Consider the following 57671-nt stretch of genomic DNA (forward strand, 5'->3'; position numbering starts at 1 on the left):
ATATTTTACCGCAAAATCAATGTACTGTGCCTGACCCAACGCGATTTTGTCGTAGTCGGAATACTGCAAGGCCATCTCGTCGCCACCCAGATGGGAGAACACGTAATCGCGACCATATTCCCAGGCGCTGGTGGTGTTGAAGATATTAGCCAGCTTGTTTACCAGCGTGGATTTACCACTGGATTCCCCGCCAAGAATAGCAACGGTACGCACAAAGAACGGCTTCACTTCGGTTGGGATATAGTCCCAATAACGGAAGGGATCGTGGCGGATCTGGGAGCCGCTGATGTTCATAAAGGACCGCTGCGGGTCGATCAAGACGGCCTCAATGCCCAGATGCTCACGATATTGCAGAGCATCCTGTTCTTCGCTGGTGTAGACGAAGTTGGGTGCGATGCTTTTTTCCTGCATGAACGCCTGAATCCCTTTACTCCACACATCCCAGCCGTGCGGGTAGGGTTCCATCCCTTGCTCATTAAAGGCGTGAATATGAATATTTTTCTGATATTTAAAGGTCTGCAACAGCCAGCGCAGACGGTCGCTGACGGTAGGTTGCTGTGACATTGAGCTGTTCTCAAACAGCAGACGGTCGCGCGGCTCGTCGTAACCTAAAATCACATGCAGTTCATCGACCTGGCTGCATGCGCGTTGAATCAGATAAATGTGGCCGGTGTGTAGCGGATAGAACTTGCCGAAGACGACGCCAATATTCTTTTCGTAGCGTGGGAATTCCAGCTCAAGAAACCGATGCAGCGCTTCAAGTTTTTGTGCGCTAGGGCTTTTGATTTTGGCATTAAGTAATTGACTGAGATAGCCTTTGGTCATATCGGTTGCGTCGGCAACCTGCTGTAGGGTGCAACCCTTCTGGCGGATAGCGGATTTCAGGTAATCAAATGATGACATGGTGCAACACTCTTGTTTAGCCTACTAAACAAAATACCACAAGATAAGGCAACGTCCGCTACTCTTTCACACCCCTGTTTTAGCTCAAGGTTAACAGGAGGGAAGAGCTGCGGATGGCTTTCTGTCGTTGGTTTAGAGGTCGTCGAGGATCGCCAGCGCGTCGGCCAGTTTTTTCACGCCGAATACCTGCATACTGGCTGGAGCTTTCTTCGGCATATTGGCATGAGGAATGATGGCGCGTTTGAAGCCGTGCTTGGCGGCTTCGGTAATCCGTTCTTGGCCGCTGGGAACCGGACGAATTTCGCCTGCCAGACCGACTTCACCGAAGATGACCAGATCCTGTGGCAGCGGGCGATCGCGGAAGCTGGAAACCAGCGATAGCAGAAGCGCAAGATCGGCGCTGGTTTCGGTCACTTTGACGCCGCCGACGACATTCACGAACACATCCTGATCCGACATTTGTAAGCCACCGTGGCGATGCAGTACCGCCAGCAGAATCGCTAATCGGTTTTGCTCCAGCCCGACCGCAACGCGACGCGGGTTGGCCATCATCGATTGATCTACCAGCGCCTGAATCTCGACCAGCAGCGGACGCGTACCTTCCCATACCACCATGACTGAACTGCCAGACGTCACTTCGTCACCACGGCTGAGGAAAATGGCTGACGGATTGCTGATCTCACGCAGCCCTTGTTCCGTCATGGCGAACACGCCTAGCTCGTTAACGGCACCGAAACGGTTTTTATGGCTGCGCAGCGTGCGAAAGCGCGAGTCTGCATCGCCGTCCAGCAGTACGGAACAGTCGATACAGTGTTCCAATACTTTCGGCCCGGCGAGTGAGCCGTCTTTGGTGACGTGGCCGACCATCACAATGGCGACGCCGCGCGTTTTAGCGAAGCGCGTCAGGTAGGCGGCGGTTTCTCGCACTTGCGCCACGCTGCCGGGAGACGATTGAATGTCGGTGAGATGCATGACCTGAATGGAGTCTATCACCATCAACTTCGGCTGTTCTTGCTCGGCAATCAGGCAAATCTGTTCGATGCTGGTTTCCGACAGCATGTTGAGATTCTGAGTTGGTAGATTGAGGCGGTGCGCTCGCATCGCCACCTGCTGCAATGATTCTTCCCCAGTGACGTACAGGGTTTTCATATGTTCTGACAGCTTGCAGAGCGTTTGCAGTAACAGCGTACTCTTACCCGCGCCGGGGCTACCGCCGATTAGAATGGCGCTGCCTGGAACGACGCCGCCGCCCAGAACGCGATCAAACTCCAGAAAGCCAGTGGAAAAGCGAGGTAACGCTTCAAGGCTGATTTCTGAGAGCTTTTGCACCCGGCTGACACCTGCGCTCTCACCCGCATAGCCAGTGAGACGGTCGGAGCGTGATACGGACGCCGACGCCAGGCGAACTTCGGTAATGGTGTTCCAGGCGTGGCAGGCACTACACTGCCCTTGCCAGCGCGGATAGTCAGCTCCGCATTCATTACATACAAACGCCCGTTTGATGGCTTTTGCCACGTATCACCTCCTACTGATTAACGCTTTTCGTGTCTCATGCTGCCGCTGAGGATGCAGAGCACACCGGTCAGATCGGCATGACGGATGGTTACCGCAGACTGCTCATTCACCTTGGGTTTGGCGTGATAGGCAATGCCTAAGCTGGCTGTCTTGATCATCGGCAGATCGTTTGCGCCGTCGCCGATAGCAACGGTCTGGTGCATTGGAATCTCCAGCTTTTCCGCTAACTGTTGCAGCGTAGTGGCTTTATATTTTGCATCGACAATCGTGCCGATGACTTCACCGGTCAGTTTGCCATCTTGCATACCTAATTCGTTGGCAACGGCGGCGACCAGACCTAATTCGTCACGCAAATAATCGGAAAAGTAGGTAAACCCGCCCGACGCAATCGCGACGTGCCAACCCGCTTCCTGAAGCTGGCTAACCATATTATTCAAGCCCGGCATCAGCGGCAGCGTTTTGCGTACCGTCTGTAAAATAGTGGCGTCGGCACCTTTTAATGTCCCAACCCGCTGACGCAGGCTGGCGGCGAAATCCAGCTCGCCACGCATCGCGCGTTCAGTGACTTCGGCCACCAGTTCGCCACTGCCTGCCAGCTTGGCGATTTCATCAATGCATTCGATCTGAATCGCAGTGGAATCCATGTCCATGACCAGTAAACCCGGCGAACGCAGCGTTGGCGCGTTGCTCATGGCAGCGACATCGATACCCAATTCGTGAGCCAGCTTGGTTGCACGTGGCGTCAGTGTGCCCGCTAAACGGACAACCTGATAATCGCCCACGTTCCAGGCGCTAACGATAACCATGGCGCTTCCCAGTTTACGCTGGTAGCGAGAAATCAGGTTTTTATCGAGGACGTCGCTATAAATCAACCAGCCGGTATCGCCAGCGCGGTAGTCAAGCGGCATCACTTCGTCACCGCTCAGTGATAATGGCAGTCCCGGCCAACAGTTGATCTCATTCGGGAGATCACGATAGGTCAGACTATTCGACATGGGGAAAATCCTCTGCTGGCAGTAGTGCGATAAAGTCGTGCGATGAAAAGGGATGTGGCGTCAGCCAAACATATCCCTTCAAAAACTGGGCAACAAGCTATCCTATCGTCGGCGCTTCTGGCAACATGAAAGTATCCAAATCGTGTAAGGATTATCATGGTTCGCGCCCGGGTAAAATTTCGTCTACACCGCACGGCGATTGCGTTGATCTGTCTCGCCCTGCTGGTGATATTAATGCAAGGCGCGTCCTATTTCAGTCTGAGCCACCAGATGGCACGTTCTGAGCAGGTTGAAGATCTGGCACGCACGCTGTCCAGACAGGTGGCTTATAGTCTTTCGCCGCTGATGGGTAACGTGGATGATAACGGCCAAAAGATTACTACCATCCTCAAACAGCTTACCGATAACAGCCGTATTCTGGATGCTGGTGTGTACCAGCAGGATGGCTCGCTGGTGGCGCATATCGGTGAACAGGTGCAACTGCGAGACCGGCTGGCGCTGGACGGCAATCGGGTTGGTAGCTACTTTAACCATCAACTGGTGCAGCCGATTGAGGGAAAAGAGGGGCCTATCGGCTTCCTGCGCATCACGCTGGATACCCATGTATTGGCGACCGAAGCCAGACAGGTGGATAACACCACCAATATTCTGCGTCTGATGATTTTACTTTCACTGGCTATCGGCATCATTCTGACCCGCACGCTGTTGCAGAATCGTCGTACCCGCTGGCAGCAGTCACCTTATCTTCTTACTGCCAGTACGCCAGTGAAAGAAGAAGATGAGACAGAGAGTGAAACGCAGCCTGATGGCAGCGTGGTAGTGAAAAAAGACGGGGAAGAGAAAAGCCTCTGACACGCTGACTGCCACCCCGTACAAACGCCCTGTTTGTACGGAGGACGACGCGGCTATTTCAACTGCTGCTGGAACTGAAGCCAGTGGGTCTGAAATTTGCTGACTACCGAGAGATGATCGCTCTTGGTATAGCGGTCAGCCGTGGTTGCCGAGACATAGCTGCGAAAGCTGTCAAACAAGGAATCCGCACGCGTTGAGGCCGCCAGAGAAAAAATTTGCCGGCGTTGAATCTGCGTGGCTGATGTGCCTTCCGCGTTTCTTTGCAATTCCAGAAAAGTAGAATTTGTCTTATCGGTGTCTCCCGCGTCGACGCTGCGCTGATACTCATCTTGCAGAATGTTTTTTTCCAGATTACTCAGCGCGTCAGACTGGTACGTGATGAAGTCCTGAATATCCTTATCAGCGTTCTGATTAGCGCCGCTATCCACATAGCGGTTTTTCAATTCTTCCAACTTTGCGGCTTTTAGCGTGATTTCGATGCTATCGGTGGTATAGCTCCACGTTGTCACATCGGATGGTTTAGACAGTGCTTGATGAACCAGATCGACAAACTCGTCTTTACTGATGCTGCTGTCAGCTTTGAGGTTATTTGACCACAGCTCAAGGGCCATTTCGTTCGTGCTGATGTAATCAATAGGCAGATTGAGCGTCGAGTGAGTCTCTCTTTGTATCATGAGGTTACGCGTTTTAAGCACCTCTCCCTGCATTGCATCTTGCTCTTCTTGGCTTAACGTGGCGGGTGGGGTGTTTGCTCTATTTTCTTTCAAGCGAGCCACCGCTTCCGCAGAAATTTTTATATTGTTGGAGAAGGTGACGGTTTTTCCGGTAATTGGACTGACGGTCTGCACGCTGTCGGTTGTGGTGGGTTCTGTTGTTAATGGCGTTGTAGCAGATGGTATCGCGGTGCTCTGGGCCTGAGAATTGCTATGACCCGTATTACTTACAGACAAGCTCATACTCTCTCCTTAAGTGCGATCAAATGGTTAAAAGTTGACCCAGAGATTATCGGCAAAGATAAATGATAACTTTATAAATGATTTATGCCGTAATTATTGATAGCGGTATCAGAACGGTGACCGCAGCAGTGATGTCTCCGCGCTGTTTGTGCCATCACCGATTGTGTCTGCACGTTAAATCAGGGAAAATGCTCGGCTACAGTATATTTCCGCTTTGCCTGACGATCTGACATCGGTGTGTTGTTGACTTGATGCTGACGCTGGGTGGCTAACAAAAGAAACCTGAAAATCATGTCTCCAAGTGAATACGCCCGCGAAGTCTCTAAAAGAAGAACGTTCGCTATCATTTCTCACCCTGATGCCGGTAAAACCACGATTACCGAAAAGGTCCTGTTGTTCGGACAGGCGATTCAGACTGCCGGTACGGTAAAAGGGCGTGGTTCGAACCAGCATGCGAAATCCGACTGGATGGAGATGGAAAAGCAGCGTGGTATCTCCATTACTACGTCCGTGATGCAGTTTCCCTATCGTGAATGTCTGGTTAACCTGTTGGATACCCCGGGGCATGAAGACTTCTCCGAAGATACCTATCGTACGCTGACGGCGGTGGACTGCTGCCTGATGGTGATCGACACCGCAAAAGGGGTCGAAGATCGTACGCGTAAGCTGATGGAAGTCACTCGCCTGCGCGACACGCCGATTCTGACGTTCATGAACAAACTTGACCGTGACATCCGCGATCCGATGGAAGTGCTGGATGAAGTTGAGAGCGAGCTTAAAATTGCCTGTGCGCCGATCACTTGGCCGATTGGCTGCGGCAAACTGTTCAAAGGCGTGTACCACCTTTATAAAGACGAAACCTATCTGTATCAGACGGGTAAAGGCCATACGATTCAGGAAGTGCGTATCGTTAAAGGGCTGGATAACCCGGATCTGGATATCGCTGTGGGCGAGGATCTGGCAGCACAACTGCGTGAAGAGTTGGAACTGGTGCAAGGGGCATCGCACGAATTTGAGCTGGAAGCATTTCTTGCTGGTGAACTGACGCCAGTCTTCTTTGGTACCGCGTTGGGTAACTTTGGCGTCGATCACATGCTGGACGGGTTGATCGCTTGGGCACCTACGCCGATGTCGCGTAAAACGGATACCCGCGAAGTTACAGCAGCGGAAGAGAAGTTCACCGGTTTTGTGTTCAAGATTCAGGCCAATATGGACCCGAAACACCGTGACCGCGTGGCATTTATGCGCGTCGTGTCTGGGAAATATGAAAAAAGCATGAAACTGCGTCAGGTCCGTACGGGCAAAGACGTGGTGATTTCAGACGCACTGACCTTTATGGCGGGTGACCGTTCCCACATTGAAGAAGCCTACCCTGGCGATATTATCGGGTTACATAACCACGGCACTATCCAGATTGGCGATACGTTTACGCAGGGTGAAGATATGAAATTCACCGGTATCCCTAACTTTGCGCCAGAACTGTTCCGCCGTATCCGCCTGCGCGATCCGCTCAAGCAGAAACAGCTGCTGAAAGGGCTGGTACAGCTTTCCGAAGAAGGTGCCGTGCAGGTATTCCGTCCATTGACCAACAACGACCTTATCGTCGGTGCGGTCGGTGTGCTGCAGTTCGAGGTGGTCGTTGCCCGACTGAAAACGGAATACAACGTTGAAGCGATTTATGAATCGGTTAACGTTTCTACCGCGCGTTGGGTTGAGTGCAGCGATGCGAAGAAACTCGAAGAGTTTACGCGTAAGAACGAACTGCATTTGGCGCTGGATGGCGGGAATAATCTAGCTTATGTGGCACCGACGATGGTAAACCTGAATCTGACGCGGGAACGTTACCCTGAAGTCACATTCCACCAAACGCGCGAACATTGATTTAGTAGATAGCGCTACAGTTTCACAAAAAAATGGTGACTGTGCCGTTTAAATAGTGACCATGTTGTTAAAATAATCATCACCCGGTTATATTTGGTTTTAGGCCAAAAATGCCGGGTGTTTTTATTTTTAAATGATTTAAAAATCAATGCCTTAATTTTTTATTATCCCCTGCGTTCTTTCTCGCCTCGATGCAACAGACAAATCTGAATTGCTGTACATGTTCCTTCGTTACCCTGTGATTTTCCATTCTGTGGGCTATAGTTAACGGCGTGTTAACTGATTTAGCTCGTTCAACTGTTAACGTAATTTAAGTTGGTTCATTGTTTTGATTTGTTTCGCCTTTGCAATTCAATACTCTAATTTTTATGCAAGAAGAAGGAATCATCGGAGTGTTGGTAACGTCATTATCACTTTGATTTGCTAATGACTGCACAGGCGTTAACGTGGCTCACACAGACTGTGTCGGGCTTAGAGAAAAGCATAAGAAGGAAGACATCGATGAAAAAGACCACATTGACACAATCGCTGATCGTAGTTGCTCTGGGTTCGATTCTGGCTGGCGGCGCCATGGCTGAAGAAACGTTGGGGCAGAAAGTAGAACGTATCGCGGACACAACTGGTGCAAAAATCGATAACTCCGCCAATAAAGCGTCTGGCTACATGAGTGACAGCGCTGTCACGGCAAAAGTGAAAAGCGCGTTGCTGGAAGACAAATCAATTACCAGCAGCGACATTTCAGTCGAAACATCAAAAGGTGTCGTTACACTGAGCGGCTTTGTCGGCAGTCAGGCACTCAGCTCTCGCGCAGTGGAAATTGCCACGCAGGTTGAGGGTGTCCAATCCGTAAGCGATAAATTGCAGGTTAAAGATAATCAATCACAATCAGTTGGCGCGTATGCTGATGATGCTGTGATTACCAGTACGATTAAGGCCAAACTGCTGGCGGATGACATTGTTCCGTCCCGTAAGGTGAAAGTCGAAACTCAGGAAGGCGTTGTGCTACTGAGCGGTGAAGTGGACAACAAAGCGCAGTCCGACCGTGCTGAAAGTATTGTGAAGGCTATTGATGGCGTGAAAAGCGTCAAGAACGACCTGACAGTTAAATAACCGTCGCGATTTCGCACTGGGTTATCCGTAATAGCGGATAACCCGACCTAATCCGCATAATAAAACACCACCTGTGGATACGCAGTCAGGACGCATGAAGCGCGTCAGGATGACCACCACGATTTTTCATTTTGTCTGGTAAGGAGAGCGTATGTTTCGTTGGGGCATTATATTTTTAGTTATCGCACTGATCGCGGCAGCACTCGGTTTCGGCGGATTGGCTGGTACAGCAGCTGGCGCGGCGAAAATCGTCTTTGTAGTCGGTATTATTCTGTTTCTGGTTAGCTTGTTCACGGGTCGGAAACGGCCGTAGCACAGCACATTATATCTTCTAAATAATGTCATACAGAGCACACAGCCGCGCCATGCGGCTGTCACATTTTACCGGCACACTACTCTTTTACCGACACTACTCGCGTATTTGCTGCATTTCGACAGTTTATCAGGAGGTTTATGATGAATAGCGATATCGTTGTTGGCAAATGGAAACAGTGGAAAGGGAACTTTCTGGCGCTGTGGGCTGATTGGTTTGACAGTGACTGTGCCTGGTTGGAAGGAAGTAATGATTACCTGTCTGGCGTCCTGCAAGAGGGTTACGGAAAAGCACACGAAGAGGTATCCTCAGAGAAAACCACGTTACACTGAGGCCTCACCGCAACGACAAGTCCGATTCTGCCATGATACTTTGGCAGGATATTACTTGCGCGTAGAGTAGATTGGGTCGCCTCATCTTGACGGGCTTAATCTTAGCGGAGAAAAGCGACGTGCCTTCTGAACAACACCGTTTTATCGATACCCACTGTCATTTCGACTTTCCCCTATTCTATGATGATGCACCGGAAAGCTTGCGTCTGGCGCAAGACGCTGGGGTTGAACGCATCATTATTCCTGCCGTAGCTTCCCAGCATTTTGAACGCGTATTGATGCTCTCTCGCACCTACTCTCCGCTTTACGCCGCACTTGGCCTTCACCCGCTTTATATCGCCGAACATCAAGAGAACGATCTGCTTCGTCTGGAAGAGGAACTGCGTCAATTGCCTGCCAGACTGGTGGCGGTTGGTGAGATTGGATTGGATCTCTATATGCCGGAGCCGCAGTTCGAGCGACAGCTTACCTTTCTTGAGGCTCAGCTTCGGCTGGCGAAAAAATACGATCTCCCAGTGATCCTGCACTCGCGACGCAGCCACGACAGGCTGGCGCAATTACTTCGACGTATTGAGGTGCCGTGTACAGGTGTGGTTCACGGATTTGCGGGCAGTCTGGCACAGGCGCAAGCCTTTATCCGGCTGGGTTATTACATCGGCGTAGGAGGGACAATTACTTATGACAGAGCGAATAAAACGCGTCAGGCGATCGCGCTGCTGCCGTTAGATCGGCTGCTGCTGGAAACTGACGCGCCCGATATGCCGATGAGTGGCTATCAGGGCCAGCCAAACCGGCCTGAACGTATTTCGTGTGCGTTTGAAACGCTGTGTGCGCTGCGAACGGAGCCGCCTGAAGAGATTGCAGAGGCGCTCTTGCAGAATTCGCTCAGGCTATTTGGGCGACGGACTCCAGAGTAACGCCGCTACCCGTACGCCACTATCATTCCCCAATCGCTCTGCTTCTGCTTTTCTCTTATTTCTGTGCCACAACAGACAGAACAGCCATTTCGATTTCATATACCAACCATGTAATTGTGACGAAGATCACTTTTTGGTGTTTTGGACTGTTCGATGTTGTATGTATTTGTGACATAAATTAGCGACCTTCACGGGCCACTCTTTATAATCAGCTCGCCAGCTTGTGCTTACCGTTCTGGCGAAATGATTTTTTATTATGCACTCACTTTTTTCACGCGTTATAGGGAACTGCACATGCAACTCGTTATGAGTCTCATCGGCATGATTGTTTTGATACTGTGCGCGGTTATGTTGTCCAATAACCGTAAAGCTATCAGATTGCGCACCGTAGCCGGTGCTTTCATTCTTCAGATCGGTATCGGCGCGCTGGTGCTGTATGTACCAGTAGGGCGCAAGATTCTGGAGGGTTTGACGGGTGGTGTAGCAAACGTTATCTCCTACGGAAATCAAGGCGTTTCGTTCATGTTTGGCGGTTTGGTCTCCGACAAAATGTTTGAGGTATTTGGCGGTGGCGGGTTTGTTTTCGCGCTCCGCGTATTGCCGATTATCGTCTTTTTCTCTTCCCTTATCGCTGTACTGTATTACATAGGCGTTATGCAATTGGTCATCAAGGTACTTGGTGGTGGATTGCAAAAACTGTTGGGAACGTCCCGTACTGAATCGCTCTCTGCGACGGCCAATATCTTTGTCGGCCAAACTGAAGCACCGCTGGTGGTTCGTCCGTATATTGCCAACATGACGCAATCAGAGCTGTTTGCGGTGATGTGTGGCGGTCTGGCATCGATTGCCGGTGCCGTGATGGCGGGCTATGCCCAGATGGGCGTGCCGTTGGAATACCTGATCGCTGCCTCCTTCATGGCTGCACCGGGCGGGTTACTGTTTGCCAAACTGATGGTGCCAGAAACAGAAAAAACGCACGACCATGATGAAATGGTTGGGTTTGTTGATGAAGACGAGCGTCCGGCTAACGTTATCGATGCGGCGGCAAGCGGTGCAGCTTCTGGTATGCAACTGGCCCTGAATGTGGGTGCGATGCTGCTGGCATTTATCGCCTTGATCGCTGTGTTGAACGGCATTCTGGGCGGCATTGGCGGCTGGTTTGACTATCCGCAACTGTCGCTGGAAATGATTCTGGGTTGGTGCTTTGCACCCGTTGCGTTCCTGATCGGTATTCCCTGGAGTGAAGCGACTGTTGCGGGTTCGTTCATTGGGCAAAAACTGATCGTCAACGAGTTCGTCGCGTACATGAATTTCAGTGAATATCTGAAAGCAGATGACGTGGTGCGGGCCGCTGGTTTGCAGGTTCTGTCTGATCATACCAAAGCTGTGATTTCGTTCGCGCTGTGCGGCTTTGCTAACCTTTCGTCTATTGCTATTCTTATTGGAGGTTTGGGCAGTATGGCGCCAACTCGGCGTCAAGATATTGCCCGCTTTGGTTTGAAAGCGGTTGCGGCAGGTACGCTTTCTAACCTGATGAGCGCCTGCATCGCAGGATTCTTTTTGGCCCTGTAGATGTAACCAGGCATTCTTGCAGTAGCGAGATGATGGGCGGCGAAAGTCGCCCATTGTTCGTTTAAATCCCTGCATTGTTCAGGGTTTAAACGTGGTCTACGCGGTGTTTACCGAGTGCTGGTGCGATATGCTTGCCTGAGTGGAGTGACATGCTTTCTGCTTTTATTGATGATGTTGAATGGATTACTTTTCCACGGGCAACGGACGGTGCCGCCTACCCAGGTATTACTGCTCGCTGCCATTTCCATTTGTCTGCCTATGACGACGCGCTTTTTGCCGAGGCGAATATTCCCTTTTCCGACGCGCTAGAGCGCGCCGTACCGAAACGACGCGCTGAATTTCTGGCTGGGCGTTGCTTGGCCAAGCGCGTATTGAACAAGTTGGATCATCCCGATTTTATTCTGCATAGCGGGGAAGATCGCTCTCCCCAGTGGCCGGTAAATATTGCCGGTTCGCTGAGCCATAACAAAGACAGCGTACTCTGCGCCGCACATCTGCGTAGCGATGAGCTGTCGTGCGTGGGGGTCGATATCGAAGGGTTTATGTCCGACGAGCGTGCGCAATCGCTGTGGCCTGGTATCATCGGTGACGAAGAGTACCAATGGTTTCAGGGGCGAGATGAGTCGTTCTGCTGTTTGCTAACAGTAAGCTTCTCGGCGAAAGAGAGCTTGTTCAAAGCGCTTTACCCGCAGGTCCGGCACTACTTTGATTTTCTGGATGCCAGACTGGTGGCGCTGGATATCATCAAGCGCGAGTTTGAGCTGGAACTGCTGACCGATCTGACACCGACGTTTTACGCCGGACGCCGTTTTAAAGGCGCGTACCTGCTGAGAGAGTACGACGTCACCACCTTCATCTGCTGCTAAAAAAGCCCGCGTTAGCGGGCTCAGAGCCGTTCATTAGAACTTATAGGAATCAGAACTTGTAGCTAACGCCGCCGTACACCGTACGTCCAGACAGGAAGTAGTCGTTGTTGGTCGCGACGTAATCCCGTTTTTCGTTGGTCAGGTTAGTGAGGCCCAGCTTAAGGTCCACATTTTTAACCGGCGTATAGGTGGCACCGATATCCACGGTGTTAAAGCCACGAGTCTTACTGACTTCTTTATCAAACAGATACTGGTTACCGGTGTATTGGTAAGCAATATAAGTCGATAGGTTATCTAACGTCTGCCAGTTCAACTGGGTGTTAACCGTATTTTTCGGTGTTTGTTTCAGTCGCATTTTTGTCGTGCGGTCTTCGGCATCGACAATAGTCCAGTTAGTGGTCCAGTTCAGGTCATCTGTCACATCGACCCAGAATGAGGTTTCAATACCCTGAATTCGCGCTTTATTCACATTTTCGTAGGTGAGGCGCGTCGCAACTCTGTCCCAGGTCTGAACCTGAATCATGTCTTTAATATCGTTATTAAATAGCGTAACGCCTGCGCCAAAGCGTTCAGCTTCATAAGCGGTGCCGATTTCATAGCTGATTGACGTTTCTGGCTTCAAATCCGGATTACCTACCGTCTGGCAACGGCCACGGCAGGCGGCGATGGCATACGATTCAGATGACTGCGCAATTGAGGGGGCTTTAAACGCTTTACTGACGCCGCCTTTTACCACCCAGTTGTCGGTGAGGCTATAGGTGGCATAAGCGCGCGGGCTGAATTCTGTACCATAAGTCTCATGCTTATCGACACGTCCGCCGAAGGTTAATGCCAGGTCAGATAGCTTGAATTCGTCTTGCAGAAAGAGCGCTCCCTGACTCACGTCAATGGTGCTGTTGGGCAAGTTCATGCTGTGTTTCAATGAGGTTAGGCGATATTCTCCGCCACCGGTCAGTAGATGATCGCCCAGATAGCCGGAGGCCTGTCCGTCAACAGTATGGTTGTCCTGCGTAATGTCCGCTTTGCCATTATTGAGTTGGGAATTATCCATCAATTCCACATTTTCATAGAAATAGCGCAGACGTGTATCGACGTTATCCCAACTGCCGTTGTGCGTTAATCCCAGCCCCAGTCGCTCCATTTTTTGAATGTTGCGAACTGCCGTGCCATAGTTATTCCATCGTACGTCACGGTCGTCTTTGGTATATGTGGCGTCGAAATCCAGGCTCTGTTGGGCATCAATCAACCACGTTAAATTTCCCATCACACTGTAATTATCACGTTTTTCCAGTGCATCGGTATTCTGATTTACCGACTGTTCAGTTTTCCATGCGTCACGTTTTCCGCCATCGGCCAGCAAGCTCCCCAGCAGCGTGTTTTCTATGAGTGGCCCGCTGATATAACCGTTCAGGCGGTTATGGTCGCCGCCAGATCCTTCTGTTGGCGCTTCAAAGTTATAGCCAATTTCGCCTTTGAGTTCGTTACTCGGTTGGTTCAGGATGACGTTAATGACACCGCCCAGAGCATCGGCACCGTACAGGGAGGACATAGGCCCACGGATCACTTCGACACGTTCGATCGCTGAGATGGGAATCGCACTCAGATCGAAATCATTCCCCATGTTGCCAGCAAGCGCATCGCGGGAATTGACCCGACGGCCGTTGATCAGCAGTAAGGTATAGTCCGCTTTCATACCACGGATCTTGATTTCGTTACGACCATAGCTGGTAGACGGGTTGATGTTAATGCCTGGCAGCTTTTTCACCGCATCGGAAACGTTATTCACCGACATCTTTTCCAGTTCGGCGTGGGTGATGACAGAGACGCTGGCGGGGGCGCTTAGCGTGGTGTGTTTCGTCTGTGTTGCTGTCACGACGATTTTTTCATCTGCCGCGTTTTCTGCCTGTGCCAGCGCAGGCAGTGTCAGTAACCCCGTCACCAGCAGGGCGCGATACACCTTGCTGTGTGGAAAATGATGATGTGAAAAGCGACTTTCCGGTTTTAGCTGCATGTCAAAGACCCCATCAAAGAGTGGAAAAAATATCCCCGTAAGTAACGTGCTGCCGACCCATTCGTTGCATGAATCGATCAGTTTATTGCTCAGTCACCTGTGCCGATTGGCGTGCTGCCATTTTCCGGCCACGTTCAGCCAACTGCGGAATCAAGCGTAGGGTCAGCAGCATGGCTGCCAGCGCAAATACGGTGCTGGCGATGGCGAGCTGTGAGAATCCGTCAATTTTTCCCTCTGCGGAGGTGCTCAGATAAGCGGCAGAGGCGACGCTGGCAAGCCCCGATGCCACGTTGGCCGCAGTTCCCTGATAGGACATGAACGCAGCGCGCTGATGCGGCAGCGGAATACCCGCGGTAATCGCCAGCGTGCTGCTGGAACGGGCCGCGCTGAGCGCCATGAATAGGGTGAACACCAGATACAGGGAAAGCGAAAAGGGCAAAACGAAACCGCAGAGAATGACAACGGCCAGCAGCAGCGTCGTTACCACGACCGTCTGGCTGGCATACCCGCGATCCAACAGGTTACCGCACAGTTGCATGGTCACCATGCTTGCCAGCCCGCCGCAGAGGTAGAGCAGGGAAATGTCATCCCGAGGGAAAGCGAGATTGAACTGAAAATAGTTGGAAAAATGGGGAATCAGCAGGAAATGCCCGAACATTTGTAGCGACATCACCGTCAGTCCCAACACGAAAAGGGGAGAGGCCAGCAGGTCCTGTAATACAGAAGTCGGTGCTTTACTAGGATCAAGCTTTTGCTGAGCCCGGTGCGTCGGCGGCATGGAAGGGAACCGCCACAGCACTAATAAAACCAACAGCAGGCCGCCGAGGCCGAACGTATAAAACGGCGCTTGCCAGTTAATACGGTGAGCCAGTTCCAGCGACAGCGGCATGATGACAATAGCTGCGAGTGAAAAGCTCATGCCGACATAGGCCAGCTGCTTTCCGCGTTCGTTGGCCGGCACAATATCGACAACCGCCGCCATCAACACACCGGATGCCGGCCCGGCAACACAGCCCGCTAGAATGAACAGCAGCAAAAGATCGGTTTGGCTGGTGGAGAACATACAGGCTGCCGTCAGGCCGAAGCGCAGCGTCAGCAGAACGATCAGGGCATGTTTACGGTTAAATCTGTCCAGATAAGGTGCGGCGAGGAAGCCGACGATGGCAGAAGCAAACGTTGCGCCGCCGCTGATGTAGCCGATGTTCTTGGCATCCATGGACAGGGCGCTGACGAAATCGGGTCCTAACGGCATCACCATCATCAGGCTACCGAGGGAAAGCATGTTGATGAGCAACGCCAGATGCACAACGGATCGGGTGTGCGGGCGGTACATGCTTTCATCCATGACAGGCTCACATTTAGACACAGTTAGTAAAATATTTGCGCAGTCTAGCGCAGCTTAATTTTATTGACAATAAATGATAACTATTTTCATTATCAACTGTGATGTGGGTTTTATAATCAATACATTCTTATTGCTAACCATTAACCGTTATGAAAGATGAACAATAAAATTGATTAACATCAATATAACCCCCAATTAGTGGGCGTGAATAACCATTGTGTGGAAGGATTGACCGAACACGTTACTTCAGTGTAATTTAACTGCGCTTAATATGAATGATAATTATTTTAATAATCATTGGTATTTAATTTGCGAGCGCAGGAGCTGTCTTGTGGATACACTGATTTCAGAAACTGAAACATTTAGCGGACTAACCTATTCGGAACAGACCGCTTTTTTATATGCATCGGAACACCGAAGCCTTTCTACTTCCGGCTTATTTGAACGTATTTCGTCCCCTGTTTGTGCTCCAGGCTCGCACAATGACGAGCTTAGCCTTGCCATCGCGCAGGCATTCCAACGGGCACGTCAGGCAGGGCAATCGCTGCCTATTGTTGTGGGAGCGATTCCTTTTGATACCACGCAACCATCTTGTCTCTACATCCCTGATAGTTATACCGTTACGACGAAGTCTGAACTCGTCAGCCGTGCTCGTAAGCACACGACTGCGGCACCAAAAGCGTTAACGCTAAACAGTGTCCCAGACGAATGTCAGTTCAAGTCCATTGTGGCAGAGGCCGTTGAGCGCTTCCGTCGTGGTGAACTGAGCAAAGCAGTGCTGTCACGCATTCTGGACATTGAACTGGCGAGCCCTGTTAAGGCGCAAACGATCCTCAACAATCTGATGGTGCAAAACGCCGGTGGATATCACTTCTCACTGCCATTGCCGGATGGCTCTGTATTGCTGGGTGCCAGCCCTGAACTGCTGCTGCGTAAGCAGGGAAACGTGATTGTGTCTAATCCACTGGCGGGATCGGCACGACGGATGAACGATGAACATCTGGACTATCTGAACAGCCAGCGTTTGCTGAATTCAGGCAAAGACAAGCACGAGCATAAGCTGGTGGTGGACGACATTCGTCAACGCCTGATGCCGCTGTGCGCGTCGTTAACCATTCCATCGGCTCCCTCGCTGATGAGTACTGCCTCGATGTGGCACTTGTCCACTGCGATCCGCGGTGAACTGGCGAACCCGGATATGACAGCACTTCAGGTCGCCTGTCAGCTACATCCGACCCCCGCACTATGCGGTTTCCCCACGCAGGAAGCTCGTCAGTTGATCGCCGAACTGGAACCGCACGATCGTGGCGTATTCAGCGGGATCGTCGGCTGGTGTGATGCTAACGGTGATGGCGAATGGGTGATAGTCATTCGCTGCGGCACCATAAAACACAATAAAGTCCGCCTGTTTGCTGGGGCGGGTATTGTTGAGGCATCCGTCCCCGAGGATGAATGGGCTGAAACCGCCGCTAAATTAAACACGATGCTGAATGCGTTTGGGCTTAACTCTGGTGTGGATGGACTATGAGCATTGAATTTACGCCCTGGCCAGAGGAACTGGCACAGCGTTATCGCGACAAGGGATACTGGGTCGGCCTGCCGCTAACGGATGCCTGGGAACGTCATCTGGCGACACAGCCCGATGCGGTTGCGGTCGTGTGCGGCGAACGTCAGTGGAGTTATCGGGAGCTGGATCGACAGTCTTCCGCGCTGGCATCGCGCTTGACGCAAAACGGCCTGCGCTGTGGTGACACCGCGCTGGTGCAGTTGCCGAACGTGGCCGAATTTTACCTGACCTTTTTTGCGTTGCTGAAAATGGGCGTCGCGCCGGTTAACGCGCTGTTCAGCCATAACAAGCTGGAGCTGCTGTCTTACGCCACGCAGATCGAACCGCGCTTGCTGATCGCATCGGCCGAACATCCGCTGTTTGGCAATGGTGAGTTTTTGGATCGGCTACAAACGCAGGTCCCTAGCCTGAAAACAGTGGTGATGCTTGGAGACAGTCCGCTGGGGCACAGTCTGACGGACTGGCTGCAACCGCACGCTTCGGCCAGTAAGTACCAGCCTTCCGCGTCGGGGCAGGTCGCCTTCTTTCAGCTTTCTGGCGGCAGTACCGGCACGCCGAAGCTGATTCCCCGCACCCATGATGATTACTACTACAGCGTGCGCCGCAGCGTGGAAATCTGCGTGCTGACGCCACAAACCCGCTACCTGTGTGCGTTGCCCGCACCGCATAACTTCCCGTTAAGTTCACCCGGTTCACTGGGCGTATTTTACGCCGGTGGACGGGTCGTGTTGGCGTCCGATCCGGGAGCGATGACCTGTTTCCCGCTGATCGAACGTCATCAGATCGATATTACATCACTTGTGCCGCCTGCTGCCGCGCTGTGGATCCAAGCGGCAGAACAGTTTGGTGAAGCGCTGCGTAGCCTGAAGATCTTACAGGTGGGTGGGGCGAAGCTGAGTGAAACCGTCGCACGTCGTATTCCGGCGGTGCTGGGCTGTCAGTTGCAACAGGTGTTGGGGATGGCGGAAGGGCTGGTGAACTATACCCGACTTGACGACAGCGACGAGCACATTTTTACCACGCAGGGCTACCCGATGAGCCCAGACGATGAAGTGAAGGTGTTGGACAGGGACGGTAATCCGCTGCCGAGAGGCGAGGCGGGGCTATTGGCGACGCGTGGCCCGTATACCTTCCGTGGTTATTACCGCAGCCCGGAGCACAATACCCGCGCTTTCGACAGTGACGGTTTCTACCACTCGGGCGATGTGGTGCAGATGACCGAAGAGGGCTACTTGCGTGTGGTCGGGCGGGAAAAAGATCAGATTAACCGCGGTGGTGAAAAGATCGCTGCCGAAGAGATCGAAAATCTGCTGCTTAAACATGACGGCATTCTCCATGCCGCGCTGGTGTCCATGCCCGATCCGGTCATGGGCGAAAAAAGCTGCGCTTTTCTGGTGGTCAGCGATTCTTCGCTGAAAGCCATCACGTTAAGAAAATATCTTCGCAATCAGGGTATTGCCGAATTCAAACTGCCGGACCGCTTCGAGATGATCGACACCTTGCCCGTCACACCAGTCGGTAAGATTGATAAGAAATCACTCCGTCAGCGCATCCAGACCCAACTTAGCATTCAAAATAAATAAGGATTTTGTGATGGCAATCCCTTCTATTGCTTCTTATCCCCTGCCGCGCGCACAGGATTTCCCTGAAAACAACGTTTCCTGGGCGTTTGAACCTGAACGTGCGGTGCTGCTGATTCACGACATGCAGGACTATTTCGTGAATTTCTATGGTGCGGATAGCCCGCTGGCACAACAGCTGATTGAGAACATTTCGGCGCTGCGAACCTACTGTAAAGCGCAGGGGATCCCGGTGGTGTATACCGCGCAGCCTAACACGCAGAGCGCCGCTGACCGTGCGCTGCTGAACGATATGTGGGGCGCAGGGCTGAACAATCATCCAGAGAAACAGCGTGTTGTGAGTGCCCTTGCTCCGGATGAGCATGACACGGTGCTGGTGAAGTGGCGCTACAGCGCATTCCATCGTTCCCCGCTGGAACCGATGATGAAAGAGATGGGTAAAGATCAGCTGATTATCTGCGGCGTTTACGGACATATCGGCTGCATGATTACCGCGACGGATGCCTTCATGCGCGATATCAAGCCCTTCATGGTGGGCGATGCGATTGCGGATTTCTCACTTCAGGAACACCTGATGGCGCTGAAATATGTTGCGACGCGCGCCGGACGGGTGGTTAGCACGGCAGAACTTACGGGAGCAAAAATGGCACAGGCATTGACGAAACAAGGACTGAGAGCGCATCTGCTGAGCTTGATTGATGAAGAAGAAGATCAGTTTGATGAAGATGAAAACCTGATCGACTATGGTCTGGACTCGGTGCGCATGATGGCGCTGCTGACCGAATGGCGCAATCAGGGCGTCACCCTGAGCTTTGTCGATCTGGCGCGTAACCCTAGCCTGAATGCATGGTGGGCGCTGATCGAAAAACAGCAGGGAGCCGCATTATGAAGCCGTTGAGCGTTGCGCAGCGCGGGCTGTGGTTAGGCCATGCCCTGAACGATGATAAAGCGACGTTCAACACGGCGGAGTGCATCGCATTTGATGGCAAAGTCGATATTGACGCCATGCTGAGTGCGATCCGTCAGGCTGTGATGGAATGCGAGTGCCTGTACTGCCAGTTTGTTGAGGTTGCGGGTGAACATGCAGAGCAACCAGAGATCGGTTTTGTAGCTTCGCAACTGCCCGTTCCGATTGGCGTGCTGCCGATTGTAGAACTGTTGCCCGCATCGATGATGGACGAAGAGCAGACGATACGTCAGTGGGCGCGTGACGAAATCTCTCTGCCGCTGGATTTACTGAACGGATTACCCTGCCGCTTTGCGCTGCTGTGCGGTGAAAAACGCGATTTTCTCTACAGTTGTGTTCACCACATTGCGTTGGACGGCTTTGGCACCACGATGCTGTTTCAACGCATCGCCCAGATCTACACCGCGCTGACGACGGGGCAGTCCGCTCCAGTGGCCGAGTTTGGTCCGTTCAGTGAGGTGTTGGAAGAGGAACGGCAGCGCGATGCTAGCGGGCAGACGGCGCAGGCGCGTGATTTCTGGCTAGAGACGTTGAACTCGATGCCGGAACCCGCCAGTTTCAATGAGAAGAAAGCACCGATAGCCGCGCGTTTTTTGCGCCAAAGCTGTGACATGCCAGATGATCTCTGGCAGCCGCTGACCGCGCTGTGTGAAGGCAATAAAATCAGCTGGCCGGATCTGTTTTTGGCGATGCTGGCAACGCACCTGAAACTGGTGTCCGGCAGCGACCGACTGACGTTCGGAATGATGGTGATGAACCGTATCGGCTCCGCCTCGCTGATGGTGCCGAGCATGCAGATGAATATCGTGCCGCTCTGTATTCAGGTGGATGAACAGGCAAATTTTGTGGCGCTGGCGCAACAGGTTGCCCGCACCAAACGCACGCTCCGTCGTCATCAGCACTATCGCTATGAGCATTTACGTCGCGATCTGAATCGCGTCGGCGGCGAACAGCGCCTTTTCGGGCCGCTGATCAATATCATGCCGTTCGATCATCCGCTCAATTACGGATCGCTGTCGTCCAGTACGCTGAATCTTAGCGCCGGGCCGGTAGAAGATCTGACGATCGAGATCCATTTCAAACCGGATGGCACGCCGGTATTGGACTTTGATGCCAATCCAGCCTGTTACAGCGCAGAAGCGCTTGCCAGCCTGCAAGAAACCCTGTTCACGCTGCTTCAGCGCTGGCTGGCGCAGCCGCAGCAAACCAGCGGCGAACTGCTAGGACGCTGGCTGCGTGAAGAACGTGAACTGGCACTGATCACCAGCCGCGAACCTGAACCGTTTGTTGAGCCGGTTCTGACGGCGATTACCAAGCAGGCGCGTAAGAACCCGAGTTATATCGCATTGGCGCAGCGCGATCGACAATACAGTTATCAGCAACTGCTGGATCTGAGCGGTCAGGCCGCTGCGGCGCTACATGAGCGCGGCGTACAGCCCGGTGAACGCATCGGCATTATGCTGAACCGTAGCCCTGAAACCATTATCAGTTTGCTGGCCGTGATGCAGTGCGGCGCGGTTTATGTGCCGCTCGACCCTGAACAGCCGCGTGAACGTCAGCAGCACATCATCCAGATTGCCGGGCTGCGTACGATTGTGACGCAGGCGGATTACCAGCATCGGCTGGCCTCCGTCTTTTCCGGTGAAATCGTTCTGGCGGGGCATCTTTTGTCATCCAGCGCGCAGGCCGTGGCGCTGCCGACTGCGGAATCGAGAGAAGGCCAGATTGCTTATGTCATGTTCACTTCGGGATCGACCGGATTGCCGAAAGGCGTGGAGATCGGTGCCAGCGCGCTGGATCACTTCACGGCGGCGGCACGTCAGCGCTACGGCCTGCGTGCAGAGGATCGCGTGCTGCAATTTGCTCCGTTTAACTTTGATGCCAGCATCGAAGAGGTTTTTGCCACGCTGACCAGTGGTGCGACGCTGGTGCTGCGTACCGATGAAATGCTGGAATCGATTCCCACCTTTGTCGAACAGGTAGACGCACAGGCGATTACGCTGCTCGATCTGCCGACTGCATTCTGGAACGAATGGGTGGTGGGGCTGAAAACTGGCACGCTAACCATGCCTTCTGCACTGCGCGCTATCATCATCGGTGGTGAAGCCGTGTATCCCGAACAGCTGGTGCAGTGGCAACGCCACGCGCCGGACACGTTGCGTTTAATCAACACATATGGCCCCACTGAAACCACGGTGGTGGCGACCAGTTGCGACCTGCAAACCCAGTCTGCTGATGTGGCGCAGCTCCCTATCGGTCTGCCGTTGGCTGGGGTAAACGCACTGGTTCTGGCGGCGGGCGATCGCCCTGCGGCGGAAGGTGAACTGGTGCTGCTGGGGCCAACGCTGGCCGCGGGTTACATCGGTACGGAACACACCGCGTTTACGCAGTTGGCGGTGGGCGATCGACATCTGCCAGCCTACCGCACGGGTGACAGAGTGCGTCTGGAAAAAGGACACCTGTTGTACCTCGGGCGCATGGATAACGAATTTAAAATCAGCGGCTATCGGATTCAGCCAGGGGAAGTAGAATCCCATTTGCTGGCGCAGCCGGATGTCGATGAAGCCTGCGTGCAGGGCATTGTTTACCCCAACGGCGTACGGCGGCTGGTGGCGTTTGTCGCCACGAAAGAGGGCGAGATCGATGCGCGTGCGCTGAAACAACGCCTGAGCAGTGTACTGCCGTCTGCCATGATCCCCACCGATTATCGTGCTTTCCATCAGTTGCCGAAAACCGGGTCCAATAAGGTCGATCGCAAGCGTCTGCTGGCGGAATATCACGATGATGCACCGACGCAGGCGCTAGCCAGCGACACCGAGAATCGGGTCAGCGCCATCTGGCAGCAGATCCTCGGTGTGTCGGGGATTCAATCGCGGGATAACTTCTTCGAACTGGGTGGACAGTCACTGCAAACCATCCAGATCGTAAATCGTCTGGCCGCAGAGTTTTCTGTCAGCATCAAAGTCTCTGATGTGTTCGATCATCCACAGCTCAGCGACTTCTGCCGCTATCTGGACGACAGGCTGTCACAGGATGAAAACAGCGTGGAAATGGTGTGGTAGGGAAAATGATGAACAAGGCACAACCTCTTCAGTTTGATTTCAGCGGCCAGACCGTCTGGGTAACCGGCGCGGCGAGCGGCATTGGCGAAAGCATTGCCCGCCAGTTTGTCGCGCTCGGCGCGAACGTGATCGGATTCGATCGCGCATTCCAACATAACGCTTCCCCGTATAACGATCGCCCGTTTCGCTGCGTGACGCTGGATATCAGCGAGCCGAACAGCGTGGCGGCGGTGTGTCGTCAGCAGTTGGCGGAAACGGGGCTAGACGTTCTGGTCAATGCCGCCGGGATTCTGCGTTTAGGTGATATCGATGCGCTGAGCGTGGACGACTGGCAGCAGTGTATTAACGTCAATGCCTCTGGCGCGTTTTATCTGTTGAACGCGCTGGTGCCGCACTTTAAGCAGCAGCGCCGTGGCGCGATTGTCTGCGTCGGCTCTAATGCCGCACATATTCCTCGCATGCAGATGGCGGCGTACTGTGCTTCGAAAGCGGCGCTCACCAGCCTGTCTCACTGCGCAGGGCTGGAACTGGCGCCTTACGGCGTGCGTTGTAATTTGGTGTCGCCAGGATCGACGGATACGCCGATGCAGCGCGGCATGTGGCACAGCGCCGATGCGGAACAGCGCACTATCGCGGGCTTTCCTGACCAGTACAAGCTGGGGATTCCGCTGGGCAAGATTGCTCAGCCGGAAGAGATCGCCAATACCGTGGTTTTTTTGGCTTCCGATCTGGCCAGCCACATCACCATGCAGGACGTGGTGGTGGATGGCGGGGCAACGCTAACGGCCTGATTTGCTGAGAGAGTGACAAGTCATGAAAGATATCGTAACGCTGTTAAAGCAGCTGGAACGGCAGGGTGTGCGTCTGGCGTTAAATACGCAAGGACAGCTGATTTCGCAGTCCAATAAAGAAGCGATCACGGCAGAAATTGGGCGCACGATTAAGGAAAACAAAGACGCTATCGTGCGCTGCCTGACGGCGCAGCAGGCGTTTGAACGCCCCATCACGCCGCAGAATGCGACGTCTGGCCCGCTGTCGTCATCGCAAAGCGGGCTATGGTTTATCGAACAATACGAAGAGCAATCACACCTCTACAACATGCCGGTCTATTTTCGTCTGACCGGCACGCTGGATGTGGCCGCGCTGGAGTTTGCCTTTGATGCGCTGGCGCAGCGCCATGCCAGCCTGCGCACCCGTTTTGTGGTTAATGAACAGGGCAAGGGTGAGCAGCGTATCGATGCCTATCAACCGTTTGTGATACAGCATGATGACTTCTCTCTGTTACCAGAAGCTGAACGGGAAGGGCGTTTACAGCAGCAGGTGAAAGCGGAAATCAGCCGTCCATTCGATCTCACGGCGGGCGATCTCACCCGCGTGCGGCTGGTGAAGATGAGCGAGCGGACGCACGTTCTGATGATCACCCAGCACCACATCATTTCCGATGGCTGGTCGGTGAAGAATCTGTTTGCTGACTTCAAACCGGCCTTTTTGGCCTGTCAAAACCGCCAGCCTTATCCTGTCGAGACCACTCAGCTTAACTATATCGACTACGCACACTGGTTCAATTCCGACGCATTTCTGGATTACCACAACGAATTCAAACCGTTCTGGGTTGAGCGGCTGACGGGGATTCCGGAAGTGCACAGCCTTCCGCTGGATAAACCGCGTCCGGCGCACCAGAACAGCGGTGGTGAGGTGATCTTCTCCGCGATCAACAACGATCTGTGGGATAAATTCAAGCGCCTGTGTCAGCGCTACAATACGTCTAACTTCATTGGTCTTCATGCTGTGTTCTCCCTGATGCTGGCGCGTATCAGCGGCGAGAAAGACATTGTGATTGGCTCCCCGCTGGCCTATCGCGAGCGGCCGGATATCGAAGATGTTGTCGGCTTCTTCGTTAACACCATCGTGCTACGTACCCAATTGCAGGACAGCCAGAACTTTGTCGATTACCTGCAATACTGCCGCGAACAGGATCTCTCGGCCTTCGATCATCAGCTCTATCGCTTTGAAGCGCTGAGTGAGGCGATCGGGTCCGATCGTACCACGGCGATCAATCCGATCTTCCAGGTGATGCTGGTTTATCAAGCCAAAGTGGATTTCAACGATCTGATCCCTGGCTGTGATGCGGCGGAGGAAACTTCGCCGGTGCTGCCTGCCAAGACGGACATTTCGGTCAAAGTGACGGAACTGATGGGCGAAGTTCGGCTGGACTGGCTGTTTGCCACTGCGCTGTTTGAGCGCCAGACGATCCAGTATTACGCCGACCGCTTTATCCGGCTGATCGAAGCCGTGGTGGAAAATCCGGAAACCGATGTCTGGCATCTGCCGTTGATGGAAACGGATCGATTTGCCGCTGTGCTGGCGGAAACCCAGCAGTTGCCGCGTAGCTATCCGCAGCCACAACTGACGGTAACCGACGTGATTGAAGCCGTGGCACAGCGCGATCCACAGCAGTTGGCGATTGCCTTTGATGGTGAGCAGCGCACCGACACGCTGACGTATGCCGAACTGAACAGGCAGGCTAACCAGCTCGCACACTGGCTGCACCGTCAGGGTCTGGGCGAACAGTCGCTGGTTGGCGTGCTGGCGAAACGCGATCGCTATTTTGTCATTGCGCTACTGGCCATTTGGAAAGCGGGTGCAGCCTATGTGCCGCTGGATCCTGAATATCCGCCAGAGCGACTGCGCCACATCATTACCGATGCCAATCTTGCCGTTATTCTCGGCGGTGATGGGCAACAGCTGGCGCAATGGTCAGCCGAACAGCGTATCGATCTGACCGATCCTGCTGTTGTCGAGCAGTGGCAGGATCTGCCGGGTGATGAACCCCCAGCAATTCCGCGCCACGCACAACAGCTGGCACAGGTGATCTACACCTCGGGATCGACCGGCTTGCCGAAAGGCGTGATGATCGAACACGGTTCGCTGATCAATCTGCTGGACGATCATCGCGATCGCATCGATTTCACGCCACAAAGCACCATGTTCAACTGCATGTCGCTCTCGTTTGACGCCGGTAACATGACGACGCTATTGCCGCTAAGCAGCGGCGGAACGTTAGCGTTTGGTGAGCCCAACGATCGGGCAATTATGCAGGCCGAACAGGCGGGTGCGACACACCTGATCCTGCCGACGGCGCTGATGTCGATTCTCGACCCTAAGCACGTTAACGGTATTCAGGCCATTGGCATGGGCGGTGAAGCCTGCCCGAACACGGTGGTGGAAAACTGGGCAGAGAAAGTGGCGCTGTACAACATGTACGGGCCGACCGAATGTACCGTCACGGCGTTGAGTACCCGTCTGCGTAAAGGCCAGCCCGTCACCATCGGTAAACCGCTCACCCATATTCAGGCGCTGATTCTGGATGCGGCTGGGCAGTTGTGTCCGGTGGGCGTGCCGGGCGAGCTTTGCCTTGCGGGGCTTGGGCTGGCGCGTGGCTACCTCAATCAGCCGCAGATGACCGCCAGCCGCTTCGAGCACATCACGCTAAATGATGTGAACAATGCGGGGCAAGGCGCGGCAACGTTGCGCATTTATCGCACGGGTGACAAGGCCAGACTGCTGAACAACGGTGATTATGAATACTGTGGCCGTATTGATGAGCAGATTAAACTGCGTGGCTACCGCATCGAACCGGGTGAAATCGAGGCACAGCTAGCGGCAGTCTGCCCACCGCTGAAGCAGATTAAAGTCATCGTGGCGCAGGTAGGGAGTCGTCCGGCGCTGGTCGCTTATGCCACGGTGAAAGCTGACAGCAGCACGCCGGAACCTGCCGCCGTGCTGATTGATGTTGCAAAGTACCTACCGGAATACATGGTGCCTTTCCGACTGATGCTGTTAGAAGACATGCCGCTGACGCCGAACGGTAAGCTCGATATGAAGCAACTGCCGCCGGTGCTGGAAGCAAACGAGGGTGACGGTGAGGCTGACAATCCGCTGGAAGCGGACGTGTTGGCGATTTGGCGCAGCGTGCTGAATACGCCGCTGGGCGTTGAGGATGATTTTTTCCGCTTAGGCGGTGACTCTATCCTCAGTATTCAACTCACAACCCGACTGCGCAGCGCAGGCTATGCCTGCACGGTGAAAGACGTTTTCGAAGCGAAAAGTGTACGGCGTTTGTGCCGTGTGCTGGCGCAGAATAATCGCGACACAGGCACTGTCGCGGAGCAGGGCACGCTGGAAGGTGAGTTCGCGCTGCTGCCGATTCAGCGTTGGTTCATGGAGCAGTCGCTGGTACGTCCTGAACACTGGAATCAGGCGGCAATGATCCAACTGCCGGAAGTGGATACCGAACGGCTTGTCACGATGTTGCAGGCGCTGATGGCACAGCACGATGCACTGCGTCTGGGCTGTGATGCCGAAGGACAACGCTATCTGGCGGATGTGCCTTGCCCTGCTTTGCCGACGCTGGATTATCGCCAGCTTGGCGACGATGGCCTGCAACAGGCATTTACCGCATTGCAGAGTGAATTCGATCCTGCGCAGGGAAGAACGATGGCCTGTGCGCTGGTGCGGCACCATCCACAGGCGGACACAGCCTTGTTCCTCGCTTTCCACCATCTGGTGATTGATGCCGTTTCCTGGCGCATTCTGGTTGACGATCTGGAACGGTTGTACCTCGGTGAACCGCTGCTGCCGAAAACGTCAAGCTATCGTCAGTGGGGCGCGGCGCTGCAACACTACGCTACACAACATGCGGAACAGCTGACGTACTGGCAGGCGCAGGAAGACGGCGTAGATCTGACGGCGCTACTGGCGGCTAAAGATCCGCAGGGTCATGCCAGTGCTGCCATTCTGACGCTGGATGCGGCAACTACGGGCCAACTGGTGAGCGAGGCCAATCGTGCCTTTAATACCGACGTCAGCGATTTGCTGCTGGCGGCGCTGACGCGCACGCTAAACGATCTCGGCTGGGGCGATAAAGCACGCATCATGCTGGAAGGGCATGGCCGCGAAGCGATTGATCCGACGTTGGATGTCAGTCGCACCGTCGGGTGGTTTACCAGCACCTATCCGGTGTGCCTGCAAGATAAGCCAGACTGGGCTTCTCTGATTCAATCCAGCAAGGAACAGTTGCGTCAGGTGCCAGACAAAGGCGTCGGGTTTAATCCACTGCGTTATCATCACCCGCAGGGCAATTCGCTGACGCTGTCGCCGATTGTGTTCAACTATCTCGGGCTGTCGGTTCAGGCCGCGGGTACATGGCGTCCGGTGGACGTCGCGCCGGGATGCTGCGTATCACCGGAGAATAAACCGGCAGAGGTTATCAGTCTCCACGGCGGCATTACGGGCGGACAGCTGACGCTGCGTCAGGTTGGTTGCCTCAACCAGCGTGACAGCGAACGCCTGATGACACGGCTGACCGAGAATCTGCGGGCGCTGACGGAAGCCTGTCTGACACAGCTAAGTCACGGAGTCGTCTTTACCCCCAGCGATTTCCCGGCCATCAATCTGAGCCAGACGCAGCTCGACAGCCTGTCACAGCGTTATGACATCGACACACTGTTGCCGCTGTCATCGCTTCAGCAATCAATGCTATACCACCGCCTGCGCTGTCCGCAGGACGACGCTTACCATCTGCAAACGCCGATTCGCTATGCGCAGACGCTGGATGTGGAAGGCTATCGTCAGGCGTGGCAGCGTCAGATTCAGCGTTTCCCAGCCTTGCGTGCCGCGCTAGAAAGCGAGTGTGCCAACGTACAGATGATTGTGAAGCAGGCAGACCTGCCTTTCCACTATCAGGATTTGATGCAGGATGCCGATCCGCACGCGGTCATCGAACGCTATCGCCAGCAGGATTTACGTACCGGATTTAATTTGTCGCAGCCGCCGCTGTTGCGCATTGCCTGCTTCCGTTTGGGCGAGCAGGACTATCGGGTGCTTCTGAGCTGTCATCACAGCGTGATCGACGGTTGGAGCGGGCCACAGCTGCTGGGTGCGGTACATCGTGACTATCAGATGCTGATGCAGGGGCAGGTGTTCATGCACGGCGACGCACCAGCGATTCAGGTGGATCGCGCCTATGTGGATTATGCGCGGCACGCCGTAGCACAGCAGCCTGCCGTCGATGCTTTCTGGCAGCAGCGACAGTCGCTGTTAGCGCAGACTAACGATGTGTCCATGCTGTTTGCGGCAGCAGGGAAACGCGCCGATCTCAGTCAGCATCTGACGCAGATTGAGCCGCAGGTCACCAGCGTGAGCCTGAACGAACAGGATCAGGCGACGCTAACCGCTTTTGCCCGTGAAATAGGCGTCACGCCCAGCATTATCGCACAATATGCCTGGCATCGGCTGCTGGCGCGTTCGACTGGCGATGCGGTCAGTATTGTCGGGAATGTGCTGTCGGGCAGAGAAAGTCCGGTGGAAGACGTGGCGAGCAGCGTGGGTCTGTACATCAACAGTCTGCCGCTGGCGCTGAGCTGGCAGCAGCCCGTGTTGCTGCAACAGCATCTGGTTCAGTTGCAGAACGAGTTGATGGCGATGAATCAGCATGCCACGCAGTCGCTGATTGCGCTTACGGCTGGACGTTCTCGTCTGTTCAACAGCTTGTTTATCTATGAGAACTATCCAGATGCGAAAGCGGAGCAGGGCCAACGCGCTGACGATCCGCATCGGCTATATCCTGAGTTTTCAGCAGCCTATGAAAAGGTAGAGATGCCGCTGAATCTGGTGGTGCGTGAGCAGTCTGGCTGCATGCTACTGCGCTTTGAGTTTGATGCAGATGCGTTGGACAGCGCGCAGGCGCGTCGGGTGCTGATGCGTTGGCATGACGAGGTGGTGGCGCTGATCAATAGCGCGCCGCAGCAGCCAGCCGAGATTATCGGACATGATAAAGCGACAGGCTTGGTGGCGGCACAGAAAATTGTGCCGGATAGCAGTATCAGCCAGCCTGATACGCCGTTTGCCCAAGCGCTGCTGCGCGTATGGGCGCAAACGCTACGTCTCGGTGAACCCGGCCTCGGTGAGTCCGACCTCTGGTCACGGACGTTGTGTGAAAGCGGTGTTGATTCGCTCCAGCGTATTGCGCTGGCACAGGCGCTGAGCCGTACGTTAGCGCAGCCAGTGAGCGTGGCGCTATTGCAGCGCTACCCTTCACCGCAGGCGCTGAGTGGACATCTGGCACAGTCGAGGGTTACCGCCAATGAGGAAACGCTGTCATGACAGGGAGCAATGATGTCATCGAGAATCTGTTGGCCGATATTCAACAACCAACGGCCTTCGGGCAGCGGGCGGGTGCCGCACACGGGGAACAGCGCCACAGCGGTGAGCTATTCCAGCAGTATCCAGCATCGCTGGTGTGCGCGGCGTGGAGCTGGCTGCTGTACAAGTACAGCGGTGAAGAGCAGGTGTGTGCGGCGTTTGTCACGTCCGATCTTCCTGACAACCTGAGGCCGTTGATCGCTCATTTTCAGCAGCGCGATCGTCTTGTCAGCGAGTGGATCGCAGTGGTGGGATCGTCCTGCGATCCACAGCCTGCACCAGCGGTTCTGACAGCTGAAACCCTGCATGCGCTGTTTAGCAGCGTGCTGATCGTCGGGGATATAGCATCACTACCTGTTGTGATGCAGAAGGTGGTGCAAAAGGTGGCGCTGATCGTAGAGGTTCAGAACGATCGGTTAATTCTGACCGCGCCTGATGGGCAACTCGATAATCGGCAGCTTCAGTGCATTGCCCGCCATCTCACCCGGCTACTCGATGGTCTGCTGACACAGCGCTGGGAGCGGCTGGCGCAAATTCGCCTCAGCCCGCTGGTGGCGCCGTTACCCCACAGGCCGCAGGCGCGTGCACTGCATGACGAACTGTTCATGCGTCTTACTCAGGCTGCGCGTCAGGATCATGTCGCGATCCGCTTTCAGGAACGTGTCATTAGCTATCGGGAACTGCTGCAACGTGTGGCGTTAATTCAAGGGATGTTGGCTGCACAGGGTGTTACTGCCGGTCAGCGAGTAGGGCTGCATCTCAGCCGGCAGCCTGATACTGTCGCGGCGCTGCTGGCCTGCCTCTTTTCTCAGGTGACGTTTGTGCCGCTGGAGCCGGATTTCCCTGGGGAACGGCTACAGGCGATTCAGCAGGAAGCGGCGCTGGCCGCGGTCTTGCAGGATGGTTATACCGGTGGATCGCTGACGTTTGACTGCCCAATACTGAACCTCTGTGATTTACCGCATGCAGAGCGTGCCCCTTCAGCGAGCGTACAGTTGGCGCAAGCGGGTGGGCCGGAAACGGCAGCCTATATGATGTTTACCTCCGGTTCGACGGGGAAACCGAAAGGCGTGGTGATTGGTCAGCGGGCGCTGCAAACCTTTATTCATGCCAGCGTAGAGCGGCTGGCCTTAACGGATAACGCTAACTGGCTGCTTATCACTACGCTCGCCTTTGATATCTCGATGCTGGAAGTGTTTGCGCCGCTGTGGGTCGGTGGCGTACTGCACCTGACCACGCATGAGGAGTACAAAGATCCGCAGGCGGTTGCGACGTATTTGCAGGATCGACCGGAAATCAACGTGTTGCAGGCCACGCCCGCCTTCTGGCGCATGATGTTCAAAGCGGGCTGGCAAGGTAAACCTGATTTGGTGGCGCTATGCGGTGGCGAAGCGCTGGATCTGCGGTTGGCACAGCGCTTGGTCAGCCGTTGCAAGACACTGTGGAATTGCTATGGGCCAACCGAAGCGACAATTTGGTCGCAGATGGCGCAAATTGATGGCGCTGCACTGGAGAACCAGCACACGATTGCGCTGGGGAATACGCTGGCGGGCTATCAACATCTGGTGATCGATGACGATCGTCATCCTCTGGCAGAAGGAATGGTGGGTGAACTGTGCATTCTCGGTGAGGCGCTGAGCAGCGGATATTGGCAGCGTGACGATCTGACGCAGGATCGTTTTGTTCAGCAGGTGGAATCCGGGCAGCGAATGTATCGCACGGGTGATAAAGTCCGGCTGCTGGGGGACGATCGCTATCAGTATCTTGGGCGTTTCGACGATCAGGTGAAATTACGGGGATTTCGCATCGAATTAGGGGAGATCGAAGCGCAATTGAAACGGATCGAACAGGTGCAAGATGCGGCCGTCAAACTTCAGGGCGAAGGGGATGACGCGGTGCTGGTTGGCTACGTGGAATATAAACCCGGTTCAGAGATGACCAAGCTGGCGCTGCGTAAACAGCTGCATCAGTTCTTGCCCGCTTACATGGTGCCGGGGCGCATCGTGACGTTGGATAAGCTTCCCAAAACTGGCAGCGGTAAGGTCGATCGTAAACGTCTGACGGACGTCTGACAGTGATAAAGGGCAGCATCGCTGGCCAATGACATGATGCGGTGATTTCTCCGCGATGAGAGGTTTCCGAATACACAAATAATTAGGGAGTGAAATCGGAGTTGGCCGTTATCCGGCGTAAGAAATTATGCTGAGGAGATAGCAGGCTTAGGATGAGCCGCAGGGACGCGGCGAAAGCTTGCGCCACGTCGGGAACGTGTCGCAAGCGGTCCGTTAAGCCTGATGCCGACGAAGGCATCGCGCAGCGACATAATTTAGCCAAAAGCCAGGGTTCACAGGGCGACGGCGCTGAGCCGCCCTGTGTCGGGCGCGTGCTACGAAGTAGCATGAAAATGACGGTATTGTGGCGCACGAAACTGTCTCCGCGTTCGCATAAAATATGACGAAGAGACAGCACGATGGGGAAAGCCTACTGGTGTTCCTGATGGGCGTCATCACCAAACGTGATTGCACGTCCACGCGCATCTATTTTCGCTTTATCGCGGTTGAAGGCCATCTTCGCCCGGACGCCACCCAGCATACCGCCGCGTTGATAGATTTCGTTCGCCCGATCGTGGTTGTATTGGCTATCAGGGCTGATTTCCAGCGCGCGATCGATCCACACTTTCGCCAGATAGCTATTTTGGGCTACGCCCGCACCGTTACGGAAAGCATACGCGTAGTAACCTGCGGCATAGTCGCGGTTGGCATCATCTTCATCGTTCCATAATTCCGGCAGTACGCTATCAACACAGATCACCTGATCTTCAGGGATGTTGCTAAACAACAAGAGTGTGCTCAGCTCTCTTGCCGAGCGTTGCCAGACGGTCCTGCCCAAATTAGGGCTACGCAGTACGCGGAACAACAATGTGCTCGCGCGCTGATATTGTTCCGGCGTCAGCGTGTCATTTTCATTGATCAGATTATAGGCAAGATTGTACATGCTAACGACATGGCCTTTCTCCGCTGACACACTTTTCCAATAGCATGATTTTTCGTGATCTTCATAAGGTGAAGGATCGCGGCCGTGCATGCGTGATAGATGGCCCGAATAGAGGTCACCGAGTGACGCCATTGAAGAGACTTCTCCCCAGCTCGCGGCTTCGTGTAACAGAAAGACGCCTGCTTCTTCGGAAACTGACTCGAACAGGTTAGCGGCGGCTTGGCCAAAATTGACATCGGATTCGAGAGTACTGCAACGCACAAGTAAGGCATCGCTATCGAATTGGCCTTGAGCGATGCCATAGAAACCAAATTTGCTGGCGAGCGCGGCGATAGTGGTTTCATACGCTGAATCTGCCCACGCCTGACAGCGTTCCAGAAATTTTGGCATCAAGTTGAAGCTGTCTTCGATACCGGCAAAATTCAGACAGCTGATTAAGGTGTCGAGCGCGCCCTCATCGGGGTGTGATTCCGGAAGATCAACCTGCCAGGCTTCAACCATCAGGTCATAGGCCTTCTGCATATCAACCTTATTCCAATGAATCTCGTCACCTTCTTCGGTTCGGGCATAGGTGCTGAGGAAGCTGGCATATTGGCGTAGTACCCTAGCCCGAACATCCCCATCGAGTTCAAGTGTCAGCAACCAGTCGAAGGTTTTCCGGCAGTACGCCACGTTTTCGGTGTCCTGAGCATCAGGCAGGAGCACGTTATAGCCAATATAGTCCCAACACTGCGTAACACGCAGGTTGTTACGTTCGGGCTCTGTCAGTGTTTCACACAGTGGCCCATCAATAAATTCTGTTATTACCTCATGACTACCGCCCCAGCGTGGGTACAGGAAGTAAACGCATTCTTTACGAATGGCTAAGTCCTGTGGACGCAAGGCTAATGTAACTCGCAGCCAGTAGTGCATGGGCTCTTCCCATTCGTGCTCCTCTCTGGCTGGCAGCGGAGTAGGCAGAGCAACAGGAAGCTCAACAAGCACTTGCGCACCTTGATTACGCAAGTGCTGTAGACCCGCTTGCCAAAGTTCGGGTTCAACCTGTGCCTGACGCTGTGCGTAGGTCAGTGGCTCACCGCCTTGCAGTAAGACGCCCAGCCACTGCGGTTCACCTAAATAGCAGGTCAAACGAAACAGGCGTGAAAAGGTTAGGGCTGGTCGCTGGTGTAACGCGCTGGCGCGCAGGTAGGCTGCGACACCCAGATCGCGTGCCAGCTCGGCCCCCATCCAGCGGTCGTCTTCTACATATTCTCCACCATTTGAGGTACGAATCCGTGCTGCGGCATTTTCCCAGTACTGCCCGGTGAGATGGTGGGCGTGATAGCTTTCAGGACGTGCGGCAACCCAAGCCTGCAAGTGCGACAGAATGTCAGCATGAGACACTGCTGGGTCAAAGATCGAATTAATGTTCCAGTTATAGGTATAAGGCAGGTTCGGGCCATTCAGCCAAATCTGGTGTTCTTGCTCCAGCAGGCGATCAAGTGCATCGAATTGATGCGTCGCGAACATCTCGCGCAGCTGAGCGCGGCGCTTAATCAATATGGTGAGTGATTCAGAGATTGATGTCATAGAGTAAATTCTTAGGCTGTTGTTGAGTCATAACGCCGACAACATCACGCTTTATCAGCAGCATGTGCAGGCAGGATTTTGGGAGATTGATGTGTTGTATCTATTTGATAATGATTACAGTTATACCAATAAATTGGTGAAGAGACATTGGTTTTCACATAAAAGGCCAGCCGTTGGCTGGTCAAATTCGTTCCCGACGAATTTGACCCTCTCTTGCCGCGTGATTCGGCGTTGTGGCCTCACCCCTTTGGACTCAGCGCAAGCGCTGTTCAAAAACGCCTTGCCGTTTTTTTCCTGCAACTCGAATTATTTGGGATATATACCGCTATTGAGAAATAGAATTGTCATAAAACCATGAGATTTTATCGGTATACATTAGTCTTCCCATTCTAATCATTTACCAGCGAATTATATAATCAATGGTAAATACACATAAGAATAATATGTCCTCTCTTTATCTCCCATCCATAAAAATATTTCTTGAAGTAAAAAACCAAAAACATCTATTTTTTTAGTTTTTTAACATGAATAAAGCTGTGTGTTGTGATGAACATTCTGTTTTAGGAATTTTCTTCTCGTTTAAATCGATTCTATTTCAATAAGGTAGGTGGAATTAGAAAATAAACAAAAATTTTTTAACCCTATTGAAGTGTTGTTTTCAAAGAATAGAATCATCCCGTTGGTATATTTAATTTAAATAAATATAACGTTGCATAGTATTTTGATTGTTACGCTTGGTTTACTAGGGAAAGTATACCCCCAACTCTATGGTACATAGGAGATAACCATGTCTATCATTTTACCTACCCACACCCCAATGGATTCATATAAGGGGTGTACGCCAGGTTCACGCCGCAGTGCGCTTCGCGAATTATTACAACAGCAAAAAGGCATTCGCGTGATGGAGGCTCACAGCCCACTCTCTGCCTTATTAATAGAACAAGCCGCTTATGAAGATGGCGATATTCATTATCAATTTGATGCATTCTGGTCTAGTTCACTCACTGATTCTACCTTGCGGGGAAAACCCGATACGGAATTGGTAGATATCAGCCATCGTTTCCATGCGATTACGGAAATATTTGATGTTACCACCCGACCATTAATTTTTGATGGCGATACTGGTGGGCAAACTGAACATTTGGCTCACCACATTCGGGCTGCTGAAAATCTGGGCATTTCCGCCATGATTATCGAAGATAAAACTGGCCTGAAGAAGAACTCTTTATTTGGTAACGATGTAAAGCAAACGCAGGCTTCCGTAGCGGATTTTTGCGAAAAAATTACGACGGCTAAAAAAGCACAGCTGACGCCCGAGTTTATGCTGATTGCGCGTATTGAGAGCCTGATTCTGGACGTCGGTATGGAAGATGCAATAAACCGCGCCCTGCATTATGCAGATGCTGGTGCCGATGGCATTATGATCCACAGTCGGCATAAGAATCCTTCTGAGATTTTAACGTTCGCCAAACAATTCCGCGATCATTACCCACATTTACCTTTGGTTTGTGTCCCTACCAGTTTTAACGACATTACTTTCGATCAACTTATTGATGGCGGGTTCAATATCGTTATTTATGCAAACCATATGTTACGTGCGGCTTATCCGGCAATGAAATCCATTTTGCCAGAAATCCTCAAGCATGGTCGAACGCTGGAAGTTGAGGATAAATGCATGTCGATAAAAGATATTCTGGACCTTATACCAGGAACGCGCTAACGCAATATATTGGGGTGTCAGTGTGATTATTTTATAACGCTATTATTTGGCGCTATAAGATTGTCGTTCTTCTTAATAATAAAATGTTATGTCACCCCTAATTATCTGTATCACATAATGAAAAAATTAAGGCGTCATCATTGCTGTTAAATACAGCACGATGCGAAGGAGAGTTTTATTGTGATTGACCCTAATAAGCTCATCGAATTTCTTGCTCAGCGCGGCGTGCGTTTTTTTAGTGGCGTCCCTGACTCATTATTAAAAGCATTCTGTCTGGCAATTGGAAGTAATAACGGTGGGCTTGCACACCGTATAGCGAGTAATGAAGGTTGCGCGGTGGGTATGGCGATTGGGCATTATCTGTCTACTCGAACGCTGCCCGTGGTCTATATGCAAAATTCGGGGTTAGGCAATGCGATTAACCCCCTCTGTTCTCTGGCTACGCCGGATGTTTATGGTATTCCGCTGTTACTGATTATCGGCTGGCGTGGCGAAGTTGATGACAGCGGTAAGCAGCAGCACGACGAGCCTCAGCATGTTATGCAGGGGCGAGTCACGTTACCTCAGCTCAATGTGCTTGATGTTCCACATATTGTGCTGGATAGCCATAACCGACCCCCGTGGGATGATATTCAGGCTTTGCTCCAGCGTGCGCATGATGAACACCGTCCTGTGGCTCTGGTGGTGAGAAAAAATACCTTTTCCTCGCCAGCTGCACCTGCCAACCCAGCCGCTGAGCCAGCGTTGATGCGGCGAGAAGCTATCGTCGCCGCATGTCTGAACGTGCTGCCATCCACGATCCCCATCGTCAGTACCACGGGCATGTTGTCGCGTGAGCTTTATGAACTACGCGAACAGCGTGGTGAAGGACATCAGCGGGATTTTCTGACCGTCGGTGGCATGGGCCTCGCCAGCCAAATCGCACTCGGCCTGTGTGACGCGCAGCCGCAGCGGAAAGTTGTCTGTCTGGATGGGGATGGGGCGTTATTGATGCACATGGGCGGGCTGACGAACACCGCTCAGGCCAGCAACCTGATACACATCGTCATCAACAACGGTGCCCATGATTCTGTGGGAGGGCAGCCCACGGCGGCATCCCGCTTACCGCTGGCACCCATCGCTGCCGCCAGCGGTTATGGAAAAACCTACTACGCCGAGACGGAAGAAGCCTTACAGGCTGCGCTGCAACAGGCTTTGCAGGCGCAAAATAGTCAATTCATTGAGGTGCAATGCCGCGTAGGTCATCGCAGCGATCTGGGGCGGCCTGCGACGTCTCCTGCAGAAAATCGCGATGCGTTTATGCAGTTTCTTAATACAACCCCTAAGGCCTCTTGATGAGCAGCAATACCCTGAGTATTGCCACCCCTTAGCGACAAGGATTGCCGATATGATTCATTCTGTTTCTTTAGTTGGCGTTGGTGTATTAGGAAAAGCTATCTCGCTCAGACTATTACAGCGTCATTTCTCGCTCAGCGTGTTCAACCGGACTCACAGTAAAACGAACGATGTTGCCGCCGAAGGCGCTCAAGCCGTCCCTGAATTGCACCAGTTGTTCACGCAGGAAAAACAAATTGTGCTTATCTGCCTGAAGGATGCGGAGGCGATACGCGACGTTTTTCAGTCGGAAGACGTGATACACAAGCTGTCCCGCTATCGTCCTTTGTTTCTCAATATCAGTACGATAGGCCCGGAAGAAAGCCGTTGGATGGAGACCTTTTTTCATCAGCACGGCGCACATTATGTGGAGTGCCCCGTTTCGGGTGGGCCAGAGGGTGCGCGACAGGGGCGGCTTGCGGCCTGGGTCGGGCCGTATGCTGACGATTTTGCCAGCGCGGTTAACGACATCGTCAGCTGTCTGTCAGATCACTATGTACTGATGGAGAGTAACCACAGTGCACAGACCATGAAGGTGATTAATAACTATTGTGAAGCGGTGCATCTGCTGGTGGCTGCGGAAGCGCTATTGCTGGCTGAAGCTCACGGCATCGCCCCTGATGTGCTGGCAAACGCGCTGACGTTGGGGCGCGGGCGCTCGACCTACATGGAAGTCATGCTGGATCGCTATCTGAACCCGCGTGAAACCGTTTCTGTTCCTTTATCTATTCGCCTGAAAGATCTCGATCTGGCCAATACGCTTTTCCAGCGCTCCGCGATCCACAGCGAATTCTTCGATACGGCGCGCCAGCTGTATCAAAGCACGGCCGATCTCTCTGCCGATCCTCAGGATCAAACTGCCTGCTTTGCTTATCTCTCACGTACCTTGCCGACGGGGAGAGACTAGATGTCTGAGTTAACACAGCGACAGCGTTGGATGTCCATTCTCGCTCACAGCGATCCTGCCGAGCTGGAAGAACACTGGAACACGCTGCACTTTCCAGCGCATTACCAGCTATTACGCCCAACGCAGATTGGTTTGATCCAGTTGCAGGGAAGAATGGAGGTCGATGGCCCGCGTTTTATTGTGGGGGATATGACGGTGACCCGTGCTGCGGTGCAACTGGAGGATGGAACGTGCGGCTACAGCTATATCGCCGGCAGAAACAAGCCGCACGCCGAGCTCTGTGCATGGATCGATGCACTCCTGCAAACCCGATCCTATTTCCATGAAATATGGGAGCGAATCATCACACCGTTAGCAGACCAACAGCTTGCTCACCGGGAACAGCAACAGCATGAAGTTGCTGCCAGTCGAGTGAATTTCTTTACTTTGGTCAGGGGAGAATGATTTGTCATGACAACGATGACGGGCTTCGCCCACCCCGTATTTGGCACACAACTCTGCTTTCGCAAAATCGTGAAGGCAATGAGCGAGCCGGGTTCTCTGGTTACTGTTCCGAATGTCTCTGGTCTGGAGTCGATGTCGTCTGCAACGGCCGCCACGCTGCTTACGCTGACCAGCCACACGACACCGCTGTTTATCGATCCCAAGATCGGTAATCCACTGCTGTTGCGCACGCTTTGCCTGCATACGAACGTGCCGATCACTACGACGTTCCAAGAAGCCGACTTTGTGCTGTTAAGTGGAAACCGTTTTTCTTATGACCTGATGGCGCTCTCCTGCGGCAGCGAAGTCGAACCAGAAAAATCCACCACCGTTATTTTAGAAGTAGAAGGTATGCACGACGGGCCTTGTCTAAAGCTGACAGGGCCGGGCATCAAGACACATCGCATTATTTCTCCCCGCCTGCCCGGTAGTATCAGGCACTACCTGTGCAACCGGCCTCATGCCTTCCCTACAGGGTTGGATTTTCTCTTTACGTCTGGGAAAAAGCTCTTTGCAATCCCCAGAAGTACCCACGTGGAGGAATGCTAATGTATGTTGCCGTCAAAGGTGGGGAAAAGGCCATTGAGGCCGCTCACCAGCTACAATCCTGTCGCCGCCGCGGGTGTACGGATATACCAGAATTAGACTGTTCACAAATAGAACAGCAGCTGAATTTAGCCGTCGATCGCGTCATGACCGAAGGCAATATTTACGACCGCCAACTCGCCGCGCTAGCCATCAAGCAGGCCAGTGGCGATCTGGTAGAAAGTATCTTTCTCTTACGAGCCTACCGTTCCACGCTGCCACGCTGGGGAATCAGTCAGCCGCTTAATACGCCTGATATGCGTCTTGAACGCCGTGTTTCGGCCATTTTCAAAGATTTACCGGGTGGGCAGCTATTGGGCCCGACCTACGACTATACCCATCGCCTGCTGGATTTCTCTCTATTGGCCGACGGTGAGGATCCTGTCGCACCACAGCCTGACGCTGTTGATGAGGATGAAGGAACTCGTGAACACATTCCTCATGCGTTTCAGTTCCTTGCTCAACAACACTTGGTCCCTGAACGGAATATCAGCGACGACAGCAATCCGTCAGACATCACGATGGAGCCACCGAGTTACCCCGGCACGCGTGCGGCGCGCCTTCAGCAGCTGTTTCGCGGCGACGAGGGGTTTCTCCTGTCGCTCGGGTATTCAACCCAGCGCGGCTATGGCCGCAACCATCCGTTTGTCAGTGAGATCCGCACGGGATATATCACCGTCAGTATTGTTGCCGAAGAGGTCGGCTTTGCCATCGATATCGGGGAAATCCTGCTAACCGAATGCGAAACCGTGAACGGCTTTGTTAAACCCGCGAACGACGCGCCGCATTTTACCCGTGGTTACGGGCTGGCATTCGGCCGTTCGGAGCGTAAGGCCATTACGGTGGCATTAGCCGATCGCGCACTTCAGGCCGCTGACTATCAAGAAGAGGTGCGCGGTCCGGCTCAGGATGAGGAGTTCGTTCTTTCTCATGCTGACAATGTCGAGGCGGCGGGTTTTGTCTCGCATCTGAAGCTCCCGCATTACGTCGATTTCCAGTCAGAGCTGGAGCTATTAAAACGACTACGTGAGGAATACCTCGCTTCTGTGCCAAGGAGTAAAGCGTAATGGGGCAGACAACGTTCTCCCGCCAGAAAGATGGCCAGCCAGACACGGCATACCACGATTCAGAAACGACATACCATTATTCAGAAACGACATACAACTATGCCTATCTGGATGAAAGCACGAAGGGAATGATACGGCGTGCGATTCTGAAAGCGATTGCCATTCCCGGCCATCAGGTGCCGTTTGGTAGCCGGGAAATGCCAATGCCCTATGGCTGGGGCACTGGCGGTATTCAAATCACCGCCAGTATCATCGGGCCGGACGATACGCTTAAAGTGATCGATCAGGGTTCCGACGATACGACCAATGCGGTATCGATCCGTGCCTTTTTCCGCAAGGTGACAAATGTGTCTACCACGGAAAAAACCAGCGAAGCGACGCTGATTCAAACGCGGCACCGCATTCCTGAAACGCCGCTTAAAGAGGATCAGATCCTGGTTTTTCAGGTTCCGATCCCCGAGCCTCTGCGCTTTATTGAGCCGCGTGAAACCGAGACGTGCAAAATGCATGCGCTGGAAGAATACGGTGTCATGCAGGTGAAACTCTATGAGGATATCGCACGGTTTGGGCACATCGCTACGACCTACGCCTACCCAGTGAAGGTGAATCATCGCTATGTCATGGATCCTTCGCCCATCCCGAAATTCGACAACCCGAAGATGGACATGATGCCCGCGTTGCAACTCTTTGGTGCCGGGCGCGAAAAGCGGGTCTATGCCGTTCCACCGTATACCGTGGTGGAAAGTCTCGATTTCGACGATCACCCTTTCACAATACAGCAGTGGGACAAGCCGTGTGAGCTGTGTGGCGCGCGCGATAGCTTCCTTGATGAAGTGGTGATGGATGATGACGGTACACGTATGTTTGTCTGCTCCGACACGGACTATTGTCAGCAGCGCCAGAGTCAGGGAGAAAAAACATCATGACGACAGAACATCACGTATCCGACAGCCCTCTACTCGATGTGCGACACCTCACGCATTTATATGCGCCGGAAAAAGGCTTCCGCGACGTGTCGTTTCAGCTGTGGCCGGGGGAGGTGTTAGGGATTGTCGGTGAATCGGGCTCGGGGAAGACGACGCTGCTGAATGCGATTTCCGCACGTCTTGCTCCTCAGGAAGGTGAGGTGATCTATCGCAACGCCGAGCAGCAGGTGCTCTCGATTTATGACATCAGCGAACGTCAGCGGCGAGCGCTAGTGCGAACCGAATGGGGGATCGTCTGGCAGCACCCGCTGGCAGGATTGCGGCCCACCGTGTCTGCGGGCGGCAATATTGGCGAACGGCTCATGGCTATCGGTCATCGGCACTACGGCGATATCCGCAGCAAGGCAGCGCAGTGGATGGAAAATGTTGAGCTGCCCGAAAACCGTCTGGACGATCTCCCAACCACCTTTTCCGGTGGGATGCAGCAACGCCTTCAGATTGCGCGCAATTTGGTCACCGCACCGCGGCTGATATTTATGGATGAACCGACCGGTGGATTAGATGTGTCGGTTCAGGCGCGGTTGCTCGATCTGCTCAGGACGCTGGTTGTGGAGATGCAGCTTTCTGTCGTGATTGTGACACACGATCTTGGCGTAGCTCGCCTGCTATCACACCGTCTGTTGGTGATGCAGCGTGGGCGAGTTGTCGAGCAGGGGTTAACGGACAGGGTGCTTGACGATCCGAGCCACCCCTACACTCAGCTACTTGTTTCTTCCATTTTGTAAATCCAGCCAAAAGGACGCTTGATGGATACGCAATTACGCATTGAGAACGTTGATAAAACGTTCGTATTATATAATCAGCAGGGCACACGATTGCCCGTTTTCCACGATATCAGCCTGTCCGTGAAATGCGGTGAATGCGTTGCGCTGCATGGGCATTCGGGGACAGGAAAATCCACGCTGCTGCGCTCGCTATACGGCAACTATCGGCCTGATGGCGGCCATATCTGGGTGCGCCATCGCGCACGCTGGGTCGATATCGTCAACGCGGACGCCCGTCATGTACTGGAAATCCGCCGTGAAACGGTGGGTTGGGTAAGCCAGTTTCTGCGCGTCATTCCGCGTATTAGCACATTGAACGTGGTCATCCAGCCGTTACTGGAACGCGGCATGTCGCGTCAGGAAAGCGAGATTCGCGGCGGTGAACTGCTGACGCATCTGAACGTCCCCGAGCGGCTCTGGTCGCTTGCACCCGCCACCTTTTCAGGCGGTGAACAGCAGCGCATCAATATTGCTCGCGGATTTATTGGTGATTATCCGATTCTGCTGTTAGACGAACCGACGGCCTCGCTGGATGCCAAAAATCGACTGGCCGTCACGCAGCTTATCGATGATGCAAAAAGCAAAGGGTGTGCTGTCGTCGGCATCTTTCATGATGACGAAGTTCGCCAACACGTCGCCGATCGCCTTTACTCAATGGCAATGATTTCCCGCACTCAGGAGAACGTAAATGATCATTAATAACGTCAATATGGTGCTCTCACAGGAAATCATTCATGGCTCATTGGAAGTGCGCAACGGCGTAATTCACCACATCAACGATAGGCCCAGTCGTCATCCCGGTGCGCTGGATGGTGAACAGGCCTGGCTTCTGCCGGGACTTGTCGAGTTACATACGGATAATCTTGATAAATGTTTTACACCGCGTCCCGGTGTTAACTGGCCTTCTGAGGCGGCGATGCGCAACCACGATGCGTTGATTATCTCCAGTGGGATTACCACCGTTCTGGATGCCGTTGCGGTAGGGGATGTCCGCGAAGGTGGGCATCGGCTTGAGAACCTGCGTCGCATGACGGATGCTGTACTGTTCAGCCAACAACATGGCACCAATCGGGCTGACCACCATTTACATCTGCGCTGTGAGCTGCCGCATCAGGATACGTTTCCCCTCTTTGAACAGCTGGCGGATATTCCACTGGTCGCGCTTGCATCATTAATGGATCACTCTCCGGGGCAGCGGCAATTTTCTTCCCAGGAGAAATATCATCAGTATTACAAAGGCAAGTATCACCTCAATGATGAACAAATGGCCGCGTTTGAGGAGGAGCAACTCGCCGGTTCACGCCGCTGGTCGCAGCCAAACCGTGACGCTATCGTTCGCCTTTGCCATGAAAAAGGCATCACGTTGGCTAGCCATGACGACGCGACGTCTGAACATATCACCGAGTCCCACCAGCATCGTGTCGCCATCGCTGAATTTCCCACCACCGAGATCGCGGCACAGCAGGCACACGGCGTTGGAATGAACGTGTTGATGGGGGCACCGAATGTCATCTGCGGCGGCTCGCATTCTGGCAATGTGTCGGCACATCATCTGGCTACGCTTGGCGTGCTTCACATCCTGTCTTCGGACTATTACCCGGCCAGTTTGCTGGAGGCGGCATTCATGATCGCAGAGGACGATCGCAATGAATACGATCTGCCGCGAGCCATTGCTCTGGTTAGCAGCAACCCCGCTCAGGCTCTGAAATTTGACGATCGCGGCTGCATTGAGGAAGGGCGGCGAGCCGACCTGTTGCTCGTCAAACGGCAAGCGCCGCAAATGAAGCTGATGCGAGTGTGGCGTCAGGGCGTTCGGGTATTCTGATCATGACAAAACTCATCTACCTCATTGGCCCTTCCGGCGCAGGCAAAGACAGCCTGCTTCGGGCGATCCGTCAACTGCCGCTGCCACGCCTGCTGGTGGCGCATCGGTACATCACCCGTCCCGCAGAAATTCAAGGAGAGAACCACATAGCGCTTACCCCCGAAGAGTTTGCGATCCGTCAGCAGCTTGGCATTTTCGCACTCGATTGGCAGGCGCATCAGTGCCATTACGGCATCGGGATAGAGATTGATGACTGGTTACAGCGGGGGAGCTACGTCATCGTTAACGGCTCGCGAGCTTATCTGACTCAGGCGCGTGAACGCTATGGCAATACGCTATTTCCGATATGCCTGACTGTTTCTGAATCTGCACTGCGGCAGCGGCTACGCGCCAGGGGGCGGGAAAGTGAACAGCAAATTGCCACACGTTTACAGCGTGCCGAGGACGAGCAAAGCCGCTTACAAAGCGACTGTGTTTTGTTGAACAACGACGGCGATCTGCAACGCACCTTATCTACCTTTCAGTCGCTGCTGCCGTTCGACCGGGCTTGCGCGGCGTACCGCGAATAATAGGTCGGGTGGCGAGCGTACCGAATAGCAGGAGAAAACCGATGACAACGAGTAATGATGGGATCGTTTTTCACTTTCTGGGAACCGGCGGTGCGCAGCAGGTTCCTGCATTTGGCTGTGAATGTGAGGTTTGCCAGCAGGCGCAACGCGATGAAAGCAAACGGCGTCGTGCCTGCTGTGCGGCAATCACAACAAAAGACCGTATCGTCCTGATTGATGCCGGATTACCTGAGCTATCGCCTTATCTGCTCCCCTATCCGCAACGACATATTCTGCTGACCCACTATCATATGGATCACGTTCAGGGATTATTTCCCCTTCGTTGGGGCTACGGTGAGCCCATTTCGGTCTTTGGCCCCCCAGATGAAGCGGGCTGCGACGATCTCTTCAAGCACCCAGGGATTCTGCATTTTCAAAAACCGCTGATGGCTTTCCAGCCCTTTGAACTGGACGACATCAGGATCACGCCGGTTCCCTTAATCCATTCCAAATTAACCTATGGCTACCTCATCCAGACGCCGACGCATGCGCTGGCCTACCTGACCGACACCGTCGGGCTACCGCCTGAAACTGCTCAGTTTCTTGCATCACATACGCTAGATTATGCGATTGTCGATTGCAGCCATCCTCCCCAGACGACGCCTCCACGTAATCATAATGACGTCACTCGTGCGCTGGAGATTTTTACCCAGCTTAACCCCAAACAACTGTACCTGACCCACATCAGCCACGAACTAGATCGCTGGCTACAAACACAAACGCTGCTGCCTGAGCATGTTCATGCTGCTTATGATGGGTTGGTGTTGGGGTTGTAAGGAGGAAGGCCACATATAACGCTCATAGCTCCACATATCGCGGAGCTAAAATCTGACATGCCGATTAGGTGTTTTTGAGATAACTGAACATCATGACTTAATTTAGTCCCTCTGAACTCTGACTAAAAACGTTGCTCCAGAACTGCCTCAAGCTTGCCGAAGCACTTATTGAAAGTGACGATTCTGCGTTAAGGTTGGCGCTGTGTGACAGATTTGCCTGAACGGCGAAATTTCACTCTTTATCCACTTCATTGAAATAATTATTGAATGCAAATATTTAAAATTAAATAATAATAAAATAAATATTTTCGAGAAAATCACTAACGTAAAAACTTATATTTTATAAGTTAATGATTATGGCTGTGGACATTAGCAGTTTGTGCGCTTTGCTAAAAAAATTTGAGATTGATCTGATTGTTATTTTAAATTTTTCTTAAGTGATATATCATCCGGCACGGAAAAACAGCAATAATAAAAAACTTAATGGATTATGATTAAAAAGTGTCTACTAATCAGATAAATATTTCCTATGGGAATGACTTTTTTGTTATTAAATTGATGGACTTTTTATCAATTAATTTAGCATTAATAGTCAGTGCAAGGCTATTTTTGATGGGCGATTTCGATGATGTAATTATAATTAGCCTGCTATTTTCTACCTCTTTTTTACTTATTGGAGAATATACCGGACTATATCACCATAGTCTTAAAAATATGCAGCCTGGTGGGCGGCGAAGACTGTGGGGTTCCGCATTATTGTCGGTCATCTTTGTTGAGGCAGTCAGGAATTATACCGGTACGTTGTACTCGCTGGGTCTATTGCATCAACTCGATAATATATATTTTTCCGCAATGCTGTACTGGTATATTCTTTCGCTATGTAGTCTCTATATCACGCGTTTAATTACGTGTAAATTTACGACTAAAAAGCGGATGCGAATTGCTATTGTGGGATTAACGCCCGGTGGGTTAGCGGCGGAAAAAGCATTGCTTAAAGAGTATGCCAACATGCAATTAGAATTGGCTTTTTACGACGATCGTAGCCCATCCCGTTGTGGCTATCTGTTTAAGAGCCAATTTAAAGGCAAAGTGAGCGAACTGGTTGAAGAAGCGAAAGCGGGCAGAGTGGATGAGATTTATATTGCGCTGCCGATGGTTGCACTAAAACGGATTCGTTATTTTCTGTCGATGATGTCCGATACGACGGTAGATACCTACATCATTCCCGATCTTTATTCCTACAGCTCATACGTATCGCAGTTTCGCTCCATCAATAACATTCAGACCATCAGTATTTTCAGATCGCCGTTTGATGGCATTGGTTCGGTGATTAAGCGCGTTGAGGATTTAGTGATTGGCGGCGTTATTACGCTGATGATTTCGCCATTGCTGCTGGTGATTGCTATGGGTATCAAACTGACGTCACGGGGTCCGGTGTTATTCAAGCAGGATCGTTATGGCCTGAGCGGTAATAAAATCAAAGTGTGGAAATTCCGCTCGATGCACGTGATGGAAAACGCCGGCGTCGTGACGCAGGCGATTAAAAACGATCCGCGTGTTACGCGTTTTGGCGCATTTTTACGCCGCACCTCGCTGGATGAACTGCCGCAATTTTTCAATGTATTGCAAGGGACGATGTCGATTATTGGCCCGCGTCCTCATGCCGTCGTGCATAACGAGCAGTATCGCCAGCTAGTCGAAAATTACATGATTCGCCATAAAGTGAAGCCTGGAATTTCAGGCTTGGCGCAGGTTAGTGGTTATCGCGGCGAAGTGGATACCCTCGATAAAATGGAAAAACGGGTTCACTACGATATTGCCTATATTCAGAGCTGGTCCCTTTGGTTGGATATCAAAATTATCTTTAGAACCATTTTCAAAGGTTTTATCGGTGAAAATGCGTACTAAATTGATCATTGCCGCTGGAATGATAATCCCCCACCCCTCTTGGGCCGACCTGATGCCGAAATCGCATATCGGCGTCGCCGGTATTGATTTTCAAAGCCAGGTGGGGCTGGACTATGGGCATGAGAATAACGTGACCTATCAGGCTGATGATCAGGACGCGGTGAGTGCTAATTTTCAGAGCGTCAGGCCAATGATTAAGGCCATTGGCGCGCGTTATCAAGATCAATATCTGTTGATGTATTCCGGTGATTATCGTCGTTACGACAGCGATCCGACAGATAATTACTCCGACCATTTCTTTCGCTTTAATGGCGCATGGCGCTACGGGTTGAAGCATGGATTAACGCTCAGTCTTGAGGAGACGCTTGGGCACGAAGTGCGTGGGCGCGGTATTACCGAAGGTTTTCGACCACAACAGTTCAGCGATTTCGGTATTCATTCGCCGCTGAGTACCGCGATTTTCAACAGTGAATTACGTTATAGCTATGGCGCACTGAAAGGGCGCGGTAAAGCCGACGTCGCGCTGCTGTTTAGAAAACTGCGGTTAGGCCGCACGGGGGATATTAAAAATACCGATATTGATTTTTATCACTATGTTCTTGGGCAGGAATGGCACGAGAATGGTTTGATCGCCGAATTATCTGACCAATATTCGTCGGCAACGCGCTTTCGCTACCGTTTTATTGGTAATCAGCGGCGTTATGAAATCGATTCGCAAAAAGATAATGATGAATATTATCTGGAATACGGCATTAAATCGCAGCTTACGGGAAAAACCGGTATTGATGCCAATGTGTCCTGGCTATACAAGACATTCGATAATAACCCGAACTCCAGGAACTTTAGCGGGGTAAACTGGGATATTCAGACGGAGTGGAAACCACTTAAACAATCCGTTTTTACCGTACATACGTCGCAGCATATCAAAGACCCGTCAGAAATCGGCGGCTATATCCTGGTTTCTCAATACGGCATCTCTTATCAGCATTTTTGGCTCGTCGATCGTTTCTCCACCACGTTTGACTATTCATACCTGACGGATGTTTACAAGAATTACCCGCGAGATCGTAAAGACAGAAACAGGGTATTCACATTCGCCATGAGTTATAACGTCAGGCCCTCTATTAACGTTGAATTAAAGTATCAACTGAACACGCTACGTTCCAATCAAGATAGCGATTCTTTCTTTATTGGCCCTAACGGCGATCGCCAGGTCGTCAGGATGCTGGGCCGTGATAACTCTCTGATTATGTTTACGGCTAAGGTACAGATCTAACGTGAAAATAATAAAACTGGGCATTTTTCTGTGCCTCAGCGTCTGGCTGGCGGGATGCTCCCTGTCGAGCCAGCGGCAAATGGACAAACCTGAAAGCGAAACCACCGGTTATCAGTTAGATGAAGGCGATGCTGTAAATATTCTGGTGTACGGCGAGCCGGAGATGACGATGAAGTTCATGCTGGATAAAAGCGGCGCGATTACCTTCCCCTACATTGGTCAACTGGTGTTGAAAGGGAAAACGCCAGAGCAGGTGGGTGAGGAGTTGGCTAATCGCCTACGCGGCGACTATCTGCAAAATCCGATGGTGACGGTCAGCATCGCCGAGTTCCGGAAATTCTATATCACCGGTGAAGTCGAGAAACCGAACGGGTATGCCTACGAGCCGGGCTTAACCGTTGAAAAAGCGCTGGCGCTGGCCGGCGGATTTACCGATCGCGCAGACCGCAAGGATGTGGGTATTCGTTTTTCGAATAGCAATCAACTGATTGAAAATGTTGACGTAAGACGCGTCGTTCATCCTGGCGACACCGTGATTGTCGGTATGAGCTTTTTCTGACCATGAGTCTATCTATCGTGGAAAATGGCAGAAAACTGGAAAGCACCATCGATTTCTCCAGATTTGCCCAAGAGATCAAACAGAACGGCTGGAAGATCATGCTGGCTGGCCTGATTGTGGCGGTAGTGGCTTACCCACTGATTAGCATGATCACGCCCAAATATGTGTCGACCGCAACGGTACTGCTTAAAGCGCAACAGGATAACGTTTCGCCTTTGCCGCAGGTCGATGGTTATGATTCCACCCGTAGCGGCTATTACGAAACCCAGTATGCGTTGATGCAGTCGCGTATTGTGCTGGAACAAGCCGTGCGGGACATCAAGCTGGACCAAAACCCGGCGTTTAACGGCGATACAGGCAAAAACGCGGATAACCGTGGCGATGAGCAACAGCGGGTCGATCACGCGCTGGATTCGATAGTGAAAAACCTCACTATCACCGGTGTTCGCACCACGCACCTCGCCACTATCTCATACGAATCGGCGTCGCCTGAGCTGGCGGCCGATATCGCTAACGGCGCGGCGCAGGCATTTATTGACTATACGGCCAGGCAAAAACACCTCAAGACACTAAAAGCCAAAACGTTGAACCAAAAACAGATGGAGGAGGTGTGGCAGCAAGTCGTCGAGCAACAGGCCGCCATCGACCAGTTTCTGAAGAAAGAAGGGCTGCTGACTTTCCGCGGCGTGGATGGCTTCGAAACTGAACAACTGGGGATTGTCACCACCAAGTTAGCGGATGCCACCCAGCGTCGCATCAGGGCGGAAACGAACGACAACAGCGTGCGTTTGAACGCGGGTACGTCGCTGGAAAATATCATTTCTCTGCCTGATATTTCTAATCATGCCCAAATTCAGGATTTGCGCATTGCGCTGATTCAGGCCCGGCGTTCTTTATACGATTTACGGAAACGCTACGGGGTGAAGCATACCAAAATTTTAGAAGCCGAAGCCCAGGTTCAGGCGATTGAAGAGCAGACCCACACCGTGTTACTCGAACTGAAAGCGGGGCTGAATAAGCAGTATCAGGCGGCGTTGAGGGATGAAAAATATTATCAGCAACTGCTGGAGCAACAGAAAGTGGATTTCCAAACGCTGGCGTCTAAACGTGATGAATACAACAACCTGACCACCGCGCTGGATAAAACAAAAGAGCTGTATAAGGCGCTCTATCAGCGCACCAAAGAGCAGACGCTGGCGGGTAACTATTTAGAGCCGGACGCGATACTTTACGACCCTGCCGTGCCGGCTGACCACCCGTCGAAACCCAATAAAGCGATGCTGCTGGTGATGGTTGTCATGCTAACCCTGATTTTCTCGGTGGTTTACTTCATCGTGAGAGCCGCGCTGGATAATTCAATCAACAGTATCAGCCAGATGAAAAAGCGCCTGAATGTGGCTCCGGTGGGTGAAATTCGCACCTTCGCCAGTGGTGTGGAGCGCTCAAAAGTTGTGCGATTGATAACCAAAGCGCCGCTTGACGTCGATATTGTCCACAGCATGCGAACCCACATTTTGTTATCGCATCCATCCTGCCAGGCCATTGCCATCAGCTCGGCAGAGCATGGAGAAGGGCGATCGTTGCTGGCGCATTTGCTGGCGACATCCTTCAGCGCTGACCAAAAAACGCTGCTTATCGACCTGGACTTCTTTAACGACGGCGGGCTGACGCAAGACCTGGCGAATCCTTCCGCTATTGGTGTGGCGGAACTGCTGCAAGGGCAATCACCGTTGGATGCCGCACTGGTGATAATCAGTGAAAATTTAAGCTTCCTGCCGCGTGGCAATGCCGTGATGTCTTCTTTACTGATGCTGTCGTCCGAACATGTCGTGACGTTGATGGCCGAGCTGAGAACACGCTATCAGCGAATTATCGTTGACGTGGCCGCGGTGAATCAAACGCAGGATAGTCAACTCATTAGCCGGGTAATCGACGGGGTGGTTTTTGTGCTGAAAGCCGGCGAGTGGCGCGCGGGCGATGTGCTTAATGCCATTGATAAAGTTAAACAGCACCGCGCGGTGCTGATTGGCGCGGTAATGAATCGGGTTGCGGATAAAAATCTCGAAACCAAAGAGGGGATACGTTCCCTGAACCATCGGATGAATGCGCTAATCAACAGTACCGGTCACCTGTGAGTTTATTAAAAAGATGAGTTTACTAAAAAGCGTTTCTACCATTGCGGGTTCATCGGTGGTTTCACAACTGATTGGCGCACTATCTATCTGGCTGATTTCGCATAAATACAACATGGCCGAGGTGGGGATCTACGCGCTGAGTTACAGCATCGTGTTGGTGGGGGCGCAGGTCTGTACCTTTGCATCGCAACTGCTGATTCCGAAACAGCAAGACAGTGAACTGGCGCAGAGTGTGGTGTTCAGCACACTGCAAAGTCTGCTTACCGCGGTGCCCTATGCGATGTTGACCGCATGGCTGTTTCAGCGAAATGTGTTCTTTCTCTACCTGCTCACGCTGTCCTATGCGCTGGTGCTGATCTCGGAGAATTTGTCTCTGCGCGAGGGTAACTACCGTTTTCTGGCCTTTCAGCGACTCGCTGTCTCGGTGGTGGTCGTGCTTTCGCTGGTGTTCACTTCACATACCACCGCGTTCTATTGGTCCTGGGCCTGCGCCATGATGGTGCTGATTAGCGGTTGTATTCTGTTCTCGTTCAATATTCACACCATTACATTTGGACATTTTAGTCCGCAACGTAATAGGGCTTTCTTTCATCAGCATGCTCATCATCTTACCCGCGTTGGCAGCGCCGAAGTGTTGGCGATGGTTAATAGTAATTTGCCGGTTATGCTGATTAATTTTTGGTTTTCCGCGTTGACGGCGGGGTATTTCTCGGTAGTGAGCCGTTTTTGTTTGTCTCCGGTGGTGATCATCGGCAATGCGGTGCGTAATTCTATTTTTTCAACTTGGTCTGCCGATTTCAGAAATAAACGTTTCAACTATGATGAGTTCAAAAAAGTTCGTCTGGTATTATTGATGTCGGGGGTGGTCTGCACGCTAGGAGTATTTATTTTCTATCCGTTGGTGATGCATCTGTTTTTTAGCGAGGAGTGGATTAACTCCATTCCAACCTCTCGCTATATGTTGCCTTATTTATTTCCGGCGCTGGCGGTGTGTCCGCTGACGGTGATTGAGCTAATATTTGGCTCTCATCGCTATTTTTTGCGTATTCAGTTAGAGCAGTTGAGTGTGGTATTAGTCGCATTTGTGATTGTGCCTTATTTTTATAATCACTATGACACATCAATGATTCTTTTTTCTGTGCTGACGTTTGTACGCTACGCGTTTATTTATCTCAAAGTAAACAAACGTGCTAATGGGCTGAAAAATATGATGACAGAATCATGAGCTTGAATACCGGGCTTTACCTACAGGTTTATGTTTTTATCACGCTGGTATTCTGCGGACTGACACAGTATTTCACCGGTTTGCTGGCAGTGCTGTGGTTGCCATTTATTTTGGCGCTGAACATGGTGGGGTTGCTGATTATGCAGACTCGCTACGATAGATTGCATTTGGATACGCAGGAATTGATGGTTCTCACGCTCTACCTCTCTTTTCTGGCGATGGCGGGATTATCTACCCTGTTACAGGGCGGAATAACCGTCACTATCGTTGGGTTTAAAAACGAGATTGCATTGTCGCTGATGATGCTTTGCCTGCTGCTGGGTTTTTGCCGCGAATCACAGATTTATCGCGTGACCCGGAGTTTGTATTGGGTGTTCTACGCGCAGTTCCCGGTGGTGATTTATCAGGTGTTGTTTGTTTTGCCGCGGCGGGTGGCATTGCGGGGAGAAGACGAAAAATGGGACTCGGTAGTCGGCACTTTCGGCGGTGACCCGATGGGCGGGGGAAATACCGCGGCGATGGGGTTGTTCTGCCTGTTGATTATGCTGCTGAAAGTCTCGGAATTTAAACATGGTTTGACGTCGTTTAAATCCACGGCGCTGCATATCGTTTTGGGATTTGGCTTGTGTATCCTGGGGGAAGTGAAATTTGTGATCCTGGTTTCACCGTTATTACTGGCCTGGGTTTGGTTAATGCCGAGCTACATCAAAGGCATGAATAACGTAAACCTGAAAGCGATTTTGCTGATTTTCACCGGCATGGCGTTGCTGATTACCGTGGCGATTACCATTTTGGCTTCGGGTTACTCCTCGGCGTTTGGTAGCGACCCGACGAAAAGCGCGATGAGCGTATTTCTGGATTCATTGAATTATATTTTTGATACCAACTACATTATGGAGTCCGGTGAGCTTGGGCGTCTTACTACGCTATTTTTCTGGCTGAAAAATCACGATATGTGGGGGATCTCCGGCACGTTGTTTGGCTATGGATTAAGTGCGACAAATAGCGGCAGCGCTGTCTCTCCCGGCTTTTTGAATATCATCTATAACCTGATCATTGATTCAACCTCATTAAGCGTGCTGCTATGGGAAGTCGGTGTGGTCGGATCGCTATTTTTCATCGGGTTAATTATTTATATCTTAATCATTACGCAGCCAAAGCCGGTACTGGATCGTAATAAAATAGACCTGCAGGACCTACAACTGCTGAGTTCTTCTCCGGCCTTTAACGTTTTTTCGGTTGGGTGCCTATTGAGTCTGCCTTATAGCCAGATCCTGATGATTATTCCCATGCTGCAATTCATTTTTTATTTATCTCTGGGCTCAAGTCTGGTAATTCGCCATTCTGTCCGCCGTTATATCGGAAAACCGTATGAATGATAAATCTTTTATTTCAGTGAGTATTAAGACATTCAATGAGGCAGAATGCATCGAAAAAACCATCGACAGTATTCGTCGCCATATTGTGAATTACCCCCATAAAATCATTGTTGCCGATAGCTTATCAACCGACAACACTCAGCAGCTTGCCAGCGCCAAAGGCGTTACCGTAGTGTCGCTGACTGAACCGTCCGAACGCTGCTGCGGTGTGGGGCATCAGCTTGGTTATCTGTACAGCCAGGGGGATTATTTGCTGCTGATGGACGGCGATATGGAGCTGGAAGATGGCTTTATTGAGCAGGGCATCGCATTTTTAACCGCACACCCTGATTACGCCGGCGTGGCGGGAACGGTAGAGATGGATGGCGCGGCGAACTATGAGTTTAAATCACGTAAACAGCGCCTTCATAAAATATATCCGTTGGGCGACTGTGGTCATTTAGGCGGTGGGGGCTTATACCGCCGCACGGCAATTGAAAAAATAGGTTATCTCACCAACCGTAGCTTGCATGGTTATGAAGAGGCTGAATTAGGCATTCGTCTGCGCTATGCCCAATATAAATTACATCGACTTAATGTGCCTTATTTCCGTCACACGTCGTACACCATGCCAACATATAAAATGCTGCAATATCGTTGGCGGAATGGTTTTCTCTGGGCGCCGGGCGAGCTTTTACGCAGTGCATGGGGGATGCCTTATTTCCGTGAGGCATTGCATATCGTTAAAAACGAGGCGGTCTTTGCGGTTTATCTGCTGGTGCTGTTGATGAGTTTGTTGACGTTTAACGCCGCGGTTATTGGTGCCGCGTTGCTGCCGTTACTCGCTTTTGTGGCATTAAAAACGATTAAGAACCGTTCACTGTTGAACGGGGTACAGAGTGTGATGAACCTGGCTATATTTTCTGCGGGATTGATAAAAGGGTTAACCAGACCCGTGCGCAACCCTATGACACCACCAAATAGCAAGGTTATTCATGAATAGGCAGGTATGATGAAAGTCTTATTGGTCAATAAATTTTTCTATATCAAGGGCGGCGCTGAAACGGTTTATTTTCAAGAGATTGATATGCTGAAAAAGGCTGGCGTTGACGTTATCGCTTTCTCTATGCAGCATGAAAATAACTTCCCGTCAGACTACGCGCCCTATTTTGTCGGTAATGTGAATTATCATCAAAACAGCAGCGCGATTGGGGCAATTAAAACCGCGGTTAACTTTATTCATAATGCTGAGGCATGTAAGAAATTGCTGGCGTTATTACGTAAAGAAAAACCGGATATTGTTCATTTTCACAATATCTATCACCAGCTCACGCCATCGTTGATTAAAATTGCCCGTCAGTTTGGGTGTAAAACCGTGTTAACAGCTCATGACTACAAGATTATCTGCCCTTCGTACACCATGCTGCGCGATGGCAAAGTCTGTGACGCCTGTTTAACCGGTTCGGTATTTAACGCTTTTAAATATCGATGCCAGCAAGGTTCTGCATCGAAAAGTCTGCTGCTTTCGTTAGAAGGCGCTTGGCAGAATATTGCCAAAAACTATCAGGCGCTGGATGTGATCGTTTCGCCCAGCGAATTTCTGCGTAACCAATTAATGCGTAAGCTGCCGAATGTTCGTATTGACGTGATTGTGAACGGCATTAATGACAGCCTACCGGCGGAGGATGTTAAAGACGACGGTTATTTGCTGTTTATTGGCCGCCTGAGTCGGGAGAAAGGCGTTGCTACGCTTGCCAGGGCACATCAGCAAATGCGGAATAAAATTCCGTTAAAAATTGCGGGCAGCGGGCCGCTGTATAACGATTTGGTCGCGCAATTTCCGCATGCGGAATTTCTGGGCTATAAACAGCAGGGCGAAGAACTTAACCGGCTGATTAAATACGCACGCGCGGTGGTGGTTCCTTCCGAATACTATGAAAACTGTTCAATGTCGGTACTGGAGTCGATGGCATTCGCTAAACCGGTGGTAGGCGGGCGTATTGGCGGTATACCTGAACAAATTCGCGATAAGGTAGACGGCATTTTATTCGAACCCGGTAATGTGCAGGCATTAGTTGATGTGCTGGATGACTTGGCGTTGAATCCGCAAAAAGCCAGAGAAATGGGGTTAAATGCGCGTCAACGTCTTCGCGAAAAATATTCATTACGTAAACACACAGAATCTCTATTGGCGCTTTATCAGGAAATATTAATCGAAAAGTAATATGACTACGAAAATTACCGTTCTGGGGACACGTGGTATTCCAAACGTGTTGGGTGGTGTGGAAACACATTGCCAAAATTTATATCCGACTATTAAACAGCAATTCGACGTGGATATTTGCGTTCTCGCACGTTCACCTTATGTCAATTATAAAAAATCACAATATCGAGGCGTGATGGCTCGCGCTTTATTTGCGCCGAAAAAACGTTCATTAGAGGCTGTCGTTCATTCGGTGCTGGCGACATTTATCACCGGTTTTGATCAGTCTACGGTAGTGCATGTTCACGCTATTGGTCCCGGTCTGGTGGTGCCGCTTTTGCGTTTGCTGGGTAAAAAAGTGGTTTTTACTCATCATGGCCCGGACTATGAACGCCAGAAATGGGGGTTCCTGGCAAAGAAAGTTTTATTGCTGGGTGAAAAGGTTGCAGTGAAATATGCCAATGAAGTGATTGTGATCTCCGAAGTTATTAATAATATGATCAAGCAGAAATATGGCCGCGACGATGCCCATCTTATCTATAACGGTGTGAATCTATCCCAGCGACTCACTGCGGACGTTATCAATCAAACATTGGTGCGTTTTTCTCTTCAGCCACAAAACTATTTGGTTGCGGTTGGCCGCTTCGTGGAAGAAAAAGGCCTGCATGATCTTATCGCGGCCTATCGGCAATCGGGCGTCAAGATGCCACTGGTCTTGGTTGGTGATGCCGATCACCCCACCGCGTATAGCATGCGATTAAAACAGTTAGCCCATGAAACCCCGAATGTGATCCTGACCGGATTTTTAATCGGCCAGGAACTACAAACTGTTTTTTCACAGGCTAAACTCTTTGTGATGTCTTCATATCATGAAGGGTTACCCATTGCGTTGCTGGAGGCCATGTCATTCTCATTGCCTGTCGTGGTCAGCAATATTCCAGCCAATCTGGAGGTGAAATTAGCGCCAGAAACTTATTTCAATGTAGGAGACGTGGCGGATTTATCCGAAAAAATCACATTGCGCTCTAAATCGTTATCTGTTGATTACTCTGAATATTTACAAAGGTATAATTGGCAACAAATCGCGCAACAAACGATGGCCGTTTACACCGAACTAAGTAAATGAGTAAATAAATCAATAGGTTAATAGTGATCGAGTCGAATAAACGCCCGTTAGTCATTGAGCGCTTCTATGAAGCCCTTGATGGAAAAACCGATACAGAACTTACCTCGGAACAGCGGCTGGCCGTTGAGCAGGCGGTGCTGTCGATTACGGCATCTTCAATGCATTGGGTCGACGTACGTAAGAGTTTCCCTTTTTTGAACAGGCGCTATTACTTCGTTTTTTTGTTCGGTCTGGATCACCGCAAGCGTCCACGTAAAGAGTCAACGCTATTTCGCA

Annotated in this window: 44 protein-coding genes (2 of these 44 only partly in view); 37 read left to right on the forward strand and 7 right to left on the reverse strand. The window is 52.0% G+C overall.

Going from position 1 to position 57671, the window contains the following annotated elements:
* The 3 genes from nadR to serB all read right to left on the reverse strand — a co-directional run.
* Positions 1 to 903 carry the 5' portion of a multifunctional transcriptional regulator/nicotinamide-nucleotide adenylyltransferase/ribosylnicotinamide kinase NadR gene (gene nadR, locus GZ59_RS02330; RefSeq protein ID WP_039289800.1) on the reverse strand. Its footprint begins 351 nt before the window's first position, so 903 of the gene's 1254 nt are visible here — the first part of the coding sequence; its start codon is at positions 901 to 903; its stop codon lies beyond the left edge, outside the window.
* A gap of 132 nt (positions 904 to 1035) precedes the next feature.
* Positions 1036 to 2418: a DNA repair protein RadA gene (radA, locus tag GZ59_RS02335; protein ID WP_039289804.1), complete on the reverse strand. Its 1383-nt coding sequence runs from the start codon at positions 2416 to 2418 to the stop codon at positions 1036 to 1038.
* Between the two features lie 17 nt (positions 2419 to 2435).
* The gene (serB, locus tag GZ59_RS02340; RefSeq protein ID WP_039289807.1) at positions 2436 to 3413 is read right to left on the reverse strand and encodes a phosphoserine phosphatase; all 978 of its coding nucleotides are present in this window, start codon (positions 3411 to 3413) and stop codon (positions 2436 to 2438) included.
* 156 nt (positions 3414 to 3569) lie between these two features.
* Here serB and GZ59_RS02345 point away from each other — a divergent pair, with 156 nt between their 5' ends.
* Entirely contained in the window at positions 3570 to 4265 is a 696-nt protein-coding gene (locus tag GZ59_RS02345; RefSeq protein WP_011092088.1) for a YtjB family periplasmic protein, read from the forward strand.
* Positions 4266 to 4318: 53 nt separating this feature from the next.
* Here the strand turns inward: GZ59_RS02345 and GZ59_RS02350 are convergent, their stop codons facing one another.
* Positions 4319 to 5221 (reverse strand): hypothetical protein, encoded by a 903-nt coding sequence (locus GZ59_RS02350; protein ID WP_011092089.1) that lies wholly within the window; start codon positions 5219 to 5221, stop codon positions 4319 to 4321.
* 291 nt (positions 5222 to 5512) lie between these two features.
* Between GZ59_RS02350 and prfC the strand changes: the two genes are divergently transcribed.
* The 7 genes from prfC to GZ59_RS02380 all read left to right on the forward strand — a co-directional run bounded on the left by prfC (position 5513) and on the right by GZ59_RS02380 (position 12212).
* A complete protein-coding gene (gene prfC, locus GZ59_RS02355) occupies positions 5513 to 7102 on the forward strand; it encodes a peptide chain release factor 3 (protein ID WP_011092090.1) in 1590 nt (529 codons plus the stop codon).
* A 501-nt stretch (positions 7103 to 7603) separates the two neighbouring features.
* Positions 7604 to 8212, forward strand: coding sequence for a molecular chaperone OsmY (osmY, locus tag GZ59_RS02360; RefSeq protein WP_011092091.1), 609 nt, complete (start codon positions 7604 to 7606; stop codon positions 8210 to 8212).
* Positions 8213 to 8363: 151 nt separating this feature from the next.
* Complete coding sequence (locus GZ59_RS22535) at positions 8364 to 8525, forward strand: DUF1328 domain-containing protein (RefSeq protein WP_003019081.1); 162 nt, start codon at positions 8364 to 8366, stop codon at positions 8523 to 8525.
* A gap of 143 nt (positions 8526 to 8668) precedes the next feature.
* Positions 8669 to 8857: a CsbD family protein gene (locus GZ59_RS02365; RefSeq protein ID WP_010284712.1), complete on the forward strand. Its 189-nt coding sequence runs from the start codon at positions 8669 to 8671 to the stop codon at positions 8855 to 8857.
* A 119-nt stretch (positions 8858 to 8976) separates the two neighbouring features.
* Complete coding sequence (locus tag GZ59_RS02370) at positions 8977 to 9774, forward strand: TatD family hydrolase (protein WP_039294658.1); 798 nt, start codon at positions 8977 to 8979, stop codon at positions 9772 to 9774.
* Positions 9775 to 10068: 294 nt separating this feature from the next.
* Positions 10069 to 11346, forward strand: coding sequence for a NupC/NupG family nucleoside CNT transporter (locus GZ59_RS02375; protein WP_011092093.1), 1278 nt, complete (start codon positions 10069 to 10071; stop codon positions 11344 to 11346).
* 149 nt (positions 11347 to 11495) lie between these two features.
* Complete coding sequence (locus GZ59_RS02380; protein WP_039289811.1) at positions 11496 to 12212, forward strand: 4'-phosphopantetheinyl transferase family protein; 717 nt, start codon at positions 11496 to 11498, stop codon at positions 12210 to 12212.
* Between the two features lie 49 nt (positions 12213 to 12261).
* Here GZ59_RS02380 and GZ59_RS02385 read toward each other — a convergent pair whose 3' ends face one another.
* On the reverse strand, positions 12262 to 14223 hold the full coding sequence (locus GZ59_RS02385) for a TonB-dependent receptor domain-containing protein (protein WP_011092095.1): 1962 nt from the start codon (positions 14221 to 14223) through the stop codon (positions 12262 to 12264).
* Between the two features lie 82 nt (positions 14224 to 14305).
* Positions 14306 to 15556 carry an MFS transporter gene (locus GZ59_RS02390; protein ID WP_011092096.1) on the reverse strand — a complete coding sequence of 417 codons (1251 nt, stop codon included), beginning with the start codon at positions 15554 to 15556 and terminating at the stop codon, positions 14306 to 14308.
* A 343-nt stretch (positions 15557 to 15899) separates the two neighbouring features.
* On the opposite strand from GZ59_RS02390, the gene GZ59_RS02395 reads away from it, so the two are divergent.
* The 7 genes from GZ59_RS02395 to GZ59_RS02425 are packed head-to-tail and all read left to right on the forward strand — an operon-like array spanning position 15900 to position 32019.
* On the forward strand, positions 15900 to 17096 hold the full coding sequence (locus GZ59_RS02395; protein ID WP_039289817.1) for an isochorismate synthase: 1197 nt from the start codon (positions 15900 to 15902) through the stop codon (positions 17094 to 17096).
* Positions 17093 to 18718 (forward strand): (2,3-dihydroxybenzoyl)adenylate synthase, encoded by a 1626-nt coding sequence (locus tag GZ59_RS02400; RefSeq protein ID WP_039289822.1) that lies wholly within the window; start codon positions 17093 to 17095, stop codon positions 18716 to 18718. Before GZ59_RS02395 ends, GZ59_RS02400 begins: the two co-directional genes overlap by 4 nt.
* Positions 18719 to 18728: 10 nt before the next feature.
* On the forward strand, positions 18729 to 19604 hold the full coding sequence (locus GZ59_RS02405) for an isochorismatase (protein ID WP_039289825.1): 876 nt from the start codon (positions 18729 to 18731) through the stop codon (positions 19602 to 19604).
* Complete coding sequence (locus tag GZ59_RS02410) at positions 19601 to 22744, forward strand: non-ribosomal peptide synthetase (RefSeq protein WP_039289828.1); 3144 nt, start codon at positions 19601 to 19603, stop codon at positions 22742 to 22744. Before GZ59_RS02405 ends, GZ59_RS02410 begins: the two co-directional genes overlap by 4 nt.
* A 5-nt stretch (positions 22745 to 22749) precedes the next feature.
* Entirely contained in the window at positions 22750 to 23535 is a 786-nt protein-coding gene (gene dhbA, locus GZ59_RS02415; protein ID WP_039289831.1) for a 2,3-dihydro-2,3-dihydroxybenzoate dehydrogenase, read from the forward strand.
* Between the two features lie 22 nt (positions 23536 to 23557).
* Positions 23558 to 29908: a non-ribosomal peptide synthetase gene (locus tag GZ59_RS02420; RefSeq protein WP_039289834.1), complete on the forward strand. Its 6351-nt coding sequence runs from the start codon at positions 23558 to 23560 to the stop codon at positions 29906 to 29908.
* The gene (locus tag GZ59_RS02425; protein ID WP_039289837.1) at positions 29905 to 32019 is read left to right on the forward strand and encodes an amino acid adenylation domain-containing protein; all 2115 of its coding nucleotides are present in this window, start codon (positions 29905 to 29907) and stop codon (positions 32017 to 32019) included. Before GZ59_RS02420 ends, GZ59_RS02425 begins: the two co-directional genes overlap by 4 nt.
* A gap of 409 nt (positions 32020 to 32428) precedes the next feature.
* Here GZ59_RS02425 and GZ59_RS02435 read toward each other — a convergent pair whose 3' ends face one another.
* Positions 32429 to 34510 carry a DUF4034 domain-containing protein gene (locus GZ59_RS02435; protein WP_039289840.1) on the reverse strand — a complete coding sequence of 694 codons (2082 nt, stop codon included), beginning with the start codon at positions 34508 to 34510 and terminating at the stop codon, positions 32429 to 32431.
* 787 nt (positions 34511 to 35297) lie between these two features.
* Here GZ59_RS02435 and aepX point away from each other — a divergent pair.
* The 22 genes from aepX to GZ59_RS02545 all read left to right on the forward strand — a co-directional run.
* A complete protein-coding gene (gene aepX, locus GZ59_RS02440) occupies positions 35298 to 36230 on the forward strand; it encodes a phosphoenolpyruvate mutase (protein WP_039289843.1) in 933 nt (310 codons plus the stop codon).
* A gap of 180 nt (positions 36231 to 36410) precedes the next feature.
* Positions 36411 to 37565: a phosphonopyruvate decarboxylase gene (gene aepY, locus GZ59_RS02445; RefSeq protein ID WP_051623228.1), complete on the forward strand. Its 1155-nt coding sequence runs from the start codon at positions 36411 to 36413 to the stop codon at positions 37563 to 37565.
* A 52-nt stretch (positions 37566 to 37617) separates the two neighbouring features.
* Complete coding sequence (locus tag GZ59_RS02450; protein WP_039289846.1) at positions 37618 to 38511, forward strand: NAD(P)-dependent oxidoreductase; 894 nt, start codon at positions 37618 to 37620, stop codon at positions 38509 to 38511.
* Positions 38512 to 38955 (forward strand): phosphonate C-P lyase system protein PhnG, encoded by a 444-nt coding sequence (gene phnG / locus GZ59_RS02455; RefSeq protein ID WP_011092110.1) that lies wholly within the window; start codon positions 38512 to 38514, stop codon positions 38953 to 38955.
* Between the two features lie 6 nt (positions 38956 to 38961).
* A complete protein-coding gene (gene phnH, locus GZ59_RS02460) occupies positions 38962 to 39543 on the forward strand; it encodes a phosphonate C-P lyase system protein PhnH (protein ID WP_039289849.1) in 582 nt (193 codons plus the stop codon).
* Entirely contained in the window at positions 39543 to 40646 is a 1104-nt protein-coding gene (locus tag GZ59_RS02465; RefSeq protein WP_039289853.1) for a carbon-phosphorus lyase complex subunit, read from the forward strand. Before phnH ends, GZ59_RS02465 begins: the two co-directional genes overlap by 1 nt.
* Before the next feature lie 128 nt (positions 40647 to 40774).
* Positions 40775 to 41572: an alpha-D-ribose 1-methylphosphonate 5-phosphate C-P-lyase PhnJ gene (locus GZ59_RS02470; RefSeq protein WP_051623310.1), complete on the forward strand. Its 798-nt coding sequence runs from the start codon at positions 40775 to 40777 to the stop codon at positions 41570 to 41572.
* Complete coding sequence (gene phnK, locus GZ59_RS02475; protein ID WP_011092114.1) at positions 41569 to 42357, forward strand: phosphonate C-P lyase system protein PhnK; 789 nt, start codon at positions 41569 to 41571, stop codon at positions 42355 to 42357. The genes GZ59_RS02470 and phnK overlap by 4 nt, the downstream gene beginning before the upstream one ends.
* A 21-nt stretch (positions 42358 to 42378) precedes the next feature.
* Positions 42379 to 43095, forward strand: coding sequence for a phosphonate C-P lyase system protein PhnL (gene phnL / locus GZ59_RS02480; RefSeq protein WP_039289856.1), 717 nt, complete (start codon positions 42379 to 42381; stop codon positions 43093 to 43095).
* A complete protein-coding gene (gene phnM / locus GZ59_RS02485; RefSeq protein WP_039289859.1) occupies positions 43085 to 44221 on the forward strand; it encodes an alpha-D-ribose 1-methylphosphonate 5-triphosphate diphosphatase in 1137 nt (378 codons plus the stop codon). The genes phnL and phnM overlap by 11 nt, the downstream gene beginning before the upstream one ends.
* Positions 44222 to 44223: 2 nt before the next feature.
* Positions 44224 to 44790 carry a ribose 1,5-bisphosphokinase gene (gene phnN, locus GZ59_RS02490; RefSeq protein WP_039294666.1) on the forward strand — a complete coding sequence of 189 codons (567 nt, stop codon included), beginning with the start codon at positions 44224 to 44226 and terminating at the stop codon, positions 44788 to 44790.
* A 62-nt stretch (positions 44791 to 44852) separates the two neighbouring features.
* Entirely contained in the window at positions 44853 to 45605 is a 753-nt protein-coding gene (gene phnP, locus GZ59_RS02495) for a phosphonate metabolism protein PhnP (protein ID WP_373365837.1), read from the forward strand.
* Between the two features lie 501 nt (positions 45606 to 46106).
* Complete coding sequence (locus GZ59_RS02500) at positions 46107 to 47513, forward strand: undecaprenyl-phosphate glucose phosphotransferase (protein ID WP_080708279.1); 1407 nt, start codon at positions 46107 to 46109, stop codon at positions 47511 to 47513.
* Positions 47503 to 48789 carry an outer membrane beta-barrel protein gene (locus tag GZ59_RS02505; RefSeq protein WP_039289865.1) on the forward strand — a complete coding sequence of 429 codons (1287 nt, stop codon included), beginning with the start codon at positions 47503 to 47505 and terminating at the stop codon, positions 48787 to 48789. Before GZ59_RS02500 ends, GZ59_RS02505 begins: the two co-directional genes overlap by 11 nt.
* A 1-nt stretch (position 48790) precedes the next feature.
* The gene (locus GZ59_RS02510) at positions 48791 to 49348 is read left to right on the forward strand and encodes a polysaccharide biosynthesis/export family protein (RefSeq protein WP_039289868.1); all 558 of its coding nucleotides are present in this window, start codon (positions 48791 to 48793) and stop codon (positions 49346 to 49348) included.
* A 2-nt stretch (positions 49349 to 49350) separates the two neighbouring features.
* A complete protein-coding gene (locus GZ59_RS02515) occupies positions 49351 to 51483 on the forward strand; it encodes a GumC family protein (RefSeq protein WP_039289871.1) in 2133 nt (710 codons plus the stop codon).
* Between the two features lie 13 nt (positions 51484 to 51496).
* A complete protein-coding gene (locus GZ59_RS02520) occupies positions 51497 to 52708 on the forward strand; it encodes a lipopolysaccharide biosynthesis protein (RefSeq protein WP_011092123.1) in 1212 nt (403 codons plus the stop codon).
* Positions 52705 to 54087, forward strand: coding sequence for a hypothetical protein (locus GZ59_RS02525; protein ID WP_039289874.1), 1383 nt, complete (start codon positions 52705 to 52707; stop codon positions 54085 to 54087). The genes GZ59_RS02520 and GZ59_RS02525 overlap by 4 nt, the downstream gene beginning before the upstream one ends.
* Complete coding sequence (locus GZ59_RS02530) at positions 54080 to 55069, forward strand: glycosyltransferase family 2 protein (protein ID WP_039289877.1); 990 nt, start codon at positions 54080 to 54082, stop codon at positions 55067 to 55069. The genes GZ59_RS02525 and GZ59_RS02530 overlap by 8 nt, the downstream gene beginning before the upstream one ends.
* A gap of 9 nt (positions 55070 to 55078) precedes the next feature.
* Positions 55079 to 56290, forward strand: coding sequence for a glycosyltransferase family 4 protein (locus GZ59_RS02535; RefSeq protein WP_011092126.1), 1212 nt, complete (start codon positions 55079 to 55081; stop codon positions 56288 to 56290).
* Position 56291: 1 nt separating this feature from the next.
* Complete coding sequence (locus GZ59_RS02540) at positions 56292 to 57395, forward strand: glycosyltransferase family 4 protein (RefSeq protein ID WP_039289880.1); 1104 nt, start codon at positions 56292 to 56294, stop codon at positions 57393 to 57395.
* 23 nt (positions 57396 to 57418) lie between these two features.
* A protein-coding gene (locus tag GZ59_RS02545; protein ID WP_011092128.1) for a hypothetical protein crosses the window boundary here: on the forward strand, positions 57419 to 57671 show its 5' portion. The gene runs 155 nt beyond the window's last position; the window shows 253 of its 408 coding nt (coding positions 1-253); the start codon lies at positions 57419 to 57421; its stop codon lies off the right edge, out of view.

It is taken from the genome of Pectobacterium atrosepticum (assembly GCF_000740965.1).
Taxonomy (GTDB): Bacteria; Pseudomonadota; Gammaproteobacteria; order Enterobacterales; family Enterobacteriaceae; genus Pectobacterium; species Pectobacterium atrosepticum.

Bases quoted from the DNA above. Each gene is read 5' to 3' on its own strand.
- GZ59_RS02525 (WP_039289874.1), top strand. From the start codon at position 52,705: ATGAGCTTGAATACCGGGCTTTACCTACAGGTTTATGTTTTTATCACG.
- GZ59_RS02390 (WP_011092096.1), bottom strand. From the start codon at position 15,556: ATGTACCGCCCGCACACCCGATCCGTTGTGCATCTGGCGTTGCTCATC.
- GZ59_RS02435 (WP_039289840.1), bottom strand. From the start codon at position 34,510: ATGACATCAATCTCTGAATCACTCACCATATTGATTAAGCGCCGCGCT.
- aepX (WP_039289843.1), top strand. From the start codon at position 35,298: ATGTCTATCATTTTACCTACCCACACCCCAATGGATTCATATAAGGGG.
- phnK (WP_011092114.1), top strand. From the start codon at position 41,569: ATGACGACAGAACATCACGTATCCGACAGCCCTCTACTCGATGTGCGA.
- phnG (WP_011092110.1), top strand. From the start codon at position 38,512: ATGTCTGAGTTAACACAGCGACAGCGTTGGATGTCCATTCTCGCTCAC.
- GZ59_RS02520 (WP_011092123.1), top strand. From the start codon at position 51,497: ATGAGTTTACTAAAAAGCGTTTCTACCATTGCGGGTTCATCGGTGGTT.
- GZ59_RS02380 (WP_039289811.1), top strand. From the start codon at position 11,496: ATGCTTTCTGCTTTTATTGATGATGTTGAATGGATTACTTTTCCACGG.
- GZ59_RS02450 (WP_039289846.1), top strand. From the start codon at position 37,618: ATGATTCATTCTGTTTCTTTAGTTGGCGTTGGTGTATTAGGAAAAGCT.
- GZ59_RS02540 (WP_039289880.1), top strand. From the start codon at position 56,292: ATGACTACGAAAATTACCGTTCTGGGGACACGTGGTATTCCAAACGTG.
- phnL (WP_039289856.1), top strand. From the start codon at position 42,379: ATGGATACGCAATTACGCATTGAGAACGTTGATAAAACGTTCGTATTA.
- GZ59_RS02375 (WP_011092093.1), top strand. From the start codon at position 10,069: ATGCAACTCGTTATGAGTCTCATCGGCATGATTGTTTTGATACTGTGC.
- GZ59_RS02465 (WP_039289853.1), top strand. From the start codon at position 39,543: ATGTATGTTGCCGTCAAAGGTGGGGAAAAGGCCATTGAGGCCGCTCAC.
- GZ59_RS02530 (WP_039289877.1), top strand. From the start codon at position 54,080: ATGAATGATAAATCTTTTATTTCAGTGAGTATTAAGACATTCAATGAG.
- GZ59_RS02535 (WP_011092126.1), top strand. From the start codon at position 55,079: ATGAAAGTCTTATTGGTCAATAAATTTTTCTATATCAAGGGCGGCGCT.
- GZ59_RS02420 (WP_039289834.1), top strand. From the start codon at position 23,558: ATGAAAGATATCGTAACGCTGTTAAAGCAGCTGGAACGGCAGGGTGTG.
- serB (WP_039289807.1), bottom strand. From the start codon at position 3,413: ATGTCGAATAGTCTGACCTATCGTGATCTCCCGAATGAGATCAACTGT.
- GZ59_RS02400 (WP_039289822.1), top strand. From the start codon at position 17,093: ATGAGCATTGAATTTACGCCCTGGCCAGAGGAACTGGCACAGCGTTAT.
- phnH (WP_039289849.1), top strand. From the start codon at position 38,962: ATGACAACGATGACGGGCTTCGCCCACCCCGTATTTGGCACACAACTC.
- phnN (WP_039294666.1), top strand. From the start codon at position 44,224: ATGACAAAACTCATCTACCTCATTGGCCCTTCCGGCGCAGGCAAAGAC.
- prfC (WP_011092090.1), top strand. From the start codon at position 5,513: ATGTCTCCAAGTGAATACGCCCGCGAAGTCTCTAAAAGAAGAACGTTC.
- osmY (WP_011092091.1), top strand. From the start codon at position 7,604: ATGAAAAAGACCACATTGACACAATCGCTGATCGTAGTTGCTCTGGGT.
- GZ59_RS02515 (WP_039289871.1), top strand. From the start codon at position 49,351: ATGAGTCTATCTATCGTGGAAAATGGCAGAAAACTGGAAAGCACCATC.
- dhbA (WP_039289831.1), top strand. From the start codon at position 22,750: ATGATGAACAAGGCACAACCTCTTCAGTTTGATTTCAGCGGCCAGACC.
- GZ59_RS02405 (WP_039289825.1), top strand. From the start codon at position 18,729: ATGGCAATCCCTTCTATTGCTTCTTATCCCCTGCCGCGCGCACAGGAT.
- GZ59_RS02345 (WP_011092088.1), top strand. From the start codon at position 3,570: ATGGTTCGCGCCCGGGTAAAATTTCGTCTACACCGCACGGCGATTGCG.
- GZ59_RS02410 (WP_039289828.1), top strand. From the start codon at position 19,601: ATGAAGCCGTTGAGCGTTGCGCAGCGCGGGCTGTGGTTAGGCCATGCC.
- GZ59_RS02365 (WP_010284712.1), top strand. From the start codon at position 8,669: ATGAATAGCGATATCGTTGTTGGCAAATGGAAACAGTGGAAAGGGAAC.
- GZ59_RS02350 (WP_011092089.1), bottom strand. From the start codon at position 5,221: ATGAGCTTGTCTGTAAGTAATACGGGTCATAGCAATTCTCAGGCCCAG.
- GZ59_RS02385 (WP_011092095.1), bottom strand. From the start codon at position 14,223: ATGCAGCTAAAACCGGAAAGTCGCTTTTCACATCATCATTTTCCACAC.
- GZ59_RS22535 (WP_003019081.1), top strand. From the start codon at position 8,364: ATGTTTCGTTGGGGCATTATATTTTTAGTTATCGCACTGATCGCGGCA.
- GZ59_RS02505 (WP_039289865.1), top strand. From the start codon at position 47,503: ATGCGTACTAAATTGATCATTGCCGCTGGAATGATAATCCCCCACCCC.
- GZ59_RS02470 (WP_051623310.1), top strand. From the start codon at position 40,775: ATGATACGGCGTGCGATTCTGAAAGCGATTGCCATTCCCGGCCATCAG.
- GZ59_RS02425 (WP_039289837.1), top strand. From the start codon at position 29,905: ATGACAGGGAGCAATGATGTCATCGAGAATCTGTTGGCCGATATTCAA.
- phnM (WP_039289859.1), top strand. From the start codon at position 43,085: ATGATCATTAATAACGTCAATATGGTGCTCTCACAGGAAATCATTCAT.